We start from the raw sequence: 43,723 nt of genomic DNA on the forward strand, positions 1-43,723 counted from the left end.
TTAGCCGCCTCAGGCCATGGATGGCCGGTGGCGGCGGCCCCACGCAGCAATGTCGGATTACGGGTATGCCGAGCGACAGCGAGGCACCCAGTGGTGGGGTAAGAGCGTTTTGGTTACTTTTGCGCTTCTCAAAAGTGACGCGCTGTAAAAGCGCAACCAATAGCTGCCGTGACTGCGATAACGGATATGTACACATAATGGAGAGCTATCGATACCCATCACTCAACATACACCGTTTGACACCAAGCCATCCCTCCACGAAGCTGCAAGCCGTAAAGAAATGGATATCGGTATTCTCATGCCTGTTCGAGGCTTTTTTTCAAAAACATCGGCCCGCCGCCGCATAGCACTAATCGCCGGGTTAATCCTGATCGCGTTGATCGGCGTCGTTTACCTGACACGCCAATGGTCCGTCCCGCCTGCTCCCGCGGTGCTCAGCCAGACTTACGGCGAAGCCCTGGAACTGGCGCATAACGGAAAACCTGGCGCTGCAAGGGTCCTCTACCAACACCTTGCACGCAACGACCTCTCCGACATTCGTCGCGCCAGCCTGCTGGCCGAACTCGCCAACTACCCGAGCCCCCAGGCACTTAAACTGCTGGATGCCGCCCTGCAGAGCGACTCAGTCCTCATCCGTCAGGCAGCGATTGAAGTCACCACAAAAATGCTCCCCGACGGCAAGCGCAGTATCTTGCTGGGGCCATTGCTTGAAGACCCCGAGGCAGCGGTTCGTCTGGCTGCGACCATGGCCCTGCTCGACTTGTCTCCCGACGAACTCGGCCTGTACTTCGCAGCCTTGCAACACAGCGTCGACCTCTGCACGGCCAGCCTCAAAGCGCAGCCCGCCACGGGCACGAACCAACTGCAACTGGCTCGTTTACTGACACACAGCGGTGAAAAGACTACTGCGCTCTCAGTGTTGAAGGCCGCAATGGACGCCGAGCCGAAAAATCTGGATGTGGCCATTGCCTACCTCGATCAACTCGACCAGCAAGGGCAAGCCGAGCGAGCACGTCAGTTGCTGGCACAACTTCTTGCGCAACACCCCCATTCCTCAAGGCTTCAGCACGCGTTGGGTATGTGGCTGCTGGTGCATGACCAAACCGAATACGCCTTGCTGGCACTGGCCAAGGCTGTTGAGCTGGAACCTGACAACACCGACTATCGCTACGATCTGGCCGTGGCGCTTCACGACCTGGAACAGGTAGAGGCAGCACAGAAACAATTGGCTGAAATCCTCCAGCGTCAGCCAGCCAACCGCAAGGCACGGATTTTATTGATTCGATACTGGAAGGAAACCGGACAATTGCAAAACGTTCAGGTACTGCAAGCCGGGCTTGAACAGCAGAACCCCGACGACCCCGCGCTGCAGCAGGGGCTATAGCAGAAACTGTCGCCTCGAGACCCGTTTTGACGATAAAGCCGGTCTATTTCTGTGGCCGTCTAATATCAGAAATAACTTACAGCCGACTTCATCAGATAAGACAACATGAGTAGCGTCGCGACCAACTGTAATCATCCATGCGCCTGGTTAATCGCATCAAAACTATTTTCTAAGTCAAAAAAAAAGTGCATGATTTACCCGCTACAGATTACAACTACCTTTTTTCATCAAAACGAAAGCGACAGGAAGCTCCCATTTTCATCAGGACAAAAACGCGCTTTGGATTCCCCAACGGAGGATCGAATACGCGTGTGAGCCCTAGTTCTTGTCATATCGTTTTGTGACGCTGGTAACAGCCACTCACCGTTGGAGTATGTTATTTGTCCAGACTTGCAGAGTTTCGCGCAGCAGAAAAAGCCCTTCAGGAACAGCTGGCTCAGTTGGAGTCCTTGAAGAATGATGCGGGCCTGAAGAAGGAGATCGAGTTCGAACAGAAGCTCCAGGCTTTGATGAGCACCTACGACAAGGGGCTACGCGATATCATCACGATCCTCGACCCTAAAGGCTCTTCGTCCCTGCCGGCAGCCGCAGGGCCAAAGCGCCGTCGCGCACGCGTCGTAAAGGTTTATCAGAACCCGCATACCGGCGAACTGATCGAGACCAAAGGTGGTAACCACCGCGGTCTGAAATCCTGGAAAGAGCAATACGGCGTAGATACCGTCGACTCATGGCTTCGTGCTTAATCAAGTTCGTTGCATAAAAAAGCCCTGCACAGCAGGGCTTTTTTATCGGAGTGACAACTCTCTGGCGTCAGATATAATTCTTCCGCATTAACCGCTTTCTTCATACCGGACCGCGGTTCAATATCGTTCAATAAAGTTCGACCACCCTCGCCGCGGTCACGACATCCACTACAGTTAATGCCTCGGGCAGCGATATCTATTTATATACCCCAGGTATCACCAATAATGATTGAGCCATAACCGCTAAAGGGAATCGTCAATCATTGCTAATAACGACGAGTTTTATCATACGAACTTGTCAGACTATTCCGATATTTATAAGTACGAGCGTTCCAGATTTTTCTCACGAGATTCACGATTTTTTCACAGGCACTATCCCAAGATAGAGGCTGCTAAAGGATTAGCGCCCCAATGCCCGCTTCGGCGGGCTTCTTTTTGCCTGAAATTCGTGTTCCGCGATCATTGCGCACCGTCCAGGCGCAGCGTGCTGCGGATCTGTAAGGCCTCGTCCTTCGTCTCCGCGTAGCCGGCCGCAGAACCGGCGTAAGACAGCGACCACGCGGTATTGGCTGTCGCCGCTGCTACCAGCGTCTGGGTCATGACGTGCACTCCGTTCTGGGTAATCGTACACGTCGTCTCAACTGCCGGAATTTTGCTCAGCTCCGTGGCACGCACTCGGGTACACACACTCTGGAAACCGCTGCGGGCAAAATTGACCTGCACGGCCTTGCGCATCTCCAGCAATACGCCCTCTACATTGACCTGGTGACCTGACGCCAGACGCGACTGCGTAAGTTCCATCACCATCACTGGATTGCCTGCCTGATCATTTTTGGCAGCCCGCTGCCGGGACTGTAGTGAAGGCTGAACTGAATCGGACTGCCCTGCGCTAAGGTCTTCGACCTCCCATCCGCTGGGCCATAGGATCACCGCGTCACTCGCATGAGCGGCACCAGCAATCAGTACCAGGCAAAAACCAATGAATGAATATCTGTATCGCGGGTCAATCATGAGCGGCGTCACCGAAGTCCATAAAAGCCATTACCGAGTGCATAAACGATGAAGTCTGCCCGCCCGGCTCCTCAGTAACAAGGCCCGGCGCACTTCATTTGCCACACAGGTTTGGCTTCGACGCGGGTGGCCCGTATCATTTGTGCATACGCAGGCCCTTTGAAAACGTAGCGAGCGACGGCAAGACAAGGCAAAAACAGGTGAAAAAGCGGAGTCTAGGTGTTCTAAATGAGCATTTTTCGCCTGTTTTTAACGCAGTATTGCCGAGCGCAGTAGTTTTCACAGGGTCTGCACAGAAGACCTCAACCGGAGATATCCATGAGCCTGCAAGACCTTAATACCTTCCCTGGCGTGACCGCAGAGCCGGAAGCTGCGACCCGGCAATTCGTGTTCAATCACACCATGCTGAGGGTCAAGGACATCACCGCTTCACTGGACTTCTACACCCGGGTGCTGGGTTTCAGTCTGGTTGAAAAACGCGATTTTGCCGAAGCCGAATTCAGCCTGTACTTCCTGGCGCTGGTGGACAAAAGCCAGATTCCGGCAGACGACGCCGCCCGCAACGTATGGATGAAATCGATCCCGGGCATCCTCGAGCTGACGCACAACCATGGCACCGAAAAAGACCCGGCGTTCGCCTACCACAACGGCAACGCCGATCCTCGCGGCTTCGGTCACATCTGCATTTCCGTGCCGGACGTGCATGTTGCCTGCGAACGTTTTGAAGCACTGGGCGTGGACTTCCAGAAGCGCTTGGCTGACGGCCGTATGAACAGCCTGGCGTTCATCAAGGACCCGGATGGCTACTGGGTAGAAATCATCCAGCCAACACCGCTGTAAGCTAAAAGCAAAAAGGGCCTCATGAATATTCATGAGGCCCTTTTTTATCGCCTGAAGATTTGCTTAGGCCGGTGCGGAGGTCCGGATCAAGTGATCAAAAGCGCTGAGCGAGGCTTTGGCGCCCTCCCCCAAAGCAATGATGATCTGCTTGTAAGGCGTGGTAGTGACGTCACCTGCAGCGAAGATCCCGGGAATGGACGTTTCGCCACGTGAATCCACAACGATTTCCCCGCGTGGCGACAGCTCGATACTGCCTTTGAGCCAATCGGTGTTAGGCAGCAGACCAATCTGCACGAAGATACCTTCCAGCTCCACCGTGACTTCTTCACCATTCACACGGTTCTTGTAACGCAAGCCGTTGACCTTCTGCTCGTCACCAGTGACTTCAGTGGTCTGGGCATTGGTGATGACCGTAACGTTCGGCAAGCTGGTCAGCTTGCGTTGCAACACCGCGTCAGCACGCAACTGCACATCAAACTCCAGCAGTGTGACGTGCGCCACGATACCCGCGAGGTCGATGGCCGCTTCAACGCCCGAGTTACCGCCGCCGATGACCGCGACGCGCTTGCCTTTGAACAGTGGACCGTCGCAGTGCGGGCAGTAAGCAACACCCTTGTTGCGATATTGCTGTTCGCCAGGAACGTTCATCTCCCTCCAGCGTGCGCCAGTAGCAAGGATCAAGGTCTTGGCCTTGAGGCTTGCACCGCTTGCAAACTTCACTTCATGCAATGCGCCGTCTTTACCAGCAATCAACTGGTCAGCACGCTGCAGGTTCATGATGTCTACTTCGTATTGCTTGACGTGCTCTTCTAGAGCAACGGCGAGCTTTGGACCTTCAGTGTGTTGCACGGAAATGAAGTTCTCGATCGCCATGGTGTCGAGCACTTGACCACCGAAACGCTCCGCCGCCACGCCGGTACGAATACCTTTACGGGCTGCATAGACAGCCGCTGCAGAACCGGCCGGGCCACCGCCAACGACCAACACGTCGAAAGCATCTTTGCTGTTGAGCTTCTGTGCCTGACGATCACCGGCACCGGTGTCGATCTTGGCCAGAATTTCTTCCAGGCCCATACGGCCCTGACCGAACAGCTCGCCGTTCAGGTAGATGCTTGGCACCGACATGATGTGGCGATCAGTGACTTCGTCCTGGAACAGCGCGCCATCGATAGCGACGTGCTTGATATTAGGGTTGAGCACAGCCATCAGATTAAGTGCCTGGACGACATCCGGGCAGTTCTGGCAAGACTGGGAGAAATAGGTTTCGAACGTGAAATCGCCTTCAAGAGCGCGAATTTGCTCGATAGTGTCCGCACTGGCCTTGGATGGATAGCCGCCTACCTGCAACAGCGCCAATACCAGCGAGGTAAATTCGTGGCCCATCGGGATACCGGCGAAACGCAGGCTGATGTCTTGTCCCGGGCTATTGAGCGAGAACGACGGAGTACGCGCGTCGGTGCCGCTGTCGTTGAGCGTAATGTCTTTCGAGACGCTGATCACGTCGTTGAGCAACGCCAGCATTTCCTGGGATTTCGCGCCGTCATCGAGGGACGCGACGATCTCCACCGGACGGGTAAGCCGTTCCAGGTAGGATTTCAGCTGGGCTTTAAGATTGGCGTCCAACATGCGGGCGATTCCTTTTTGCTGTAGTAGAAAAAACAACGCCCAGGCGATGGTCGCCCGGGCGTTTTTTAGGGGCGATGCGGTTTACTTGCTCAAGAGCTCAGCGCCCCCAGCCGATGCATGCGGCTTAGATCTTGCCGACCAGGTCCAAAGATGGAGCCAGAGTGGCTTCGCCTTCTTTCCATTTAGCCGGGCAGACTTCACCTGGGTGAGCAGCGACGTATTGGGCAGCTTTTACTTTGCGCAGCAGCTCGGACGCGTCACGACCAACACCACCATCGTTCAGCTCAACGATTTTGATCTGACCTTCAGGGTTGATCACGAAAGTACCGCGGTCAGCCAGGCCAGCTTCTTCGATCAGTACGTCGAAGTTACGGGACAGGATGTGGGTCGGGTCACCGATCAACGGGTACTGGATTTTGCCAATGGCTGGCGAAGTGTTGTGCCATGCAGCGTGGGCAAAGTGGGTGTCAGTCGACACGCCGTAGATTTCAACGCCGAGCTTTTTGAAGTCAGCGTAGTTGTCAGCAAGGTCTTCCAGTTCGGTTGGGCATACGAAGGTGAAGTCTGCTGGGTAAAAGAAGACGACAGACCATTTGCCTTTGAAGTCAGCTTCAGACACGTCTACGAAAGAGCCGTTCTGGAATGCAGTGGCTTTGAACGGTTTTACCTGGCTGTTGATGATAGGCATCGGTGGTTCTCCTAGGGGGTTGTTAATTCGATGGAACAGAGCTTACGCATAATGACCTATGCAGGCTCATTGGCAAACCTGATGTAGTCGATTGGTTTTCTCTATAACGGCAGCTCATTAATAGAAGGAAATGGTATGCACGTAAATCCAGGCGTTGTGCCTTCATCCGAAAAACACTGAACCTGTAGGAACGCACGCGTCGTTCAGACGCCGCGCTATCGCACCGCCAACATTGGATCTGTAGGAGCGCACGAGCACCGCGAGTCCGCGATGGCGGTGTCTCAGGCAGGACACCTTCGCGGCCTCGCGGGGCCCGTGCCCTTTTACGACAGACAAAACGCCCCTCGATATAAATTCAAATTTAGTATGTAATTACAGGGTACATACCACAGTATGAAATAAAGGCGATTAAAATGGCTCGGGGCGGCGTAAGCAAAGCATTGGTACAAACAGCACGACTGGCATTGATGGCCCGCGGCGAGCACCCGAGCATCGATTCAGTACGTATTGAAATGGGCAACACGGGCTCTAAAACAACGATTCATCGCCATTTAAGAGAGCTGGACGCAGCTGACCGGGCAGGTACAACCCCGGCTGATATTAGCGACGAGCTGACCGAGCTGGTTACCCGCCTTGCCCATCGCCTGCAAGGTCAGGCACAAGAAACCATAGACGACGCCCGGTCGCGCTTTGACGCAACCTGCCAGTTGCAACAGGAAGAATTACTGAAGACCCAGAATCAACTTGCAGAAACCACCACGCGACTGGAACGCAAGACAGAACAACTCAAGGAGCAAGCCGCCACCCTTCTCGCAACTCGCGAACGACTGCAGATCGAGCAGACCCACAACGCCCGGCTGACTCAGATCAATCAGGATGCGGCGACGCGCCTGGCTGAAAAAGATGAACAAATCCGCTCACTGGAAGAGAAAAACCTGGACGCCCGCGAATCTGCGAAAGAGCAGCGCGAGCTATCGCTGCGGCGTAACGACGAGCAGGAAGCAGAGCTGCGTCAGGCGAAGAAGATCGCCACGCAGCATCAGGAAGAAATCACCCGACTCACTCGTGACAACGAGCGCCTGCTGGCAGAAAACCGCAGCGTCCAGCGTGAACTGAACAGTCAGAATGATCAATTGGACAAAAAAGCGGCTCAAGCAGCAGACGCCATAGAGCAGCTCCAACAATTGGAAACCCGCTGCGCCCTGCTGGAAGAGCGTGCCCGCGCTGCACAGCAGGAAAGTGCGGACACTCGCCAGCAACTGACTGACCAATTGCAGCAGAACCGAGTAGTGGAACTGATACTGATCAAGACCGAACTGGCCCTTGAAAACCTGCGAGCCACCACTCAGGCGAAGACCAAGCCAACACCTTCAAAAAACGCAAAATGATCAGGCTTGATCACGCTGCTCAAGCATGGTTCGCACGCGCAATCCCAGCTCATCGACAGTAAAGGGCTTGGTCATCATGTCCATTCCGCTCCCGAGAAAGTCTCCACGGACCTGAGCTTCAGGTGCATAGCCGGTCACGAACAGGACGCGCAGCCCGGGCCTGTATTGCCGGGCTATTTCAGCCAGCTGACGCCCGTTCAGCCCCGGCAGCCCCACATCACTGACCAGTAAGTCAACGCGCTTCGAGCTCTGCAAGTAAGATAATGCGGCCTTGCTGTCAGCCGCTTCCAGAGTCGAATATCCCAGCTCCTGCAACACATCGACCATCAGCATCCGAACCGGCTCTTCATCTTCAACCACCAGCACGCACTCACCATTGACTGCGCGCGGCGCTTGCGGCCCATCAATGACGACCGGACTGCGCTCACTAACATCGTGGTGGCAAGGCAAGTAAAGCTGCACAGCCGTACCCTGCCCCTCAGCGCTGTCGATCACAACGTGACCTCCAGTCTGCTTGATAAAACCGTAGACCATTGACAACCCCAGCCCTGTGCCCTGCCCAATCGGTTTAGTCGTGAAGAAAGGGTCAAAAGCCCGGCCCAGAACATCGTCAGACATACCTGAACCAGTATCACGGACACTCAGACGAACATACTCACCCGCTGAAATCTCGCTCGATCGACCCTCAACACTGACGTGCTCGCTGGACACGGTCAGCTGCCCGCCATCAGGCATCGCATCCCGGGCATTGATGACCAGATTGAGCAATGCGTTTTCCAGCTGGTGCTCATCCGTACTGGTCAGTTGCAGGCCATCGTTCAGTTCGATACGCAACTCGATGCTTTCGCCGATGGTTCGCGCCAACAGTTCCTGCATCGACGTCACCATCTGATTCACATCGACAGCGCTATTGTTCAGCGATTGCCTACGAGCAAAAGCCAGCAGCCGATGAGTCAGGGCGGCAGCACGATTGGCAGAGGTCATGGCGGCCGTGATGTAGCGATCGATTTCATTGCTACGGCCAGCCGCGATGCGCCGCTGCATCAGATCCAGCGCACCCAGTACGCCGGTAAGCATGTTGTTGAAGTCATGGGCGATACCACCGGTGAGCTGCCCAATGGCGTCCATTTTCTGCGCGTGCCGCAACGCCTCTTCAGCCTGCTCACGCTCGGCCATTTCGATCTGCAGCAATTCATTTGTACTAGCCAGTTCGCGGGTACGTTCGGCCACTCGCAACTCAAGGCTTTCATTGAGCTCACGGAGCGCTTCTTCAGCATTGACCTGGGCAGTGATATCGGTGTGAGTCCCGAGCCAGTGGGTTATGTGTCCGTGCTCATCGCGAATCGGCAAGGCACGCGCCAGGAACCAGCTGTATGCACCGCTCTTGCTGCGCAACGGGAACGTGTCCTCCCAGATCGAGCCGGTCGCGAAACAGTGCGTGAGCCGCGCCGTCACCCGGGCGACGTGCTCCGGATGATGCACCGAACGCCAACCCAATGCGCGCATGGCCTCGAGAGAGGCCCCGGTATAGGTATACCAGCGCTCGTTGTACCAATAGATATTTCCGGCAGAGTCCGCTGTCCATGCTAACTGACTCATGTTGTCAGCCAGGCTGCGAAACTGCCGCTCACTCTCAAGCAACGCATCAATGTTGCGCATAGAACCTATATCTTGCTCGTCGAAATTCAATGGCATCGCCGCCCAAATAAATTGACTGCTCATTGCGGGTGTCCTTCCTGGAAAGTTGAATCAGCCCGGCCTTCATCCTGAATCCCGGGCATACATCATTTATGCAGCCAACGCTTAACGGTCCACCGGTGAGCGCATGGTGACGAACTCTTCAGCCAGTGTCGGGTGCACGCCAATCGTGTCGTCAAACTGGCGCTTGGTGGCACCAGCTTTCAGGGCAATAGCCAATCCCTGAATGATTTCACCTGCCTCCGGACCGACCATATGGCAACCCAGCACCTTGTCTGTTTTGGCATCGACCACCAGTTTCATCAGCGTCCGCTCCTGATTTTCGGTCAGCGTCAGCTTCATGGGGCGGAAGCTGCTTTCAAAGATCCGCACCTCATGGCCTGCCTTGCGGGCATCTTCTTCCGTAAGGCCGACGGTGCCAATGTTGGGCAGACTGAAAACAGCGGTTGGAATATGCGTGTATTCAACCGCCCGGTAATCTTCAGGCTTGAACAAACGTCGCGCTACAGCCATGCCCTCAGCCAGCGCCACCGGTGTCAGTTGCACACGACCGATGACATCGCCGATGGCCAGAATCGACGGTTCGCTGCTTTGGTAATTCTCATCAACCTCGACAAAGCCTTTTTCGTCCAGCTTGACGTTGACGTGCTCCAGCCCGAGATTATCGAGCATCGGACGACGCCCGGTAGCATAGAACACGCAGTCGGTGTTCACCTGCTCACCATTCTTGAGGAGTAGCTGAAGACTGCCATCAGCCTGCTTTTCGATGCGCTCGATGTCCGCATTGAATCGCACATCCATGCCGCGCTTGGTCAGCTCCTCGTGCAAATGAGTGCGCACGCTGCCATCAAAACCGCGCAGGAACATTTCCCCGCGATACATCAGCGTGGTGTCAGCGCCAAGGCCGTGGAAAATCGAAGCGAACTCGACCGCGATGTAACCGCCACCGACAACCACAATACGTTTCGGAAGCTGATTGAGATGAAACGCCTCGTTGGAGGTAATGGCGTGCTCGCGACCGGGAATATCCGGCACCTGCGGCCAGCCGCCGACAGCAATCAGAATATGTTCAGCGGTGTAGCTCTGACCGTTGACTTCAACCTCGTGGGGACCTTTGAGCGTGGCATGCCCTTCAAGCAGCGTCACTCCGCTGTTGACCAGCAGGTTGCGATAAATGCCGTTGAGGTGCTGGATCTGGCGATCCTTGTTGGCAATCAGCGTTTGCCAATCGAAGCCCGGCTCTCCGGTCGTCCAGCCAAAGCTTTTTGCCTGTTCGAAATCTTCAGCGTAATGCGCACCATAAACCAACAGTTTTTTCGGCACGCAGCCTACGTTGACGCAAGTGCCGCCCAGATAGCGGCTCTCGGCGACTGCCACGCGCGCACCAAAACCAGCAGCAAAACGCCCGGCGCGCACACCGCCAGATCCGGCACCGATGACAAAAAGGTCGAAGTCGTAAGCCATGCAAATCTCCTAAACAGAGCTACAGCATATCAGTCAGAAACGACAAAGCCACCCGAAGGTGGCTTTGTCCAGCAAGCAAACCTGAGGAATTCCCGGTTGCTTAACTGCCTTTCTTGTAGAAGTGCTCGAAGCAGAAGTTGGTTGCTTCGATGTACCCTTCAGCGCCGCCGCAGTCGAAACGAGTGCCTTTGAATTTGTAAGCAAGGACGTTGCCTTCTGCCGCCTGCTTCATCAAAGCGTCGGTGATCTGGATTTCGCCGCCTTTGCCTGGCTCGGTCGCTTCGATCTTTGCGAAGATGTCCGGCGTCAAAATGTAACGACCAATGATCGCCAGGTTGGAAGGCGCATCTTCAGGCTTCGGCTTTTCGACCATGTCAGTGACACGGAACAGGCCCGGCTTGATTTCTTCACCCGCGATAACGCCATATTTGTGCGTTTCGTTGGCAGGCACTTCCTGGATTGCAACAATCGAGCAGCCATAGTGCTTGTGCAGTTTGACCATCTGCGCCAGCACGCCTTCACCTTCAAGATTGACGCACAAGTCGTCAGCCAGCACGACAGCAAATGCCTCATTACCGATCAGTGGACGACCGCTGAGGATTGCGTGGCCCAGACCCTTCATTTCGGTCTGGCGAGTGTAGGAAAAGCTGCACTCGTCGATCAGTTTACGAATGCCAACCAGGTATTTTTCCTTGTCGGTGCCCTTGATCTGGGTTTCCAGCTCGTAGCTGATGTCGAAATGGTCTTCCAGCGCGCGCTTGCCACGACCGGTGACGATGGAAATTTCATTAAGGCCTGCAGCAAGAGCTTCTTCCACGCCGTATTGGATCAGCGGCTTGTTGACCACTGGCAGCATCTCTTTGGGCATGGCTTTGGTCGCTGGCAAAAAGCGAGTGCCGTAACCGGCTGCGGGGAACAAGCATTTCTTGATCATAAAAGTCCTTTATAAGGGCTGTTGGCGTTAGCGGCGCAGTCTAATCAGGCGGCGATCACCTTACAATGGTCCGCCTCTGGCCTTTCAATGCCATGGTAGAGGAATCCTCGAGCAGATAGTTCCGCTCGATTTCAGATTTAAAGAACATCAAAGCGCCTTTGAGCACCCGCTTTCACACCCGCCGGATTCACTTCCTGCCAACGCAAATACTCTGTTTTGATCAACAGAGACGGTGATTTCAGCAAGCATCCAAAGCTCACGAAAGCGTAGCCGAACACGGTTTAACTTGTAGGATTTATGTCAACGCAAAGCGCAGGAGACAGCCACCCAACTGACGCTTTATGATGCGCAACTGCATAGCCACCCACGAGACCGCTGCAATGTCATCAGTAAAAAACATAAACGGTTACCTGATCAAAAAGCTTCAGGATGGCCAGTGGTGGGCCTGCTCGGCCGAAGATGAAGCCATCGCGGGCCCATTCGCCAGCGAAGAGGCCGCCGTTGAAGTAGCCGCGGTCTTACAGGACCAGCCAAAAGCTTCACGTCGACGCACCGGAAACAAACCCTGATCGAAGCATATCGAATGATGTCGGAACGATGGCTCTCTGTATCTGTCATAGCATCAAACCCTTGAACCTACTCCCCCCGCCTTTCCTGAAGAAGTACAAAGACATGATCAGAGTTTTGTCCATTATTGCTGTACTGGGCCTTACTGGCTGTGCAACCGCCTCCAACACCTACTTGAAGAACGGCAAACAGGGCTTGAACATCGACTGCTCGGGCGAAGCGATGTCTTGGGCCAGTTGCTACGAAAAAGCAGATGCTTCCTGCGCAGGGACTGGCTACGAGATCGTCGGTACCGATGGCACGCCACGGCCCCCCGAAAGTGAAAAGACTCTTGGGGTCGATGTGGGCAACTACAAGAACCGCAGCGTACTGGTCGTGTGCAAGTAAAGCGTCTTAGCCCGAAATACAGAACGTCGCAGCATGTTGTACGTCCTTGGGCCGGATCGGCATATTGGACAGCCGCTCATAAACCTTGATCGTGCTGCCGCCTGACCGGTTTTCAATGTCCAGAATCGCTGCAGGATCTTTGCTGAATTTCTGCGCAACGATCACCCGCAAGCCGTCATGATGAGGTTCGATCAGAGGCGGCTTGCGGCTGTTGGCGATCTTGCCAACGAAGCAGTCGGTGTATTCTTTCGGAGTTTTGCCAGACATCACGTTCATGGTCGCTGGGGTATGTTCGATATCTTCGACGGTGGCGCAGCCAGTCATCGCCAGAGCCAAAATCACGACAGCCAATTTCATACAATCCTCCCGGTAAAGGTGCTACGACAAGCCTGAGGGGAATTAAATCCCTGATAAAGTCGTTTTTAGCGAGATGACCGCAATAAAACCTTAATCGCTGATAAATGCGGACCTGCACCATGTTATCGTTTTGATTTTTTGAAAGAAGCCTTACCGTCGGAGACATCCATGAAATTCGTACACCAGCGTGAGCACCTCAATGAAGACGATCTGGTCGTCATTGAGTGTTCTCAGCTCTGCAACATCCGCCTGATGAATGACTCGAACTTCCGGACCTTCAAAAACGGCGGACGTCACACTTACCACGGCGGTGCATTCGACAAGTTCCCGGCCAAAATCGCTGTTCCGAGCACCGGCTTCTGGAACATCACCATTGATACTGCCGGTCGCAAGATGGATACCAACGGCGGGCGCAAAACCAATTTCACGCATTCGATCAAAATAGTCCGTCGTTCGACGTCTCGACTGAGCTGATCAACACCCAAAAATCAGGAGCCAACGTGAACACGCCTGCCCCGAGAACCACCAAATACGCTGTCAGCTACAAACTCAACGGCGAACGCCGCTTCGAATTCGCCCAGTTACAGTCTGCCTCCGTTGAAGAGGCAAGAAGCGCGCTGGAAAAAATGCACGGTGAAAGCGGCGATGTGATTAGCGAAGTGAAGGTCAGTAAAGCGCTGTAATACCATTTTTCGGAAACCCTTGTCATAGGCTGCGCGGCATTCGGTGTTTGACCACAACCTGATGGGCGACACAAAACCTTTGGGACCGAATTCATTCGGGAAGGCGGCATTTCAGGCAACACACAAACTGTGAATTTACTGACCTCTTCGCGAATGAATTCGCTCCCACCGGAACTGCATTTGCAGGCCAACATCAAGCTCGTCCTGAAAATGACATTCCAATTTCAGGCAGCTCTCAGCATTGAGGACTCCATAACCTCATGAAACGGCAAAGCACAACGCCAATCACCTTCGACCTTTTCGCCGAAGAGCCCCCGCAAAGTACCGCCATGGAGCAGATCGGCCCCTGCTCCTGGGTACTGCGCGGCTTTGCGCTCGCGGAAATTGAGCGTTTGCTGCCCGCACTGGAAGACACGCTCAGCAAAGCCCCCTTCCGGCACATGGTGACGCCGGGCGGCTTCACCATGTCGGCAGCCCTGAGCAGTTGCGGCAGTTTTGGCTGGATGACTGACCGTGGCGGCTACCGCTATACCCCGATCGATCCGCAGACCCAACTGCCATGGCCCGATATACCCTCGGCATTCATGGCGCTGGCGCAACGCGCGGCCGGAGCCTGCGGCTTTGCGGATTTTGTTCCCGACGCCTGCCTGATCAACCAGTACATACCCGGCGCAAAAATGTCCCTGCATCAAGACAAGGACGAAAAGCACTACGAGTGGCCGGTGGTCTCAGTTTCCCTCGGGCTACCTGCGATCTTTCTTTTTGGTGGCCATCAGCGCAATGACAAAACCCAACGCGTAGCGCTGTTGCATGGTGATGTCGTGGTCTGGGGCGGTGAAGACCGTTTGCGCTTTCACGGTGTCCTGCCGATCAAGCCCGGCCATCACCCATTGCTGGGGGAGCAGCGAATAAACTTCACCTTCCGGCGCGCCCATTAAGCTAAAGGGCAGCAGACTCATTGGCAGCGCGTGATTTAACCGGGCAGACCACCCTGTGCAGGTTGAGGGCGGTGTTGATAATGCCAATATGGCTGAACGCCTGAGGGAAGTTGCCCAGCATGCGCTTTTCCTTGGGATCGTATTGCTCGGCGAGCAAACCCAGGTCGTTGCACAACCCACACAGACGATCAAATAACGCCGCCGCCTCTTCCTCACGGCCCATGAGCACATAGACATCCGCCAGCCAGAACGAGCACACCAGAAACGTTCCTTCGTGACCGGATACGCCATCCACACTGCGCTCAGTGTCGTAACGCAACAGCAGACCGTCCTGAATGAGGTGCTTCTCGATGGCCGCAACCGTGCCGATCACTCGCGGATCATCAACCGGCAAGAAACCGGTCAGCGCAATCTGCAACAGGCTGGCATCCAGTGCAGGAGAACCATAGGTCTGCGTAAAGCTGCCAATGTCCGGGTCATAACCATTGAGGCAGACATCCGCGTGGATGTCGTCCGCGACCTTGCGGTAGTGAACCGCCAGCGCCCGCTCCTTTTCGGTTTGCGCCGACTCCGCAAGCAACGTCGAATTGCGGTCGAAGGCGACCCAGGTCATGACCTTGGAATGAGTAAAATGGCGCGGCTCGGAGCGAATTTCCCAGATTCCCTTGTCCGGCATATGCCAGACTTTTTCCAGAAACGGCATGATCACGCGAGAAATCGCGATGCTGCGCGGCGGACGCGGCAAACCACCTCTGATAGCCTGAATCATGGCGTCAGCGACTTCGCCATAGACGTCCAGTTGCATCTGCGTCGCTGCACCGTTGCCGATGCGCACAGGGCGCGAGCCTTCGTAGCCATTCAGCCAGGGCAATTCGAACTCTGACAGTCGTCTCTCACCGCCAAGCCCGTACATGATTTGTATCTGTTCAGGATTACCAGCCACCGAACGCATCAACCACTCGCGCCACGCAGCCGCCTCCTCGAAGTAACCGAGATTCATGAACGCCAGCAGCGTCATCGTCGCATCACGTAGCCAGCAGTACCGATAATCCCAGTTGCGCTCACCGCCCAGTTGCTCAGGCAGCGATGTAGTGACCGCCGCGACAATGCCGCCCGTGGGCTGATAGGTCATCGCCTTCAAGGTGATCAGTGAGCGTTTAACCTGCTGTGTCCAGGGGCCGACGTCAGGGCAGCGATCAGAGAATTCAAGCCAGAAATACTCGGTTTCGGCCAGCGCCGATTCAGCGTCGATGGCGTCATGAAGGCTTTCAAAAGACGCCTGATGCGTCAGGACAAACGCCTGGCGCTGGCCTTCGGCGATCTGGAAATGGCAGCCGGTGTGGTGATCGAATGCGCGCAACGGCTCAGGGGCACGCAGCACCAGCATTTCAGGGCCCGCCACTGCCGTGAGGGTCTGGCCGCCTTTGTTCTCGACCCATGGCACACTGCTGCCGTAGTCAAAGCGAATCGCAAGGTCCATCTCGAAAGACACCTGCCCACTCAGGCCAACGACCATCCGAACCACGTGACTGCCTTCGCCCGGCGGCATGAAGTCAATGAGCATGGCGCGACCGGTAGCGGTCTCGAACAGCGTCTCAAGAATCAGGGTCCCTTCCCGATAACGCCGCTCGGCACTGACCAAAGGCTGGCTGGGAGCGAGCTTCCAGCGCCCATTGTCTACATCACCCAGGAGCGCGGCGAAACAGGCAGGTGAATCAAATCGCGGGAAGCACAGCCAGTCAAGCGAGCCATCTCTGGCGACGAGCGCGGCAGTTTTGCAATTGCCGAGCAATGCGTAGTCTTCGATCAATGCAGCCATGAACAGCATCCATAATCGGGGAAACATCAACAGCCGTTCAGCGCGGCAGCATGTAGCGCTCAATGGCGCTGGCAACTCCATCTTCCAGATTACTGCCGGTGACGACATCAGCCTGACTGCGAACGCTTTCCTCAGCCTGCCCCATGGCAACCGAAAACCCGGCTTTATGGAACATCGCGACATCGTTGCCGCCATCACCCAGTGCAGCGGTGTGCGCCATGTCGACGCCCAACTGCCCTGCCAGGGTGACCAGCGCATTGCCTTTGTTGGCATCCAGCGCAGTCACATCCAGATAGTAAAGCTGCGAGCGTGCAGCGAAGGCTTTTCCTTCAACCATCGGGTTGAGGGTTGTTTCGAGCTGCTTCAAGAGCTCGAAATCGGTACTGGCGGCGACGATCTTGTCGACCCGATCCAGCCACGGCTCGAAGCTCTCAACCTGGACCGGCTCGTAACCAAGAGTCGTGCGTTCGTGCTCGACGTAAGCGCCCTGCGGATCGATCAGAAACCACTGATCATCGGCGAACACCCACACTGCTACGTCGTATCCGGAGAACAGCTCGATGCAGGTCCGTGCAGCTACCGGGTCAATGCGGTAAGCAAACAGGACGCTGCCGTCCGGGGCAACGATATTGGCACCGTTGAAGCCTGCGGTCGGCAGATCGACGCCCAAGGCTTCGATCTGTTCGCGCATGGCACGTGGGGGACGACTGCTGGCAACGGTGAACAGGATTCCGGCATCGCGCAACCGGGCTACGGCATCGATCGTCGCCTGACTCAAGCTGTGATCGGGGCGCAATAAAGTCCCATCGATATCGGAAAGCACGAAACGAACTTGCGGTGTCTTTACTTCAGGCATTGATATCCCGCCATTCTCGACCGTCTTTGCCCAGCAATGAATCCGCAGAAGCAGGTCCATTGCCCCCTGCGGGATACAGCTCGACCTGAGGATTCTTCTGCCATGCATCCAGGAACGGCTGCACCGCCCGCCAACCGTTTTCAATGTTGTCGGCACGCTGGAACAGGGTCTGATCCCCGGTGAGGCAGTCGTAGATCAAGGTTTCATAACCCGTAGAAGGCTGCATCTCGAAAAAGTCTTTGTACTCAAAGCCCAGCTCGATGTCTTCCATTTGCAGGGTCGGACCGGGACGCTTGGCGTAAAGGTCAAACCACATCCCCTCATTGGGCTGGATATGGATGCGCAGGTAGTTTGGCTTGATACGGTCGACTTCGGTATCGCGAAACTGCGCATAGGGCGCTGGCTTGAAGCAAATCGCGATCTCGGTGCTGCGCGTGCTCATGCGCTTGCCGGTGCGCAGGTAAAACGGTACGCCGACCCAGCGCCAGTTATCGATCATGACCTTGAGGGCCACGTAGGTTTCAGTGGTACTGGCCGGATCAACCTTGTTTTCCTGACGATACCCGGGCACATCAGCGCCATCCCTGGAGCCTTCCGAGTACTGACCGCGAACCGAATTGGCCAGTGCCTCTTCTTCAGACCATGGGCGAATCGCGCCGATGACCTTGGCCTTCTCGCCGCGAACTGCATCGGCTCCGAAGGCTGCCGGGGGCTCCATGGCAACCATGGCCAGCAACTGGAACAGGTGATTGGGCACCATGTCCCGCAACGCACCGGTGTTTTCGTAAAAACTGCCGCGTGTCTCCACCCCTACCGTTTCGGCGGCAGTGATTTGCACGTGGTCGATATAGTGATTGTTCCAGAAGGATTCGAACAAGGCGTTGGAGAAACGACTGACCAGAATGTTCTGTACTGTCTCTTTGCCCAGATAGTGATCGATCCGGTAGATCTGCTTCTCGGTCATGACCTTGAGCAGGCACTCATTGAGTGCAACGGCGCTGGGCAGGTCGGAGCCGAAAGGTTTTTCGATGACGACCCGGCGAAACTGGCCCGGTGCTTCACTCAGCAAGCCCGAAGAACCGAGGCGCTTAGCGACTTCGCTGAAGAAGCGCGGAGCAGTTGCCAGGTAGAACACCGCATTGCCGGTGCCGGTGCTTTTGATCTTTGCGGCGATATCGCTGTAAGTGGAGTCGTCGAGGAAGTCGCCCTGCACATAGCTGATACGGCCAGCCAGTTTGCTCCACAGCTCCGGATCCAGAGGATCCTTACCGTCATCAGCAACTTTGCTGGCTGCCTCCTGACGAATGAAATCCTCGAGCTTTTTCGCAAAATCCGCATCGCTGATCGCGTTGTGGTCAACGCCAACGATATACAGGTTTTCATCAACCAGACCGTCCCTGCTCAGGTTGTACAGCGCCGGCATCAACAGGCGCTTTACAAGGTCCCCATGGGCACCGAACAGGAACAGCGTGGTGGGTGGCGCAACTTCAGGCGTTTGCCGGGTAGTGCTGCGCGATAAACCCATTATTTAGGACCTTCCTTGTGACCGCCGAAACCGAAGCGCATTGCCGACAGCATTTTGTCTGCGTACGAGCTCTTCTGCCGTGAACGGAAGCGGGCAAACAGTGCACTGGAGAGTACTGGGACAGGAACGGCTTGCTCCATGGCAGCCTCGATGGTCCAGCGCCCTTCACCGCTATCGGCCACAGCACCGGAATAAGCGTCCAGTTGCGGGTCGGTTGCCAGCGCATCAGCAGTCAGGTCCAGCAGCCAGGAAGAAACGACGCTGCCGCGACGCCAGACTTCGGCGATATCGGCCATGTTCAGATCGAAGCGTTGCTCGACCGGCAGGTTTTCCGAATTCTTCTGCTTGAGGATATCGAAGCCCTCGGCAAAGGCTTGCATCATGCCGTACTCGATACCGTTGTGAATCATCTTCACGAAGTGACCGGAACCGGCCGGGCCTGCGTGGATGTAGCCACGTTCAGCGCGGTCATCGGCAGAGTTGCGACCTTTGGTGCGTTCGACTGAACCCATGCCCGGAGCCAGCGTCGCGAAAAGCGGGTCAAGACGTCTGACCACTTCATCTTCGCCACCGATCATCATGCAGTAGCCGCGCTCAAGACCCCATACACCGCCGGACGTACCGACGTCGACATAATGCAGCCCCTTGGCTGTAAGCGCCTGAGCACGACGTACGTCGTCTTTATAGAAGGTGTTGCCGCCATCAATGATCACGTCGTCTGCATCAAGCAGGTCGCTCAGGACATTGATGGTTTCTTCAGTAGGCTCGCCTGCAGGGAGCATGACCCAGATAGCGCGAGGCTTGTCCATGGCTGCCACCAGCGCGGGCAGATCGACTGCGGCAGTCGACCCTTCCTTGGCAAGGGCGCTGCGAGACGCTTCATCACGGTCGTACACCACGGTGGTGTGGCCATTGAGCATGAGGCGTCTTGCGATATTGCCGCCCATGCGGCCCAGTCCGATGATTCCAAGTTGCATGCTGGTGCTCCGTAATTCGCGATAAAACAAAAAAATGTTACCTCATTGTACAGCTCACTCCGTCGTGAGCCAGCCATGAGCATGATTTTTAAAGCGGCAAATTCCCGCTATCCCAAGCGCTGCGGGGGCTGCAAGGTGGCCAATGGACACCAGTCGAGAATCACAAGCAATCAAGAACAAGAAACGTTCGCGACCCTCCAAAATAAAAAAGTTCCATTTTTGCGCAAAAGAAATCAGAATTGTGGCCGATAGAGAGGTAAGCAGAGGCGAGTCGGGGATCGCGATAGTCATTTGCCAAGACCTTTCATGTTGAATCCGCCATTTGCGAGGTGAGCAATGGGCACTGTACTACCGGCAACCGCACCACAAACTCTCTATGTCACTATCCGTCGTGACGAACTGCGCCAACTTAAAGAAGAGCGCGAACAGTTGCTCAGCAAGGTCGCTAATTTGAGCCTCATGCTGCAACAATCGCAGTTGATGATCTCCAGCAACGCACTTCAAGCCTGACCCCCCACTCGTTGCCTCTGGGCAACGCAGCGTGACGAATAGCGGCAAGCCCGATCAGCTGGCTTGCCCGTGGCAGCACCCTCCTCCGAATTCCTTTCTTTCTATAAAGCCACTCTCATCGTGCTTCAAACAGCAACGCCTGCTGGAATTGAAACGTATTCCGCAGGAGCTCACGAGCACCGCGAGGCAGCGATGGCGTCCTGTCTGACACAGCTATCGCGGCCTCGCGGTGCTCGTGCGCCCCTACAGGTTCTAGGTTTGCCTCGAGACAGCGCGTTGTAAGGGACACCCGGACACCTCCTACAGGGCTGGCGCTGTACGTAAGATAGTGCGGCAACTCTTAAGAACCAATCGTTCCAGGCTCCGCTGCCGGGGTGTTTCACCTAAAAATCCGACCGGACACCCTGTCTAACGTTCAAACCCCATGCGGGTTTAGCGCGATTACAGTGTCTTCTGCCAGAACATGGCCTTGCCCATCTGCGGATCCAGCTCATAGCCCGCGAAGCCCAGTTTGCGATAGGCGCCCTGAGCGATAGCGTTACCTTCCAGCACTTCCAGAGTCAGCTTGCAGCAACCACGCTGACGGGCGATTTCTTCGACCTTTGCCAACATCTTCTGACTGATACCCAAACCTCGGTATTTACCCAGAACTGCGACGTCATGAATATTGACCAATGGCCGACACTGAAAGGTTGAAAAACCCTCGAAGCAATTGACCAGCCCCACCGGCTCGCCAGCGATGAAGGCCAGGACACTGAACGCGTGAGGACGCTTCGCCAGCTCAATGGCCACTTGCTGCTGCGTATCAATCGATAACGGCTCACCACCGCCCATGACATCTTCGGCGTACTGACTGAGCATGAAGCCGATCGCTTGCGCATGCACCGGGTTGGTGTAGCTGGCTTGCAGTACCAAAACTTCAGGGCTATCCATTACATCCTCTATACGACTGTGTGATCACGAATATGGCTGACTCGACCGAGTCAGGCCTCCGATTCTATCCCGACGTGCGCGAAAATGTTTCGATCAGGGATCAGGATAATTCTACGAGTGCCCCAGGAATAAGCGACACACGCACCAAGAAAAGGCCGTAGTCGTTGTAGGAGGTTATTTTTGCCCCACGTAGGCACGTGCCACACGCCCGCCTGAAGCCCAAGAGCACTATCGTCTAACAATCCGACGGCCGGTCATTGGCATGCCCCATGGGATTTTTTTCCGCTCTAACATAGAGCAGTGCGGCATTTCGCCACATATAACGGATGATATTGCCCCCGTGTAATCAGGCTCCGAACCCTATCCCAGACATTTCCCACAAAAAAAGTCGAAACTTTCCAATCAACGCACAGGTCATCTGATAACAGCGCCTATGCTGTTGGCTAAGCCCGCGTTTTTAGCACTACCTGTCTGTCCGTGAAGAACGCAAACAGTAAATGGGTACTGATCTTGCGTAGTGCTTGTGTGCCCGGTCATAGGACATGGCCAATAACAAATCTGATGCAGTACCGATACTGTATTGAATGGGGAGAAATCGATGATTAGCGCCGCTGTCAAAACCCAGAAGGGAGAGAGTTTTAATCAGCCGGCCAGCGAGCTGACTCATCTGCCAGGCTTCGCTACGACGAGCGTTCCACTGCTGCAACTGCCTGCCGTTACACAGCCTGTGATCGTGTCGAGCAATAGACGTAAAGTCCTGTTTGTCACGTCTGAACTGGCTGACCTGGTCAAGACCGGGGGGTTGGGTGATGTTTCTGCCGCGTTGCCGCGCGCCATGCGCCACCTGCACGACGTCCGAGTGCTGATTCCCGGCTACCCGCAAGTGCTTAACAGTGGCAACCCGATTCACGTCATCAGCCAATTGGGCGGCCACGCAGCCCTGCCGCCTTGCAAGATCGGCCGGATGGACATGAAAGACGGCCTGGTGATTTACGTGCTGATCTGCCCAGAGCTGTATGAGCGTGAAGGTACGCCTTACGCCGACAGCCAAGGACGTGACTGGTCCGACAACCATATTCGCTTCGCCCGACTGGGTCTGGCGGCGGCTGAATTTGCAGCCGGCGCAGTAAAAACCCAGTGGAGCCCTGAGCTGGTTCACGCTCATGACTGGCCTGCCGGCCTGGCACCCGCCTACATGAAATGGCGCGGACAGACCACTCCTACGATCTTCACCATTCACAACCTGGCTTATCAGGGCACTGTGAGCACAGCATCCGCCCGTGAACTGGGTATTCCGGATGAAGCTTTGAGCGCTGAAGGTATGGAGTTCTACGGCAAGCTGTCCTTTATCAAGGCAGGTATGGCTTACGCCAGCCACATCACCACGGTCAGCGCGACCTATGCCAAGGAAATCACGACCCCCGAGTTCGGTTGCGGCCTTGAAGGTTTCCTGCAGCATAAAGCCAACCGCGGCCAGCTCAGCGGTATCCCGAATGGGATTGACGCCAGCTGGGATGCAGCGACCGACGAACACTTGATTTGCCACTTCGCGCCTAATGAATGGCAGCGCAAGGAAATCAACGCCGACCACGTACGTGAATTGTTTGAACTTGAGCCGTCCACCGGCCCGCTATTCGCCGTGGTTTCGCGTCTGGTCTATCAGAAGGGTCTGGACCTGACCATCGGTGTTGCTGAACACATCGTTAACAATGGCGGCCAGATCGCGATTATCGGTCGTGGCGAGCCCGAAGAAGAAGACGCCATGCGCGCCCTGGCAGAACGCTTCCCGGGGAAAATCGGTGTACGTATCGGCTTCAACGAAACCGACGCCCGCCGCATGTTCGCAGGCAGTGACTTCCTGCTGATGCCGTCGCGTTACGAACCTTGCGGCCTGAGCCAGATGTACGCCCAGCGTTTCGGCTCTCTGCCGGTCGCTCGCAACACTGGCGGTCTGGCTGACACCATCGAAGATGGCGTCACCGGCTTCCTGTTCAACGAGTCAACGGTCGAAAGCTATAAAGAAGCATTGAACCGCGCCTTCAAGGTGTTTTCCAACTCAGCACTGATCAACGCCATGCGTTGCCGGGCAATGGCAGCCCCGTTTAACTGGCACCAAGCGGTAGAGCCTTACGCAGAGCTCTATCAGGACCTGTTGAAAAAGAACGTGGGAACTGCACTTCATTATTGATTAAGGGGTCAACGGATGCCTCTGCGTACGGACGAGAACTGGCGCCACGGCGCCGTATTACTGGATTCTGGCCACACGCGGTTCGCCCTCTGGGCACCCGACGCCTATTACGTCAGTGTAGAAATCGAGGGTGGCCAGTCTCTGGCCATGCTCCCGCAAAACGAAGGATGGTTTGTACTCGAGGCCCGCTGTCCGGCGGGCACTCGCTACAGGTACAACATCGACGGGGAACTCGAAGTCCCCGATCCTGCCTCCCGCGCCCAATCTTCTGATGTCCACTCCCATAGCGTGGTGGTCGATCCCCTCGCTTATGAATGGCAGAACACCGGCTGGCAAGGTCGCCCTTGGTCCGAGGCTGTCATTTACGAGTTGCACGTGGGGTCACTGGGCGGCTATGCCGGGGTCGAGGCTCATCTGGAGCGTCTGGCCGCGCTTGGGGTCACAGCCATCGAGCTGATGCCTATTGCGCAATTTCCTGGTGAGCGAAATTGGGGCTACGACGGTGTATTGCCCTACGCACCACAGTCCTCCTACGGTACACCGGAGCAACTCAAGCATCTGATCGATACTGCTCACGGCCATGGCCTGATGGTGATCCTTGACGTGGTCTACAACCACTTCGGCCCGGACGGCAATTATCTGGGGCGTTACGCGAAAGGATTCTTCCGCAACGATGTGAAGACCCCGTGGGGCGACTCCATTGATTTCAGGCGTCGGGAAGTCCGCGATTTCTTCATCGACAACGCTCTGATGTGGCTGCTCGAATACCGGTTCGACGGTCTGCGGATGGACGCCGTACACGCGATCAAGGACGACACCTTCCTGCAGGAGTTCGCGCAGAGGGTTCGTGAGCAGATCGACGCGCCGCGCCATGTCTGGCTTAACCTCGAGAACGAGTTCAACCAGGCCAGCCTGCTGGAACAGGGCTACGATGCGCAATGGAACGATGACGGTCACAACACGCTGCACGTGCTGCTGACCGGCGAGACCGATGCGTATTACACCGACTTCGCTCACCAGGCCACCGAGAAGCTGGCGCGCTTGCTGAGCCAGGGTTTTGTCTATCAGGGCGAACCGACTCGCCACGGCCATACCCGCGGCGAATCCAGCGGGCATCTGCCGCCCAGCGCATTTGTCCTGTTCCTGCAGAACCACGATCAAATTGGCAACCGGGCCTTTGGTGAGCGCCTGCCGCAAATCTGCTCCGCACCTGCGTTGCGGGCGGCCACCGCCTTGTGGTTACTCTCACCGATGATCCCACTGATGTTCATGGGCGATGAATGGGCAGCCAGTGAGCCGTTTCTGTTTTTCACCGATCATCACGGCGAACTGGCCGATGCCGTGCGTGAAGGCCGACGCAGTGAATTTGCCGACTTCGCAGCCTTTGCTGACGAAGAGAAACGCGAACACATTCCCGATCCCAACGATCCGGCAACCTTCGAAGCCTCCAGACCGGCTTTTGACGCGGTGTATCTGGAAACCGACAAAGGCAGCGACCACCGCAACTGGCTTGAGCTCTATCGCCAGCTGTTGGCGCTTCGTCACCAGCACATCGTCCCTCGCCTGCCAGGCAGTCACGCCCTGGGCGCTGAAGTGCTGAGCGAAGGCGCGGTGTCTGCGCGCTGGAGGATGGGCGACGGCGCGTTGCTGCGCATCGATATCAATCTCACTGAACACGCGGTCACCGCCCCTGAATGGAAAAGCGGCAGCGTTGTTTTCGAAACCCTGCCACATGCGGCAGAACTTTCCCGGCGAGGCATCCTCAATCCATACACGGCCATTGTCAGCCTGATAGCAACCGATGTTCTGGAGGAACGGGATGAGCAATGAGCAAATAGAGAGTCTGGCTGCCGAAGCAGGCTTGTCCGTGGACTGGATTGATGCAAACGGAAAGGCGCAAAGGGTCAGCCCTGAAGTGCTGAGCAAGATTCTGGGCTGCCTGGGTTTTCCGGCTGACGACAATCTGCAGATAGACGCCAGCCTGCAACGCCTGAAGCTTGCCCATCACCAACCCACACCTCCGCCTTTGCTGACCGTCGACCATGGCAGCAACCTGGATCTGAGTGCCTGGTTTGAACCGGGCACGCCTTTCGTCCTGCATCTGGAAGACGGCGCCACCATCGACGCCAACCTGACCGCTAATGCCAGCCTGCCTGCCCTGGCTCCAGTGGGCTATCAGCAACTGAACATTGCCGGTCAACACCTGACCATCGCTGTTGCTCCGAAGACTTGCTTCAGCATGGCCATGGCGACCGACAGCCGCGTGCCGCGTGCCTGGGGGCTGACCGTTCAATTGTATGGCCTGCACCGCGAAGGCGACGGCGGTTTTGGCGATACCCAAGCGCTGGAAAGTCTTGCTCGCGCTGCCGGAGAACGTGGTGCTCACGCGCTGGCGATCAGTCCTGTGCACGCGATGTTTGCCAATGACCCGCATCGCTACAGTCCTTACTCGCCCTCCAGCCGCCTGTTTCTCAACAGCCTGTATTGCTCGCCCGGCGCTATTCTGGGTGAGCGCGCGTTGCGCATGGCCATTGAAGAGTCCGGCCTGAGCGATGAGCTCAAACGCCTTGAAGCGCTGCCGTTGGTTGACTGGCCCGCCGCCGCCAGCGCCAAGTGGAAAGTGCTGCACAAGCTGTATGACGCTTTCAGCGGAAGCGATCATCCGCTGCACGAGGACTTCAACAGCTTCCGCCACAGCGCGGGAGAAGCACTTGAAAATCACTGCCGATTCGAGGCCATCCGCGACGAATGCCCGCGTCTGGGCATGAGCGATAACTGGCATGAATGGCCAGAAGAGTTCAAGAATCCACGCAGTGAGGCCATCGCCCGCTTTGCCGCCAATCACAGCGAGCAGATTGGCTTCTACGCCTTCGCCCAATGGCTGACGGCCCGTGGTCTGGAGCGTGCACAAGTTGCCGCCCGCAGCAGCGGTATGAGCGTAGGGTTGATTGCAGATCTCGCCGTCGGTGCAGATGGCGCGGGCAGTCAGGCATGGAGTCGGCAGGATGAATTGCTCTCCGCGCTCAGCGTCGGTGCGCCGCCGGACATTCTCAACCGTGCCGGACAAAGCTGGGGGATTTCCGCTTTTTCTCCTGAAGGCCTGAAGCGTAATGGTTTCCGTGCGTTCATTGAAATGCTGCGGGCCAACTTCGCCCATGCAGGCGGCCTGCGCATCGACCACATCATGGGCTTGCAACGTCTGTGGGTAGTGCCACTAGGCTCACCCGCCAGCGAAGGTGCCTACCTCAACTATCCGCTGGACGACATGCTCCGGCTGCTGAGTCTTGAATCGTGGCGACACAAAGCGATCGTGCTGGGTGAAGACCTGGGCACTGTTCCTCCCGGCCTGCACGAAAAGCTGGCTGCCCGGGCAATCCTCGGCATGCGCGTGCTGCTGTTCGAACAGAACAACGCGAACTTCAAGCCGATCCTCGACTGGTCCGATCAAGCCCTTGCCACCACCAGCACCCACGACCTGCCGACACTGGCGGGTTGGCTGGCGGAGAACGATATCGCCTGGAACCTGCGTCTGGGCATGGTCAACGAGCAACAAGCGCAAGACTGGAGCGCAGACCGCCATCGCGAACGCGACGGGCTGCGTCAGGTCTTGAGCCAAAACTCCACTAACTTCAGCGACGGACGTCCGGATGCAGAACAAATGATCGACGCCAGCATCCGCTATATCGGCCACACCCGTGCGCCTCTGGTGCTCCTGCCAATGGAAGATGCGATGGGCCTGACCGAGCAGTTCAACCTGCCTGGCGACACGCCGCAACACCCCAACTGGCGCCGCCGTATTCCCGGCGAAAGTTCGACATTGATGGACCACGAAGCCGTTGCACGACGGGTTGAGCTGTTGTGTCAGGCACGCCTGCAAGCTGCGGAGCGTGATCAATGAGCCCGCGCCTGGAAACCCTGCGTGCCACGCAGCGCCTGCAATTTCATAAAGACTTCACCCTGGATGACGCCGTAGCGCTGGTGCCCTACTTCGCCAGCCTGGGTATCAGCCATATCTACGCCTCGCCGCTGCTAAAGGCTCGCGCGGGTTCGATGCATGGTTATGACGTGGTCGATCCGCGGGTCATCAACCCGGAACTCGGTGGTGAACCAGCGCTGCGTCGTCTGGTCAGCGCCCTGCGTGAAAAAGGCATGGGCCTGATTCTGGACATCGTGTCCAATCACATGGCTGTGGGCGGTAACGATAATCCTTGGTGGCTTGATCTGCTCGAGTGGGGACGGCGCAGTCCCTACGCTGACTTCTTCGACATTCAGTGGCACTCGCCGGATCCGTTGCTCAAAGGCCAACTGCTTCTGCCTTTTCTCAGCACCGACTACGGCACTGTATTGCAAGCCGGTGAGATTCCGCTGCGCTTCGACCCCGACCATGGCGTTTTCTACATCGAGCATTACCAGCACCATTTCCCGATCAACCCTGGTACTTACGGGCCATTGCTTGAATCCGATGAGAATCCGCTTCTGGACGAATTGAGCAAGCGCTTTGCCGCACTTGATCAATTCCCGCAGGCATGGGAACGAGCCAGACAAGCCCGCGCCGAACTGGTCGAGCTGGTTAAAGACAAATCGATCATGAGAGCCATTGAGCTGGCCATGCAGCGCTACGACTCGACTACACCCGAAGGCTTCGATCGGCTGCATCACTTGCTGGAGGCCCAGCATTACCGTCTGGCTAGCTGGCGCACCGCAGGCGACGATATCAACTGGCGGCGCTTCTTCGACATCAACGAACTGGGTGGCTTGCGAGTCGAGCGCTCCAATGTATTTGAAGCTACCCACGGCAAGATCTTTGAGCTGATCAGCGAAGGTCTGGTGGACGGTTTACGCATCGACCACATTGACGGCCTGGCAGATCCACGCGGCTACTGCCGGAAACTGCGCCGCCGGGTCAACAGCCTGCTCGCTGCGCGTCCTGCGGGCACCGAACTGGCGCATTTGCCAATCTTCGTCGAGAAGATACTTGGCCCTGATGAATCGTTGCGTCAAGACTGGGGTGTCGATGGCACCACCGGTTATGAATTCATGAATCAGGTGTCGCTGCTGCAACATGACCCCAAGGGTCAGGAGCCTCTGGCCGAGCTGTGGAGCCGCATCAGTGAACGCACCGCTGACTTTGATCAGGAAGTGCTTGAAGCACGTGATCTGGTGCTGCACGGTACTCTGGCGGGTGACTTTGAAAACGTCGCGCAATCCTTGCTGCAAGTAGCACGCAGTGACCTGATGAGCCGCGACCTGACGCTGGGGGCGATTCGCCGGGCCTTGCTGGCGCTGGTGGTGAACTTCCCGACTTATCGGACCTACATCAGCGTGTGCGGGCGCTCTGCGGAAGATGAGCGTTTCTTCCAGCAAGCCATGCAAGGCGCACGCACCATGCTCAGCGAAGCTGACTGGCAAGTGCTGGATTACTTGCAGCGCTGGCTGGGTGGAGAGTCCTGGCGCAAGTTGCCACGGGGCAAGCAACGCAAGTTGAACAAAAACGCATGTGTGCGCTTCCAGCAACTCACCTCGCCGGTGGCCGCCAAGTCTGTGGAAGACACCTCGTTCTATCGCAGCGCGGTATTGCTGTCGCGCAACGACGTAGGCTTTCATCCGCAGCACTTCAGCGCGCCGGTTCAGGATTTTCACGATGCTTGCCTGGCTCGCATCAAAGCCTTCCCGGACAACCTGCTGACCACCGCGACTCACGACCACAAGCGTGGTGAAGACACCCGCACTCGTCTCGCCGTGCTCAGCGAATGCGCCGGTTGGTACGGTGAGCAGGTGGAGCGCTGGCGCCAGTTGGCGATACCGCTCAAAGGCGAAGAAAACACGATCAGCCCTGGCGATGAGCTGATGCTTTATCAGGCCATGCTGGGCAGCTGGCCGCTGGACATGCATGAGGATGAGTTCGAAAACTACGCAGAGCGCCTCATCAAGTGGCAGGAAAAGGCTTTGCGTGAAGCCAAACTGCAGAGCAGCTGGAGCGCGGCCAATGAACCGTATGAGCGCGCATGCCGGGAGTTCCTGCAGAACATCCTGCTCAGCCCTCAGGGGCTCGCGTTGCGTCAGTCGCTAGGCGCCACCGCTAACCGCATTGCTACCAACGGTGCATTGAACAGCCTGGCGCAAACCTTGCTTCGTATGACCGCGCCTGGCGTTCCTGATTTGTATCAGGGCACCGAGTACTGGGACTTTACTCTGGTCGATCCGGACAACCGCCGCCCTGTTGATTACGCAGATCGGCAGGACGCGCTGAGTCAGGCGTCCACTGTCAGCGACCTGCTGGGCTCCTGGCAGAACGGCCGGATCAAGCAAGCGCTTATCCATCAGGTGTTGAACCTGCGGGCCGGGCACTCCGAGCTGTTCAGTCGCGGCGACTATGTGCCGCTGGAGGTGCTAGGCACCCATGCTGACAAGGTGATGGCATTTGCCCGTGTTCTTGATGCAGAACAGGCTATCGTTGTGGTGCCACGCTTGTGCAATGAACTATTGGGTACTGCCCAAACTCCATTCATCAATGCAGAAAATTGGGGGGACACGCGGGTCGTTCTACCGTTCGCGGATGCAAATCGAAGTTGGAAGGGACTTTTTTCAGACGCCGTAGTCACAACTGACAAGGAGTTGCTGCTCAGCGCAGCACTCGAGGAATTTTCTGTAAACCTGTTTATTCAGACTAAGTAAAACCTGGGAGTGTCGAGATGAGTGCCGACGAAAAGCGAATTCGCGAGTTTGCGTATCAGATATGGGAGTCGGAAGGGAAACCTTCCGGTCAGGACGCACGTCATTGGGAAATGGCTCGCAAGCTGGCTGAAGCTGAAGCGCTGGCTCCGGATAAATCCACCGCCCGCAAGGCAACCAAGCCTAAGCTGCCAAAGGTTGACGCCAAGCCGGCGGCTGATAAAGCCAAGCCTGCTACGGCAAAATCTGCTCCGAAAGCTGCCCCGAAACCGGCCAGCAAGCCAGCGGCGGCACCTGCCGCTAAACCGGCTGCCAAGCCTGCGAGCAAACCGGCTGCCGTGAAGAGCAAACCGGCTCCGGCGGCGACTCAGGCCGAACAGCCTGCAAAGCCAGCCGCTAAAAAACCCGCAGCCAAACCAGCAGCAAAAAAACCGGGCAAACCATCAGCGCCTTGATTCCTCCAAAGCGCCGCACCAACTCCGTACCGCAGGGATCACGTTCTTAACCGTCGTGACCTGCGGTAACCCAACATTTTTTACTTCGACTTTTTGTTGAAGCGCTCTCGCTTCGACCGCGGTTTCGGCCGCCCCGAAAAACACCAGCCGTCAGGAACGCACAATGAACACGCAGTCCAAAACCTCAAAGAAAGACAGTCCACAAGGTGCATCCGCCAAGGCCGATCAAGTCGAAGCCAGCGTGTCACGTATTCGTGAAGGCCTTCCCTTCCCTCTCGGCGCCAGCTGGGACGGTCTGGGCGTCAACTTCGCGATCTTTTCGGCCAACGCTACCAAGGTTGAGCTTTGCCTGTTTGATTCCACCGGCGAAGTTGAACTTGAACGCATCGAGTTGCCGGAATACACCGACGAGATTTACCACGGTTATCTGCCTGACGCCCACCCGGGGCTGATCTACGGCTACCGTGTCTACGGTCCATATGACCCAAAAAATGGCCATCGCTTCAACCACAACAAACTGCTGATTGACCCGTACGCCAAACAATTGGTTGGCGAATTGAAATGGTCCGAAGCGTTGTTTGGTTACACCATCGGCCACCCGGACGGCGACCTCAGCTTTGACGAACGCGACAGCGCGCCGTTCGTGCCGAAAAGCAAGGTTATCGACCCCGCCTACACCTGGGGTCGGGACCAGCAGATCAGCGTGCCGTGGGACAAGACCATCCTGTATGAAACTCATACCCGTGGTTTCACCATGCGTCACCCGTCGGTGCCGGATGAACTCAAAGGCACGTTTTCCGGTTTGATGGTTGCTGACGTGATCGATCACATCCGCAAGCTGGGTGTGACCTCCGTCGAGTTATTGCCGATTCACGCTTTCGTCAACGATCAGCATCTGTTGCAGAAAGGCATGACCAACTACTGGGGCTACAACAGCATTGCGTTCTTTGCCCCTGATCCGCGCTACCTCGCTCATGGCAAGATTGCCGAGTTCAAGGAAATGGTTGCGCACATGCACCATGCCGGGCTGGAAGTCATCCTTGACGTGGTCTACAACCACACTGCGGAAGGCAACGAACTCGGTCCGACCCTGTCCATGCGCGGCATCGACAACGCCTCGTACTATCGTTTGATGCCTGACGATAAACGTTTCTACATCAACGACTCCGGCACCGGCAACACGCTGGATCTGAGCCACCCTTGCGTGCTGCAGATGGTTACCGACTCCCTGCGTTACTGGGCTTCGGAAATGCACGTCGACGGTTTCCGCTTCGACCTGGCAACCATTCTCGGCCGTTACCACGATGGCTTTGACGAGCGTCACAGCTTCCTCGTGGCTTGCCGCCAGGATCCGGTCCTGCGTCAGGTGAAACTGATTGCCGAGCCGTGGGACTGTGGTCCAGGCGGCTATCAGGTCGGTGGTTTCCCACCAGGCTGGATGGAGTGGAACGACAAGTTCCGCGACACCGTGCGCGCATTCTGGAAAGGCGATGAAGGTCAGCTGGCGGATTTCGCCGGGCGCATGACTGCGTCGGGCAACATGTTCAACCAGCGCGGTCGCAGGCCTCAGGCGTCGGTGAACTTTATCACCGCTCACGACGGCTTCACCTTGCATGACCTTGTCTCCTACAACGACAAGCACAACGAAGCCAACGACGAAAACAATCAAGACGGCAGCAACAATAACCTGTCCTGGAACCACGGCGTGGAAGGCCCGACAGAAGATCCCGAAATCAACGCGTTGCGCTTGCGCCAGATGCGTAACTTCTTCGCCACCTTGCTGCTGGCCCAGGGTACGCCGATGGTGGTTGCCGGTGACGAGTTCGCCCGCACCCAGCACGGTAATAACAACGCCTACTGCCAGGACAGTGAGATTGGCTGGGTAAACTGGGATCTGGACGAAGACGGCAAGTCACTGCTCAAGTTCGTCAAACGCCTGATCAAGCTCCGACTGACTTACCCGATCCTGCGTCGTAGTCGCTTCCTGGTAGGCGATTACAACGAAGAAATCGGCGTCAAGGATGTCACCTGGCTGTCGCCGGATGGCAACGAGATGGGCATCGAGCAATGGGAAGACGCACACGCCCGTTGCCTGGGCATGTTGATGGACGGCCGTGCCCAAGAGACCGGCATCCGTCGGCCTGGCGCTGACGCGACCTTGCTGCTGGTAGTCAACTCGCACCATGACGGGGTCAACTTCACCCTGCCACAAGTGCCTGAAGGCGAGCACTGGACCTGCCTGGTCGATACCAATCAGCCAGACATGAAAGCCAGTGAGCAATTTGGTTTTGGTGATCACTACACCGTCACTGCTCGCTCACTGCTGCTGTTCGAACTGCAGCACGATGAAAACGCATGAGTCAGGCGCTCAGTGAGTTCCTCGACTGGCGCAAGCACGGCTATGCCGATACGCGAGCGCTGGGCGAATGCTTGCAGGCGCTGATTGACGAAGGGCTGGATCAGCTCCCCTTTCCTGCCAGCGGCCAGATACTTGAGCGCTGGCAAGGACTAGCCTGCGTTGCCGGGCATGATCTGGGGTTGTGCAAATTGTATGAAGGCCACACCGATGCGTTGGCCATCATGCATGAGGTGGGTGTCAACGCACCGGAAGCCGGGACCAGTTGGGGCATGTGGGCGGCCGAGCCGCCCCAGGCCAGGGTTAGCGTGCAGCGCAAAGGCGATAACCTGCAAATCAGCGGTCGAAAAGCCTGGTGTTCGGGCGCGGCGGTACTCAGCCACGCATTGATGACTGCCTGGGACGAAGATGATCAGCAACAGCTGGTCGCCGTCGATCTCAGGCAACCCGGTGTCAGCATTACTCAGGAAGGTTGGCGTGCCGTGGGCATGGGCGCAACTGGCAGCGTTGAGGTGGTGTTCAAAAGCGCTCTAGGCGTCGCCATCGGTAAACCCGGTGATTATCTGGCCAGACCCGGATTCTGGCAGGGTGGCATCGGCATCGCAGCTTGCTGGTACGGGGCGTCCACAGCTCTGGCCCAGCGCCTGTTGCAACAAGGCTGCAAATCACAAGAGCCACACACCATGGCCCATTTGGGCGCGGTGGATGTGGCAATGCACAGTTCGTGGGCTGCCCTGCAACACGCGGCCCACCGTATCAATAAAACACCCATCGCCGACGCACAGGTGTTAGCGCGTCGCAGCCGAGCGGTGATCGAACACAATGTCGAGCAGGTGATTCTGCACGTTGGCCGCGCCTTGGGCGCCGGTCCTTACTGCAAGGATGCGCATTTCGCCCGGATGATCGCTGACCTCCCGGTTTTCCTGCGCCAGAGTCACGCCGAGCGTGACCTGGCAGCCCTGGGTGATCTGACAGCCCGGCAGGCTGTGATCACGCCATCACGGATGTGGCAACTATGACTGACCATAACCCCATCGTCGGCAGCGGCACCTCGCTGCAGGCCTGGAACGGATCGAAAAAACTCGCGCAACTGGCGTCAATCAGCGCCGATGAACTGGTCCCGCCCAACTCACGCGCGGTGATCATCGCCCCTCACCCTGACGATGAAGTACTCGGTTGCGGCGGCCTGATGCATCAACTGGCGCAACTGGGTCGACCACTGAAACTCATTTCGGTCACCGACGGCAGCGCCAGCCATCCCGGCTCGTCCACCTGGCCGGCCGAGCGGCTCAGTGTGATTCGCCCCCAGGAAAGCGCTGAAGCCTTGCGCCGCCTCGACCTGCCCATGCACAGCCTGCAATGGATACGGGGTGGTTTCGCTGACACCTCCGTGGCCCAACAGGAAGATCAACTGACGGCTTTTATCGAGCGCTACCTTGAGCCAACGGACGTGGTGTTTACCACGTGGGCCAACGATGGGCACAGCGATCATGAAGCAGTTGGTCGCGCCAGCGCACGTGCTGCCCACGCCGTTGGCGCACATTTGCACGAGGTGCCGATCTGGGCGTGGCACTGGGCTTCGCCTGAAGATGACCGCTTGCCTTGGGAGCGTGCGCGCAAGATCCTCCTGGAACCCGCCGATATCGCGCGTAAACGTCATGCGGCTCATGCATTTGCCAGTCAACTGGAAGGCGATCCCCGGATCGGTCTGCCACCGGTATTGGCCGCGGATGTGCTGGAGCGTTTGATGCAGCCGTTTGAGGTGGTTTTTCTGTGAGTGTCGATGACAGCTACTTCGAACGACTTTTTCAGGAAAGCGACGACCCGTGGGCGTTCAAGAAACGCTGGTACGAACGCCGCAAGCGGGCGTTGACTCTAGCCGCCCTGCCCCGTGAGCGTTACGCGTCGGTATTTGAACCTGGCTGTGCGAATGGCGAGCTCAGCGCGGATCTGGCCACGCGCTGCGATCGATTGCTGGTCTGCGATACCAACCGTTCGGCGGTTGAACTGGCACGTCAGAGGCTCGCGACGTTCACACAGGTAGAAGTCATGCATGGGCGTCTGCCTGAGCAATGGCCAGACGGCCGGTTTGATCTGATCGTGTTCAGCGAACTGGGCTATTACCTGGACGAGCAGGACCTCAATAGCTGGATTGATCGCGCTCTGGCGTCGCTGACAGATGATGGACAAGTACTTGCCTGTCACTGGCGACCACAGATTGATGGCTGCCCTATGGATGCGCAAAAGGTCCACGCGATCCTTGCGGCACGCCTGGAAATGCCCCGGATTTTCAGTCATGAAGAGGCAGATTTTTTCCTCGATGTCTGGAGCCGTGATGAAAGATCCGTCGCAGAAAGGGAGAACCTACGATGATTGGCGTGCTCATACCGGTTCACAACGAAGAGCTGTTGCTCGGTCAGTGCCTTGAAACCCTGTTGCGTGCGAGTAGGCATACCGCATTGGCCGCCGAGCGGGTTGTCATTCTGGTGGTGCTGGACAGTTGCACTGATGCTTCGGCGAGTATTGCGCGGCAGTATGGCGTGGACGCTGTCGAGGTCAATGTACGCAACGTGGGTCAGGCGCGGGCTGCAGGCGCAGCACTGTTACTGGAACAGGGTGCCCGCTGGATTGCCTGCACCGATGGCGACAGCACGGTGGCCGAGGATTGGTTGGTAGAACAACTGGCGCTGGACGCCGATGCCGTCTGCGGGACAGTAACGCCCGGGGTCTGGCAGGACGGAATTCCCGTTGAAGCGCAGATTCGCTATCAACAGCATTATCAGCATCGTGACGGTCATCGCCACGTTCACGGGGCCAATATGGGCATCAGCGCGGCGGCTTATCGTCTGGCAGGTGGCTTCCCGCCGCTGGCTTGCCATGAAGACGTTCAGTTGATTCGGCAACTGGAGTTGAATGGGGCTCGTATCGCCTGGAGTTGCCGACCTCGCGTGACCACCAGCACCCGGCTGGAAGCACGGGCGGCGGGTGGTTTTGCCGATTTCCTGCGTTCGCTGACGGCGACAACCGGCTGATCATCAGGGTTGTTCATGATGGGCTGTTTGCATTCCCCCGGCGCCCAACTCAGGCATACCCAGCGCATTCTCGAAAAAACGCACGGCCTCGGCACTCAGGTTGCGATGAATGTCTTCCCGGTCGACACCTTCACGGTCGTTACAAATAACCGGTGAAGTTGCTCTCAGCTCATCGCTGCAGGGCGCCATGAACACGAAGTGCCCTGCCCCCGCCAATAACTTGTAGTCCGGCGTCTGCGGCAGCTTGCGCGCCAGTGCTTCGGCATTCTGGTCAACGGCCAGCAGTTCGTCACCATCGCCGCTGTACAACAATACCGGGACGTGAACGTCCGCCAGAGTATGGCGGCCAAACATCAGTGTCAGCGGTGCCATCAACATCAATGCGCCAACCCTGGGATCAGCTTGTGCGTGCAGATCATCTCGATCTAGCAGCAATTCGCCTCCGGTCTTGCAGGCATCCCGATCATCAGGGCGTTTGGTGCAATACGTTTTCAGGCGCTGCAGATCAGGTTCTGCACCGGCCAGGATCAAAGCTGTTTCGCCCCCTGCCGAATAGCCAATGACGCCCACTTGATCGGCGCGGATATAGGGCGCAAGCGTCGGATCAAGCAGTGCAGTGCTGATTGCTTCGGAGATTTGCAGTGGTCGGCCATACAGATTGCTGACGCTGCCCAGTCGGCTGTGGTCAAGGTTGTTATCGCCGGGATGAATCACCGCAACCACTACAAAACCCTGCCTGGCCAGCGACGTGGCCAGGTCATGCAGCGCGAGTGGAGTACCGGTATTGCCATGGGAGAGCAATACCAAAGGAAAACGTCCCAGGGCTATCGGCGCTTCGAGCGCAGCATCAACGGTATAGCCCTGAATAGTGCTGGTTTGCTCCACTGCCGTAGAAGGGTAAAAGGCAATGGCCTGCATCGGCTGAGAGTCCAGCGGATCGGGAAAGCTGAGGCGGTGGTAGCCGACACTCCAGTCGTCGTCGGCCACGGCCTGCACCGAAATCAGGCTTTGGGTCAGGCACACCAGTAATAATGCACAGATACGTACCATCGTGCGATCCAACCTATGCAGGTCCGAAAGTAATCCATCCAGCGGTATCAACCGGTCTGGAGCGAGCTTCATGCTCTGCCGCGAACTCGTGTAACGAATTCTGTTAACAAACCATTAACAAACCCTGGTAACAACTGCTTACAGGTATCAGAGTCGCGACTTTGAAATTAGTGCACAACCCACGCCAAAATTTGGCGAAAACTTTATGGGTGATGCATTCCTACACCTACAGCATGACTTTAAACCTGCTCATTGACACATCTCCACCTCAAGGCTTACGTTAACGTAAAGGTCATAGCGACTCATCCAAAAATAACAAGGAACGCTAACCATGAGTTACCCCAGCCTGAACTTCGCTCTGGGCGAAACCATTGATATTTTGCGCGACCAGGTGCAATCGTTTGTGGCTGCCGAAATCGCCCCACGCGCTGCGCAGATTGATAAAGACAACCTGTTCCCTGCCGACTTGTGGCGCAAGTTTGGCGACATGGGGCTGCTCGGGATCACGGTCGCTGAAGAGTACGGGGGCGCTGGACTGGGTTATCTGGCCCACGTCGTGGTCATGGAAGAAATCAGTCGCGGCTCTGCGTCTGTTGCGCTGTCTTACGGCGCGCATTCGAATCTGTGTGTGAATCAGATCAATCGCAATGGCACTGACGCGCAGAAAGCGAAATACCTGCCCTCCCTCATCAGCGGGGAGCATGTCGGGGCGCTGGCCATGAGTGAACCCAACGCCGGCTCAGACGTGGTTTCGATGAAACTTCGAGCCGAAAAACGCGGCGACCGCTTCGTCCTCAATGGCAGCAAGACCTGGATCACCAACGGTCCGGATGCGAATACGTATGTGATCTACGCCAAGACCGACCTTGAAAAGGCGGCTCATGGCATCAGCGCGTTTATCGTCGAGCGGGACTGGAAAGGTTTTTCCCGCGGCAGCAAGTTCGACAAGCTGGGTATGCGCGGTTCGAACACCTGTGAATTGTTCTTTGACGATGTGGAAGTCCCGGAGGAGAACCTGCTGGGGGCGCTGAATGGTGGCGTGAAGGTCTTGATGAGCGGCCTGGATTACGAGCGTGTCGTGCTGTCGGGAGGACCAACCGGAATCATGCAAGCGTGTATGGACGTGGTCGTACCCTACATCCATGACCGTAAACAGTTCGGCCAGAGCATCGGCGAGTTCCAGTTGATTCAAGGCAAGATCGCCGACATGTACACCCAGCTCAACGCCAGCCGCGCTTATTTGTACGCCGTGGCTCAAGCCTGCGAACGTGGCGAGACCACGCGCAAGGATGCGGCCGGGATCATCCTCTACAGCGCCGAGCGCGCTACGCAGATGGCTCTGGAAACGATCCAGATTCTGGGCGGTAACGGCTACATCAACGAATTCCCGGCCGGACGACTGCTGCGCGACGCCAAGCTTTACGAAATTGGCGCAGGCACCAGTGAAATCCGGCGGATGTTGATTGGGCGGGAATTGTTTAATGAGTCGCGATGATTGCTGCTTTTTCGCGATAAACAATAACGCGGAGCGTCTTGCAACCCCGTCTCATGTATCGCGGGCAAGCCTCGCTCCCACATTGAACTGCATTCCAGTTCAAATGAGTCAGAATCTGTGCGCGCTTATCAACTCGAACTGAAATGCGATCTCTTGTGGGAGCGAGGCTTGGTCTGGGCGGCATTCCGACGATGCAGGAGACGAAAGTGGCAGACGTACCGCGGAATCTTTTATAGCGCGCAAAAAAACCCGGAGTAGCCATGACCACCCTCCAGACCCGCATCAACACCCGCTCCACCGAATTCGCCACCAACAGCGCTACCTTGCTGGAACAGGTCAACGCACTGCGTAACCTGCTCGCCAAAATCCAGCAAGGTGGCGGGCCAAAAGCTCAGGAACGCCATACCTCTCGGGGCAAACTACTGCCACGGGATCGCATCAATCGCCTGCTAGACAGCGGATCGCCATTTCTTGAAATCGCTCAACTGGCCGCGCTGCACGTTTATGACGAAGACGTGCCCGCTGCCGGAGTGATCGCCGGGATCGGCCGCGTCGAAGGCGTGGAATGCATGATTATCGCCAACGACGCCACGGTCAAAGGCGGCTCGTATTACCCCCTCACGGTCAAAAAGCACCTGCGGGCTCAGACCATCGCCCAGCAGAATCGCCTGCCGTGCATTTACCTGGTCGACTCAGGCGGTGCCAATCTGCCGCGACAGGATGAGGTGTTTCCGGATCGCGAGCACTTCGGGCGGATCTTCTTCAATCAGGCCAACATGAGCGCGCTGGGAATCCCGCAGATCGCCGTCGTAATGGGCTCCTGCACTGCCGGTGGCGCTTATGTACCCGCCATGGCCGACGAAGCGATCATGGTTCGCCAACAGGCAACCATCTTTCTGGCCGGCCCTCCTCTGGTCAAGGCAGCGACAGGCGAAGTGGTCAGCGCTGAAGACCTGGGAGGCGCAGACGTGCATTGCCGTACCTCAGGGGTTGCCGACCACTACGCCGAAAACGATGAGCACGCGCTGGAGCTGGCACGCTGCAGCATCGCCAACCTCAACTGGCGCAAACTCGGCACTTTGAATAACGCAGCCCCCATTGCTCCGCTGTACGCCGCTGACGAGCTGTATGGCGTCATCCCCGCCGATGCCAAACAACCTTTTGATGTCCGTGAAGTCATTGCCCGCCTGGTGGACGGCTCGGTGTTCGACGAATTCAAGGCGCTGTTTGGCACCACCCTGGTGTGCGGCTTTGCAAGGCTGCATGGCTATCCCGTCGCGATCCTTGCCAATAACGGCATCCTGTTCGCCGAAGCGGCACAGAAAGGTGCGCACTTCATCGAACTGGCCTGCCAGCGCGGGATTCCGTTGCTGTTTCTGCAGAACATCACCGGCTTCATGGTCGGACAGAAATACGAGGCCGGCGGCATCGCCAAGCACGGTGCAAAGCTCGTGACAGCGGTGGCCTGCGCCAAAGTCCCGAAATTCACCGTGATCATTGGCGGCAGCTTTGGTGCGGGTAATTACGGGATGTGTGGACGCGCATACGACCCCCGCTTCCTGTGGATGTGGCCCAACGCGCGGATCGGTGTCATGGGTGGCGAGCAGGCCGCTGGCGTCTTGGTCCAGGTCAAACGCGAACAGGCCGAGCGCAGCGGCGAACCGTTCAGTGCCAGCCAGGAAGCGGCCATCAAACAGCCGATTCTCGACCAGTATGAACATCAAGGGCATCCGTATTACTCCAGCGCCCGGCTATGGGATGACGGCGTGATCGATCCAGCACAAACCCGGGACATCCTCGGTCTCGCCCTCTCCGCCTCGCTGAATGCGCCTATCGAACCGACGACCTTCGGTCTGTTCCGCATGTGATCAGGAAACCCTCATGACTGACTTTCAAACCGTCGAACTGTTGCGAGATCCCAAAGGCTACGCCACGCTCTGGCTGAACCGGCCCGAGAAAAACAACGCGTTCAACGCGCAAATGATCCGCGAGATGATCCTCGCGCTGGATGCGGTTCAGGCTGATGCCAGCCTGCGCTTCCTGCTGATACGCGGCCGCGGCAAGCACTTCAGCGCGGGGGCGGACCTGGCCTGGATGCAGCAGGCAGCCGATCTGGATTACAACACCAACCTGGATGATGCCCGCGAACTGGCCGAGTTGATGTACAACCTCGCCAAGCTGAAGATTCCGACATTGGCGGTAGTACAGGGCGCAGCATTCGGCGGCGCGCTGGGTCTGATCAGTTGCTGCGACATGGCCATTGGCGCCACAAACGCTCAGTTTTGTCTGTCAGAAGTGCGCATCGGCCTGGCGCCTGCGGTGATCAGTCCATTCGTGGTTCAAGCCATCGGCGAACGCGCAGCCCGCCGCTATGCACTGACCGCCGAACGCTTTGACGGTGTGCGTGCCCGGGAAATCGACCTCATTGCCGAGTGCTATCCGCCGCAGGAGCTTGAGCAACAAGTGGAGACCTGGACCGGCAATCTGCTTCTGAACAGCCCCCAGGCCATGCGAGCCAGCAAAGACTTGCTGCGCGAAGTGGGCAATGGTGCACTGACGCCGGCCCTGCGTCGCTATTGCGAAAACGCTATCGCCCGGATTCGCACCAGCCCTGAAGGCCAGGAAGGTCTGCGCGCCTTTCTGGACAAGCGTCCACCCGCCTGGCAGACCGAGCAGCCCAAGGAGCCACGCCCATGAGCGCTTCCACTCTAACGACTGTATTGATTGCCAACCGTGGCGAAATTGCCTGCCGCATCATGCGCACCGCGAAAAACCTGGGGCTGACCACCGTCGCTGTTCACAGCGAAACAGACAGACACGCCCGCCACACTCGGGAAGCAGACATCAAGGTCAACCTGGGGGGCAGTAAAGCCGCCGACAGCTACCTGCAGATATCCAGACTAATCGCCGCAGCACTCGCCAGTGGCGCTCAGGCGATTCACCCCGGTTACGGTTTCCTCTCCGAAAATGCCGAATTTGCTCGCGCCGTTGAAAGCGCCGGCCTGATCTTCCTCGGCCCGCCCGCCTCCGCCATCGACGCCATGGGCAGCAAGTCCGCGGCCAAATCGTTGATGGAACAAGCTGGTGTGCCGCTGGTACCGGGTTACCACGGCGAGGCTCAGGATCTGGCGACCTTTCGCGATGCAGCCGAGCAGATTGGTTACCCGGTACTGCTCAAGGCTACTGCGGGCGGCGGTGGCAAAGGCATGAAGGTTGTCGAGCGCGTTGAAGATCTGGCAGACGCACTGGCCTCGGCGCAGCGCGAAGCCGCGTCATCCTTTGGCGACTCGCGCATGCTGGTCGAGAAATACCTGCTCAAACCTCGCCATGTGGAGATTCAGGTGTTTGCTGATCAGCACGGTCATTGCCTGTACCTCAACGAACGCGACTGCTCGATCCAGCGTCGTCATCAGAAAGTCGTCGAGGAAGCGCCCGCGCCGGGCCTGAGTCCGCAGTTACGCAAGGCCATGGGCGAAGCTGCGGTTAAAGCGGCGCAGAGCATTGGTTATGTCGGCGCGGGAACTGTGGAGTTTCTGCTTGATGCCCGAGGCGAGTTTTTCTTTATGGAGATGAACACCCGCTTGCAGGTTGAACATCCTGTGACCGAAGCCATTACCGGTCTGGACCTTGTGGAATGGCAATTGCGAGTCGCACAGGGCCAAGCGCTGCCGATGACTCAGGAGCAAGTGCCTTTGATGGGCCACGCCATCGAAGTGCGGTTGTACGCTGAAGATCCAGACAATGAATTCCTGCCCGCTACCGGGACGCTGGCGCTTTATCGCGAAAGCTCGCCAGGCACCGGGCGCAGGGTCGACAGTGGCGTGGCGCAGGGCGACAGCATCTCACCGTTTTACGATCCCATGCTCGGCAAGCTGATTGCGTGGGGGGAAGACCGCGAGCAAGCCCGTTTGCGTCTCCTGGCGATGCTCGATGAGTTCGTTGTGGGTGGGGTCAAAACCAACCTGCCGTTTCTCCGACGCATCATCGGCCACCCGGCATTTGCTGCTGCCGAACTGGACACTGACTTCATTCCGCGCCATCAGGCGCAACTGTTGCCGCCGCCTACTCCATTGTCGGAAGAGTTCTGGCAAGCGGCCGCTGCTGCGTTCAGTCAGAGCGAGCCTGCTCGCGTGCGTCAGGACGATGCCCACTCACCCTGGTCGTCAATGAAGGGCCTGCGCTTTGGCATGGCAAGTGAAGTAGATCTGCACCTGGCCTGCGATGATCGGGAGCAAATCATCAAACTGTACGATGACAGCGCAGCGTCATTTCAATTGATTGGCGATCAGTTATTGATTGAGCGAAACGGCGTGCGTCAGCAACACCTGGCGCTGCGTCGCGACGACACCCTGTTCCTGAAATGGGCAGGTAACCTGCATGCTGTCAAACGCTTCAATCCCATCACAGCAGCAGACGCCAGCCACGCCCCTCAAGGCGGACTGACCGCGCCCATGAATGGCAGCATCGTGCGGGTTCTGGTCGAAGCCGGCCAGAACGTTGAAGCGGGTACGCTACTGGTGGTGCTGGAAGCCATGAAAATGGAACACAGCATCCGCGCTGACAAGGCCGGATTCGTTACTGGCGTGCATTGCAGCGAAGGAGAGATGGTCAGCGAGGGAGTGGTCTTAGTGGCGATTGAAGTGCTGGCTGAGTGACGATGCCGGAAGACCGTCCTCCAGGATGAAGCCGGTCCTTCGAGAACCTGTATCAGCTGGGCTTGCCCGCGATAAGGACAACTCGGTTCACCTGCAACACCGCGGCGTCTGCATCGCGGGCAAGCCCGGCTCCAACAAAAGAAAGTGATCGCCTGCCCAGCAACGCTAGCCCGCGACGGCTTACTTCAGAGGACGCTATCGCGCAGCCAGCCCATAACTCTGTGGGAGCTGGGCTTGCCCACGATAAGAACAACTCGGTTCACCTGCAAGACCGCAGCGTCTGCATCGCGGGCAAGCCCGGCTCCCACAGGAGAAAGTGATCGCCTGCCCCAGCAACGCTAGCCCGCGACGGCTTACTTCAGAGGACGCTGTCGCGGAGCCAGCACATGACCTTGTGGGAGCTGGGCTTGCCCGCGATAAGAGCGACTCGGTTCACCTGCAACACCGCAGCGTCTGCATCGCGGGCAAGCCCGGCTCCCACAGGAGAAAGTG

At 57.2% G+C, this 43,723-nt stretch carries 37 protein-coding genes and 1 pseudogene; 24 read left to right on the top strand and 14 right to left on the bottom strand.

What is annotated here, in order from left to right; all coding sequences use genetic code 11:
* Positions 1 to 280: 280 nt before the first annotated feature.
* Positions 281 to 1,384: a HEAT repeat domain-containing protein gene (locus KDX30_RS23035; RefSeq protein ID WP_231677597.1), complete on the top strand. Its 1,104-nt coding sequence runs from the start codon at positions 281 to 283 to the stop codon at positions 1,382 to 1,384.
* Positions 1,385 to 1,764: 380 nt separating this feature from the next.
* A complete protein-coding gene (locus tag KDX30_RS23040; protein ID WP_027901819.1) occupies positions 1,765 to 2,127 on the top strand; it encodes a histone-like nucleoid-structuring protein, MvaT/MvaU family in 363 nt (120 codons plus the stop codon).
* Between the two features lie 459 nt (positions 2,128 to 2,586).
* Here the strand turns inward: KDX30_RS23040 and KDX30_RS23045 are convergent, their stop codons facing one another.
* Positions 2,587 to 3,138: a DUF4946 domain-containing protein gene (locus KDX30_RS23045; protein ID WP_099269504.1), complete on the bottom strand. Its 552-nt coding sequence runs from the start codon at positions 3,136 to 3,138 to the stop codon at positions 2,587 to 2,589.
* A 318-nt stretch (positions 3,139 to 3,456) separates the two neighbouring features.
* On the opposite strand from KDX30_RS23045, the gene gloA reads away from it, so the two are divergent.
* The gene (gloA, locus tag KDX30_RS23050) at positions 3,457 to 3,978 is read left to right on the top strand and encodes a lactoylglutathione lyase (protein WP_095097829.1); all 522 of its coding nucleotides are present in this window, start codon (positions 3,457 to 3,459) and stop codon (positions 3,976 to 3,978) included.
* 63 nt (positions 3,979 to 4,041) lie between these two features.
* Here the strand turns inward: gloA and ahpF are convergent, their stop codons facing one another.
* Together ahpF and ahpC are read right to left on the bottom strand one after the other, a co-directional pair.
* Positions 4,042 to 5,604 (bottom strand): alkyl hydroperoxide reductase subunit F, encoded by a 1,563-nt coding sequence (gene ahpF / locus KDX30_RS23055; protein ID WP_099269503.1) that lies wholly within the window; start codon positions 5,602 to 5,604, stop codon positions 4,042 to 4,044.
* A gap of 124 nt (positions 5,605 to 5,728) precedes the next feature.
* Positions 5,729 to 6,292, bottom strand: coding sequence for an alkyl hydroperoxide reductase subunit C (ahpC, locus tag KDX30_RS23060; protein WP_027902690.1), 564 nt, complete (start codon positions 6,290 to 6,292; stop codon positions 5,729 to 5,731).
* Positions 6,293 to 6,705: 413 nt separating this feature from the next.
* Between ahpC and KDX30_RS23065 the strand changes: the two genes are divergently transcribed.
* On the top strand, positions 6,706 to 7,680 hold the full coding sequence (locus KDX30_RS23065; RefSeq protein WP_231677598.1) for a DNA-binding protein: 975 nt from the start codon (positions 6,706 to 6,708) through the stop codon (positions 7,678 to 7,680).
* Here the strand turns inward: KDX30_RS23065 and KDX30_RS23070 are convergent.
* From KDX30_RS23070 to galU, 3 genes and pseudogenes are all read right to left on the bottom strand, one after another.
* Positions 7,681 to 9,339, bottom strand: a pseudogene (locus KDX30_RS23070) (ATP-binding protein); the annotation flags it as partial.
* 144 nt (positions 9,340 to 9,483) lie between these two features.
* Complete coding sequence (gene gorA, locus KDX30_RS23075) at positions 9,484 to 10,842, bottom strand: glutathione-disulfide reductase (RefSeq protein WP_122709093.1); 1,359 nt, start codon at positions 10,840 to 10,842, stop codon at positions 9,484 to 9,486.
* A 100-nt stretch (positions 10,843 to 10,942) separates the two neighbouring features.
* Complete coding sequence (gene galU / locus KDX30_RS23080; RefSeq protein ID WP_027902687.1) at positions 10,943 to 11,776, bottom strand: UTP--glucose-1-phosphate uridylyltransferase GalU; 834 nt, start codon at positions 11,774 to 11,776, stop codon at positions 10,943 to 10,945.
* A 380-nt stretch (positions 11,777 to 12,156) separates the two neighbouring features.
* Here galU and KDX30_RS23085 point away from each other — a divergent pair, with 380 nt between their 5' ends.
* Both KDX30_RS23085 and KDX30_RS23090 read left to right on the top strand, forming a co-directional pair.
* On the top strand, positions 12,157 to 12,345 hold the full coding sequence (locus KDX30_RS23085; protein WP_231677599.1) for a hypothetical protein: 189 nt from the start codon (positions 12,157 to 12,159) through the stop codon (positions 12,343 to 12,345).
* A 103-nt stretch (positions 12,346 to 12,448) separates the two neighbouring features.
* Complete coding sequence (locus tag KDX30_RS23090; protein ID WP_099269500.1) at positions 12,449 to 12,730, top strand: hypothetical protein; 282 nt, start codon at positions 12,449 to 12,451, stop codon at positions 12,728 to 12,730.
* Positions 12,731 to 12,736: 6 nt separating this feature from the next.
* Here the strand turns inward: KDX30_RS23090 and KDX30_RS23095 are convergent, their stop codons facing one another.
* The gene (locus tag KDX30_RS23095) at positions 12,737 to 13,087 is read right to left on the bottom strand and encodes a hypothetical protein (protein ID WP_231677600.1); all 351 of its coding nucleotides are present in this window, start codon (positions 13,085 to 13,087) and stop codon (positions 12,737 to 12,739) included.
* A 168-nt stretch (positions 13,088 to 13,255) separates the two neighbouring features.
* On the opposite strand from KDX30_RS23095, the gene KDX30_RS23100 reads away from it, so the two are divergent.
* The 3 genes from KDX30_RS23100 (at position 13,256) to alkB (ending at position 14,708) form a co-directional block, all read left to right on the top strand.
* Positions 13,256 to 13,561 (top strand): DUF1883 domain-containing protein, encoded by a 306-nt coding sequence (locus KDX30_RS23100; protein WP_095097853.1) that lies wholly within the window; start codon positions 13,256 to 13,258, stop codon positions 13,559 to 13,561.
* A gap of 26 nt (positions 13,562 to 13,587) precedes the next feature.
* The gene (locus KDX30_RS23105; RefSeq protein ID WP_027902682.1) at positions 13,588 to 13,770 is read left to right on the top strand and encodes a hypothetical protein; all 183 of its coding nucleotides are present in this window, start codon (positions 13,588 to 13,590) and stop codon (positions 13,768 to 13,770) included.
* Between the two features lie 260 nt (positions 13,771 to 14,030).
* Positions 14,031 to 14,708, top strand: a complete 678-nt coding sequence (gene alkB / locus KDX30_RS23110; RefSeq protein ID WP_122395668.1) for a DNA oxidative demethylase AlkB — start codon at positions 14,031 to 14,033, stop codon at positions 14,706 to 14,708.
* A gap of 1 nt (position 14,709) precedes the next feature.
* On the opposite strand, the gene KDX30_RS23115 is transcribed toward alkB, so the two are convergent.
* The 5 genes from KDX30_RS23115 to KDX30_RS23135 are packed head-to-tail and all read right to left on the bottom strand — an operon-like array spanning position 14,710 to position 20,176.
* Positions 14,710 to 16,527 (bottom strand): glycoside hydrolase family 15 protein, encoded by a 1,818-nt coding sequence (locus KDX30_RS23115; protein WP_231677601.1) that lies wholly within the window; start codon positions 16,525 to 16,527, stop codon positions 14,710 to 14,712.
* Positions 16,528 to 16,564: 37 nt separating this feature from the next.
* Complete coding sequence (locus KDX30_RS23120) at positions 16,565 to 17,383, bottom strand: HAD family hydrolase (RefSeq protein WP_122395666.1); 819 nt, start codon at positions 17,381 to 17,383, stop codon at positions 16,565 to 16,567.
* Positions 17,376 to 18,908: a glucose-6-phosphate dehydrogenase gene (gene zwf / locus KDX30_RS23125; RefSeq protein WP_231677602.1), complete on the bottom strand. Its 1,533-nt coding sequence runs from the start codon at positions 18,906 to 18,908 to the stop codon at positions 17,376 to 17,378. The genes KDX30_RS23120 and zwf overlap by 8 nt, the downstream gene beginning before the upstream one ends.
* The gene (gene gnd, locus KDX30_RS23130; RefSeq protein WP_099269494.1) at positions 18,908 to 19,885 is read right to left on the bottom strand and encodes a phosphogluconate dehydrogenase (NAD(+)-dependent, decarboxylating); all 978 of its coding nucleotides are present in this window, start codon (positions 19,883 to 19,885) and stop codon (positions 18,908 to 18,910) included. Before gnd ends, zwf begins: the two co-directional genes overlap by 1 nt.
* A 54-nt stretch (positions 19,886 to 19,939) precedes the next feature.
* Positions 19,940 to 20,176: a hypothetical protein gene (locus KDX30_RS23135; protein WP_147471352.1), complete on the bottom strand. Its 237-nt coding sequence runs from the start codon at positions 20,174 to 20,176 to the stop codon at positions 19,940 to 19,942.
* A gap of 45 nt (positions 20,177 to 20,221) precedes the next feature.
* On the opposite strand from KDX30_RS23135, the gene KDX30_RS23140 reads away from it, so the two are divergent.
* On the top strand, positions 20,222 to 20,395 hold the full coding sequence (locus tag KDX30_RS23140; protein ID WP_099269492.1) for a DUF6026 family protein: 174 nt from the start codon (positions 20,222 to 20,224) through the stop codon (positions 20,393 to 20,395).
* Positions 20,396 to 20,836: 441 nt separating this feature from the next.
* Here the strand turns inward: KDX30_RS23140 and KDX30_RS23145 are convergent, their stop codons facing one another.
* On the bottom strand, positions 20,837 to 21,328 hold the full coding sequence (locus tag KDX30_RS23145) for a GNAT family N-acetyltransferase (protein ID WP_122395664.1): 492 nt from the start codon (positions 21,326 to 21,328) through the stop codon (positions 20,837 to 20,839).
* Between the two features lie 598 nt (positions 21,329 to 21,926).
* Between KDX30_RS23145 and glgA the strand changes: the two genes are divergently transcribed.
* From glgA to KDX30_RS23195, 10 genes are all read left to right on the top strand, one after another.
* Positions 21,927 to 23,516, top strand: a complete 1,590-nt coding sequence (gene glgA, locus KDX30_RS23150; RefSeq protein WP_027902675.1) for a glycogen synthase GlgA — start codon at positions 21,927 to 21,929, stop codon at positions 23,514 to 23,516.
* A 15-nt stretch (positions 23,517 to 23,531) separates the two neighbouring features.
* A complete protein-coding gene (gene treZ / locus KDX30_RS23155; RefSeq protein ID WP_122395663.1) occupies positions 23,532 to 25,346 on the top strand; it encodes a malto-oligosyltrehalose trehalohydrolase in 1,815 nt (604 codons plus the stop codon).
* Positions 25,336 to 27,414, top strand: coding sequence for a 4-alpha-glucanotransferase (gene malQ / locus KDX30_RS23160; RefSeq protein WP_122395662.1), 2,079 nt, complete (start codon positions 25,336 to 25,338; stop codon positions 27,412 to 27,414). Before treZ ends, malQ begins: the two co-directional genes overlap by 11 nt.
* The gene (locus KDX30_RS23165) at positions 27,411 to 30,191 is read left to right on the top strand and encodes a malto-oligosyltrehalose synthase (RefSeq protein WP_231677603.1); all 2,781 of its coding nucleotides are present in this window, start codon (positions 27,411 to 27,413) and stop codon (positions 30,189 to 30,191) included. The genes malQ and KDX30_RS23165 overlap by 4 nt, the downstream gene beginning before the upstream one ends.
* A 17-nt stretch (positions 30,192 to 30,208) precedes the next feature.
* Complete coding sequence (locus KDX30_RS23170; protein WP_027902671.1) at positions 30,209 to 30,643, top strand: DUF2934 domain-containing protein; 435 nt, start codon at positions 30,209 to 30,211, stop codon at positions 30,641 to 30,643.
* A 163-nt stretch (positions 30,644 to 30,806) separates the two neighbouring features.
* A complete protein-coding gene (gene glgX, locus KDX30_RS23175) occupies positions 30,807 to 33,002 on the top strand; it encodes a glycogen debranching protein GlgX (RefSeq protein WP_027902670.1) in 2,196 nt (731 codons plus the stop codon).
* Positions 32,999 to 34,018: an acyl-CoA dehydrogenase family protein gene (locus KDX30_RS23180; protein WP_122395660.1), complete on the top strand. Its 1,020-nt coding sequence runs from the start codon at positions 32,999 to 33,001 to the stop codon at positions 34,016 to 34,018. The genes glgX and KDX30_RS23180 overlap by 4 nt, the downstream gene beginning before the upstream one ends.
* The gene (locus KDX30_RS23185; protein WP_231677604.1) at positions 34,015 to 34,776 is read left to right on the top strand and encodes a PIG-L deacetylase family protein; all 762 of its coding nucleotides are present in this window, start codon (positions 34,015 to 34,017) and stop codon (positions 34,774 to 34,776) included. Before KDX30_RS23180 ends, KDX30_RS23185 begins: the two co-directional genes overlap by 4 nt.
* Positions 34,773 to 35,372, top strand: a complete 600-nt coding sequence (locus KDX30_RS23190; protein WP_099269485.1) for a class I SAM-dependent methyltransferase — start codon at positions 34,773 to 34,775, stop codon at positions 35,370 to 35,372. Before KDX30_RS23185 ends, KDX30_RS23190 begins: the two co-directional genes overlap by 4 nt.
* A complete protein-coding gene (locus tag KDX30_RS23195) occupies positions 35,369 to 36,031 on the top strand; it encodes a glycosyltransferase (protein ID WP_231677605.1) in 663 nt (220 codons plus the stop codon). The genes KDX30_RS23190 and KDX30_RS23195 overlap by 4 nt, the downstream gene beginning before the upstream one ends.
* Positions 36,032 to 36,034: 3 nt before the next feature.
* Here KDX30_RS23195 and KDX30_RS23200 read toward each other — a convergent pair whose 3' ends face one another.
* On the bottom strand, positions 36,035 to 37,081 hold the full coding sequence (locus KDX30_RS23200; protein ID WP_122395657.1) for an alpha/beta hydrolase family protein: 1,047 nt from the start codon (positions 37,079 to 37,081) through the stop codon (positions 36,035 to 36,037).
* A 331-nt stretch (positions 37,082 to 37,412) separates the two neighbouring features.
* Here KDX30_RS23200 and KDX30_RS23205 point away from each other — a divergent pair, with 331 nt between their 5' ends.
* From KDX30_RS23205 to KDX30_RS23220, 4 genes are all read left to right on the top strand, one after another.
* Complete coding sequence (locus KDX30_RS23205) at positions 37,413 to 38,576, top strand: isovaleryl-CoA dehydrogenase (protein WP_099269482.1); 1,164 nt, start codon at positions 37,413 to 37,415, stop codon at positions 38,574 to 38,576.
* Between the two features lie 260 nt (positions 38,577 to 38,836).
* A complete protein-coding gene (locus KDX30_RS23210; protein ID WP_231677606.1) occupies positions 38,837 to 40,444 on the top strand; it encodes a carboxyl transferase domain-containing protein in 1,608 nt (535 codons plus the stop codon).
* Between the two features lie 13 nt (positions 40,445 to 40,457).
* Complete coding sequence (locus tag KDX30_RS23215; protein ID WP_231677607.1) at positions 40,458 to 41,273, top strand: gamma-carboxygeranoyl-CoA hydratase; 816 nt, start codon at positions 40,458 to 40,460, stop codon at positions 41,271 to 41,273.
* Positions 41,270 to 43,231 (top strand): acetyl/propionyl/methylcrotonyl-CoA carboxylase subunit alpha, encoded by a 1,962-nt coding sequence (locus tag KDX30_RS23220; protein WP_231677608.1) that lies wholly within the window; start codon positions 41,270 to 41,272, stop codon positions 43,229 to 43,231. Before KDX30_RS23215 ends, KDX30_RS23220 begins: the two co-directional genes overlap by 4 nt.
* Positions 43,232 to 43,723 lie beyond the last annotated feature (492 nt).

Origin of the sequence: Pseudomonas quasicaspiana (genome assembly GCF_021147825.1) — a bacterium.
GTDB lineage: Bacteria > Pseudomonadota > Gammaproteobacteria > Pseudomonadales > Pseudomonadaceae > Aquipseudomonas > Aquipseudomonas quasicaspiana.

Excerpts from the sequence above, each read along its gene's own strand:
- KDX30_RS23035 (WP_231677597.1), top strand. The coding sequence starts at position 281 with ATGGATATCGGTATTCTCATGCCTGTTCGAGGCTTTTTTTCAAAAACA.
- KDX30_RS23045 (WP_099269504.1), bottom strand. The coding sequence starts at position 3,138 with ATGATTGACCCGCGATACAGATATTCATTCATTGGTTTTTGCCTGGTA.
- gloA (WP_095097829.1), top strand. The coding sequence starts at position 3,457 with ATGAGCCTGCAAGACCTTAATACCTTCCCTGGCGTGACCGCAGAGCCG.
- ahpF (WP_099269503.1), bottom strand. The coding sequence starts at position 5,604 with ATGTTGGACGCCAATCTTAAAGCCCAGCTGAAATCCTACCTGGAACGG.
- ahpC (WP_027902690.1), bottom strand. The coding sequence starts at position 6,292 with ATGCCTATCATCAACAGCCAGGTAAAACCGTTCAAAGCCACTGCATTC.
- KDX30_RS23065 (WP_231677598.1), top strand. The coding sequence starts at position 6,706 with ATGGCTCGGGGCGGCGTAAGCAAAGCATTGGTACAAACAGCACGACTG.
- gorA (WP_122709093.1), bottom strand. The coding sequence starts at position 10,842 with ATGGCTTACGACTTCGACCTTTTTGTCATCGGTGCCGGATCTGGCGGT.
- galU (WP_027902687.1), bottom strand. The coding sequence starts at position 11,776 with ATGATCAAGAAATGCTTGTTCCCCGCAGCCGGTTACGGCACTCGCTTT.
- KDX30_RS23085 (WP_231677599.1), top strand. The coding sequence starts at position 12,157 with ATGTCATCAGTAAAAAACATAAACGGTTACCTGATCAAAAAGCTTCAG.
- KDX30_RS23090 (WP_099269500.1), top strand. The coding sequence starts at position 12,449 with ATGATCAGAGTTTTGTCCATTATTGCTGTACTGGGCCTTACTGGCTGT.
- KDX30_RS23095 (WP_231677600.1), bottom strand. The coding sequence starts at position 13,087 with ATGAAATTGGCTGTCGTGATTTTGGCTCTGGCGATGACTGGCTGCGCC.
- KDX30_RS23100 (WP_095097853.1), top strand. The coding sequence starts at position 13,256 with ATGAAATTCGTACACCAGCGTGAGCACCTCAATGAAGACGATCTGGTC.
- alkB (WP_122395668.1), top strand. The coding sequence starts at position 14,031 with ATGAAACGGCAAAGCACAACGCCAATCACCTTCGACCTTTTCGCCGAA.
- KDX30_RS23115 (WP_231677601.1), bottom strand. The coding sequence starts at position 16,527 with ATGGCTGCATTGATCGAAGACTACGCATTGCTCGGCAATTGCAAAACT.
- KDX30_RS23120 (WP_122395666.1), bottom strand. The coding sequence starts at position 17,383 with ATGCCTGAAGTAAAGACACCGCAAGTTCGTTTCGTGCTTTCCGATATC.
- zwf (WP_231677602.1), bottom strand. The coding sequence starts at position 18,908 with ATGGGTTTATCGCGCAGCACTACCCGGCAAACGCCTGAAGTTGCGCCA.
- gnd (WP_099269494.1), bottom strand. The coding sequence starts at position 19,885 with ATGCAACTTGGAATCATCGGACTGGGCCGCATGGGCGGCAATATCGCA.
- KDX30_RS23135 (WP_147471352.1), bottom strand. The coding sequence starts at position 20,176 with ATGACTATCGCGATCCCCGACTCGCCTCTGCTTACCTCTCTATCGGCC.
- KDX30_RS23140 (WP_099269492.1), top strand. The coding sequence starts at position 20,222 with ATGGGCACTGTACTACCGGCAACCGCACCACAAACTCTCTATGTCACT.
- KDX30_RS23145 (WP_122395664.1), bottom strand. The coding sequence starts at position 21,328 with ATGGATAGCCCTGAAGTTTTGGTACTGCAAGCCAGCTACACCAACCCG.
- glgA (WP_027902675.1), top strand. The coding sequence starts at position 21,927 with ATGATTAGCGCCGCTGTCAAAACCCAGAAGGGAGAGAGTTTTAATCAG.
- treZ (WP_122395663.1), top strand. The coding sequence starts at position 23,532 with ATGCCTCTGCGTACGGACGAGAACTGGCGCCACGGCGCCGTATTACTG.
- malQ (WP_122395662.1), top strand. The coding sequence starts at position 25,336 with ATGAGCAATGAGCAAATAGAGAGTCTGGCTGCCGAAGCAGGCTTGTCC.
- KDX30_RS23165 (WP_231677603.1), top strand. The coding sequence starts at position 27,411 with ATGAGCCCGCGCCTGGAAACCCTGCGTGCCACGCAGCGCCTGCAATTT.
- KDX30_RS23170 (WP_027902671.1), top strand. The coding sequence starts at position 30,209 with ATGAGTGCCGACGAAAAGCGAATTCGCGAGTTTGCGTATCAGATATGG.
- glgX (WP_027902670.1), top strand. The coding sequence starts at position 30,807 with ATGAACACGCAGTCCAAAACCTCAAAGAAAGACAGTCCACAAGGTGCA.
- KDX30_RS23180 (WP_122395660.1), top strand. The coding sequence starts at position 32,999 with ATGAGTCAGGCGCTCAGTGAGTTCCTCGACTGGCGCAAGCACGGCTAT.
- KDX30_RS23185 (WP_231677604.1), top strand. The coding sequence starts at position 34,015 with ATGACTGACCATAACCCCATCGTCGGCAGCGGCACCTCGCTGCAGGCC.
- KDX30_RS23195 (WP_231677605.1), top strand. The coding sequence starts at position 35,369 with ATGATTGGCGTGCTCATACCGGTTCACAACGAAGAGCTGTTGCTCGGT.
- KDX30_RS23200 (WP_122395657.1), bottom strand. The coding sequence starts at position 37,081 with ATGGTACGTATCTGTGCATTATTACTGGTGTGCCTGACCCAAAGCCTG.
- KDX30_RS23205 (WP_099269482.1), top strand. The coding sequence starts at position 37,413 with ATGAGTTACCCCAGCCTGAACTTCGCTCTGGGCGAAACCATTGATATT.
- KDX30_RS23210 (WP_231677606.1), top strand. The coding sequence starts at position 38,837 with ATGACCACCCTCCAGACCCGCATCAACACCCGCTCCACCGAATTCGCC.
- KDX30_RS23215 (WP_231677607.1), top strand. The coding sequence starts at position 40,458 with ATGACTGACTTTCAAACCGTCGAACTGTTGCGAGATCCCAAAGGCTAC.
- KDX30_RS23220 (WP_231677608.1), top strand. The coding sequence starts at position 41,270 with ATGAGCGCTTCCACTCTAACGACTGTATTGATTGCCAACCGTGGCGAA.